Raw genomic sequence first — 57,671 nt, forward strand, 5'->3', positions numbered from 1 at the left:
CCTGAGCCGCTTCAATGACACCGTGATCTACATCAAGCAGTGCATTTTGGACCTGCCGCGCGTAGAAGGGAAAGATCCCGAAAATCAGCGGAACTAGGGAAGCTGTGGTACCAACAGTCGTTCCAATCAAATAATTGGTTAGCGGTGAGATAACTGCCAGTAAAATAATAAATGGGATCGAACGTAAAAGATTAGTTACCTTGTCTAGGATCGAGTATGTGACCCGATCTTCTAAGATCCCGCCTGGTTGGGTGATCACCAAGAAAATTCCCAGTAAGAGCCCCAAAACCGCAGAGATCACTGCCGAACCAAAAGTCATATATAAGGTCTCAAAAGTAGCTTGTATAAACTGACTTTTCATTTGGAGAACGTTAGGAAGTAAATTTTCTATCATGATACTTCCCCCTCTCTTAATGATTTTTCACTCAGGATCTGTATTTTGACGCCTTGTGAACGTAAATCTTCAAGTGCCTGGTTAAACGGCGGCAGATTGCCTTCGATAATTGCGATCATATAACCAACATTTTCTCCGTCGATTTGGTCGATGTTGGCAAAAAGAATATTTTCAGCTACGTGATAAGTCTGCGATAATTCTGAGAGAATACTTTGCTTAGTCGCATTTCCAATAAAATTAAAATAAACCAATTCTTGATTTTCTGGCAGTTCATCAACCTTGATCGTTTTGGTCACCCGTTCAATAGCCGCCTTAACATTCGTAGAAGTCTCTATAAAATCAGTTGTCAGTTTTTCTTGCGGAGCGGTAAAAATCTGACTAACGGGACCACGTTCGATAACCCGCCCTTGATCCATCACTGCCACATTATGGCAAATCGACTTAATAACCTGCATTTCATGAGTAATCAAAACGATCGTCAGTCCCAACTCTTCATTGAGCCTTTTTAGTAATTCCAAAATCGACTGGGTGGTTTTGGGATCCAAAGCACTGGTAGCTTCGTCAGAAATTAAAACTTCCGGTTTTGTCGCTAAAGCTCTCGCGATCGCTACTCGTTGTTTTTGCCCGCCTGACAATCTTTCTGGATAAGTATTAGCGTATTCTTCTAGCCCGACCCGTTGCAGCAAGCTCAAAGCCTGTTTACGCCTTTCTTTTTTGCTAATTTTCTTTCCAAGGAGTGGATATTCAACGTTGCCCAGAACGGTGCGCGATTTCATTAAGTTAAAGTGCTGAAAAATCATCCCGATCTGCTGGCGGGCAAGCCGGAGCTTAGGAGCTTTTAAAGCTAGTATGTCTTGTCCACTCACGATCACTTTTCCTGCACTGGGTCCCTGTAAAAGGTTGATCACCCGGACTAACGTACTTTTTCCGGCCCCGGAGTAGCCAATAATGCCATAGATGTCACCCCGTTTAATTTGCAAGCTCACATCGTCTACTGCTCTAAGCTCTTGCCCGTTATTTTGGAATGTGACTCTAACATTTTCTAAATCAATAACGTCTTTAGTCTCTTCTACCATTTAGTTTCACACTCCGATCTCTGCTTTCTCACCGAAAATAAGCGGTCCAATTTCTGTTAGATATTGCGCATCAATTTCGTCAAAAGTGTCATATTCTGGGCTGTCTAAATCAAGCACTCCCCAGAACTGATCATCTTTAAAAATAGGCACCACCACTTCGGACTTAGAGGCGCTATCACAGGCGATGTGTCCTTCAAACTCATGCACATTAGGCACGATCTCCGGCTTTTTAGTAGCTGCAACTGTCCCACACACGCCGTTTCCCACCGCAATATGCATACAAGCCGGCTTGCCTTGAAACGGACCCAAAAGCAGTTCACCATCTATGTAGCGATAAAACGTCGTCCCGTTTAACCGCGGCAGCTCATTAAATACCAGTGAAACAAGATTGCTCATATTCGCGACTAGATCAAATTCATTATTCAATAACGCTTGCGCTTGTTTTTTTAATAGCTCATACCGTGCTGTTTTTTCACTCATTCAAACTCCACTCCTTTTAACGAATCAATCTCTTTTGCCTACAAAAAAAGCATTTTCTCCCCATCTATTTCTAGATAAGGACGAAAATGCTTTTCGTGTTACCACCTTAGTTTGACTGTCCCTCACGGAACACTCCTCATCGGGTACGCCAAACTAAAACTGTTCTTGAAATCAGTACTTACTTTTGTGCATACCTTAACGCTATAGCGGGCGTCCCCGTCAACGCCTAGCCGCAGCTCAGCGTTGAAACGAATTTTAAAGACCATCTTCGCTCAGCTTCCACCATTGCCTTCCACCATAAATGACAACTCTCTTGAGATTTCTACTGAACTACTCATCTTCTCGTTTGTTTCTCATATAAATTTAATAGGATTATTATGCAACTAAAATAAAAGGCTGTCAACCGTTAAAATCTGCCAAAGTAAAATATTACGCAAAAAATGAGCATCACAAAAGATAAGAGCACAACTCAGATTGACATCTGAATTGTGCTCTTATCTTTTTGGTGGTCAGCTTCCTATGAATACTGACTGCTTATTAATATGAACTAGAACTTGATTGCTTGCCAGTGACTTTGCCGTTTTCAACTTGGAAAACGTACTGTTTTTGATTGCCTGACCCATCCTCGATAATATAAAAATACATTTCTCTTGATGAATTAGAAGTGATCTGATATGGTGCTCCCAGCTTACTGATCAGTTCATCCGCACTAATTTCTTTATTGATTTGGTTGTATTTTTCAGCACTAAATTTCTTTTTATCCATTGCAGTCGGCTGGTACAAGATTTTAGATTGGACCTGTTTTTTATCATTGACCGACACGTATAAATAACTGGACTTAGCATAGTTAGTATACCAGGTATAGGTGCTAGACGAAGATCCCTCTGTGGAACTGTCAGGTTTGCCCATTGTTTTAGTTAACTCAGCCAGCGTTGTCCCAGTCTTATCATCATCAGCAAGTTTGATCGCATTATACTGTTTCATCGAAACATTTTTTCTAACACGTAAGGCTGACTTCGGCAGGCTCTTATATTTGCCGTCTTTGATCCGTTTGAAGCCTTGATCTTTAACCAGCTCTGCACTCTTTTTAAAACTGATAAATTGCTTCTTTTTTGAATCTGAAGTTGAAGCAGTACCTGAGAGCTTCAGAAAATCCTTAACCGAAGCCTTAGAAAGATCGACCGTCACATGCTCATCCAAATAACTATCATGGTAAGTAATTTTATCTGTCACGCCTTTAGTATCATTATACTTCTGAACATTAGACTTGATTGCCTTTTTGGCCTCAGCTGGATTGTTCACCCTTAAGGCAGAATAAGCGATCTTGTTAGTTGTTGTCTGCTTAACAACCTTATCATCTTGATAATAATATGTGACCCGCGAATCGACACCATTCGCAATTTTTTGGAAGTTCGCCTTTTCTGTTTTCTTCGCACACCCTGTTACAACTAACAGCAGCACACCAAGCAGCAGCAGTAATTTACTCCACCCATAAGCTCTATTTTTTTTGTTCATGCCAGTTCCTCCTCTACTAATTCAAAGCCCCCATATTCCAGCAGAAATTATCAAAAAAACTTCTGCGAAGCCTTTGTCCGTCTTCTACTTCACACCCAAAACTCAAAAAGCATTAAAATATACCGCTTACATTTTCAGCTATAGTCACTAAACCTCCCCCAATTGTATGTGTGAGAAAAGTGTGTCTTTCCCACAGACACGCTTTTTTTAGTTAAAGTCAACTTAATAAGTATAATGCTGCAAAACAGTTAACTAAAAACTTTTATGAAATAATATTTACACACTGAAATACTATATTCATAAAGTAACACATTTTAGAAAATATTAACAATTTTTAAGCTTTATAAAATTAAATAGCTATGTACAAAAAGAAAAGACCCCAAATTTTATTGAAGTCTTTTCCTGCTATCTGCTCTCTTTCCTGCCTGCATCCAAGGACTAGCTTTACTTGCTTTCTACCTGCCCGTCTGAACCCATCTTAACTTTCATACCGTTAATACTGTAGTACCCGAGCTTGGAAACCAATGATTTTTGGACACTATCTGAAAGAACATAATTAATAAATTTCTTAGTCAATCCTTTTGGCTGACCTTTAGTATACATATGCTCATAAGACCAGATCTTCCACTTATTGGTTGAAACGTTCTTGTAGTTTGGCTGAACATGATCGATCGACAGTTCCTGTAAGTCCTTATTAACATAGGCGAAAGCCAGGTAACTGATCGAACCCGGAGTCTGAGCTACGACCTTTTGCACGGTCCCATTTGAATCTTGTTCCTGGGCTTCAACTGGTTTGTCGTCTTGTTGCAAGACTGCATTTTCGAAGGTTGCCCGTGTTCCAGAACCCTTGGCCCGGTTGATCACTGAGATTTTCTCGTTCTTACCGCCTAATTGCTTCCAGTTGGTAATTTTACCGGTAAAAATCTGCCGCAATTGATCCATGGTGACGTTTTTGACACCGACATCTTTATTCACGACTGGAGCCATCCCAACGACTGCAACTTTATGGTCCACGAGTTTATCTGGGTGGATCCCCTCTTGCTGTTCGGCAAAAATATCAGAATTCCCGATCTGTACTGCACCCGACTGAACTTGACTCAGACCAGTACCTGACCCGCCGCCTTGAACTGTCAGGTTCGCTTTAGGATTGTCAGTCTTAAATTGGGATGATGCTTTTTCAACCAATGGCTGCAAAGCAGTCGATCCCACAGCAGTCACCTTTCCAGACGCATCATTGGAGGAACTGGAAGAATCTTTACTATTCGAGCCGCAAGCGGCCAAAAAGATCCCCGATAATCCAACAACTGTTAAAGCCATAGCAATACGTTTACCAAATTTCATTTTTAAACTCCCCTTTTCAGGTCAATCTTATTTTGATTACATACTTAAGATAAACCTTGAATGTAACGAGAGTTCTTTGACCCTGTAAAGAACAGGTAAAGAGATGATTACGTTCAAGTAAGGCAGTTCAGACTGAGCTTTGCAGGAAGCTGATCAGCCTGTCTCTGACACAAAGCCGGCTGCAAAAAAGGAGTTTGTCCAATCTAGTCTCTGGTTTGACAAAATCTCCCCAAATTAGTGAAAATTTGGGGAGAATTTTACGCGCAATGCTCCAGTCTGTTCGTTTTTTCTTGGACCTTAATATCGAAAAAGAGGGTCCAAGCCGGTGATTCTTGGACCAAAGTATTTGAAAGTTTGGTCCGAGCCTGCCTTTCTTGGACCAAAGTATTTGAAAGATTGGTCCAAGGGAGCTGCTCTTGGACCTTAATACAGGCAAATAGGGTCCAAGCCAGCTTTTGGCAGACTGACTAATTTTCGGATACTCACATCAGGTTATTCACTCGCATTCAAAGCACCGATCATATCGACATTTTGCAGCTTGCGGTGAGTCACAAACATCACAAAAGCCGAGAAGAATAGCGTCATTACAGCCGAAATAACATAGCCGGGCCACTTAATCACAACTGGAAAGACCATCATATTGCTGGAGGCATAAGCCAGTATAAACCAGTTCAAGAGCCAGCCAATAGCGAATCCCAAGACGATCCCGAACAAAGTAAAAATGATATTTTCGCGCACGATCACCATCGTGACTTCCCGATCAAAGAAGCCCAAAACCTTAAAGGTCGCCAGTTCTCTGCGCCGTTCTGAAATGTTGATGTTAGTCAGGTTGTACAGCACCACAAAAGCCAGTGTCCCCGACAAAACAATAAAGATCAAAACCACCGAGTTCATTCCGCTGACTGATTTTTCCAGTTTAGCACGTAAGGTCCTCGTATAAGTCGTGTTCAAGACCGCTTGCGTATCCGTTAGTTTATCGGCTAGCTCGGTCTGCTGGTGTTTAGTCTGCTGCTTTGTTTTGACAAGATACGCATTGATTTTGGGTCGTTTGCCGGTGACTTGAGCGTAGTAATCCGCGCTTAAATAGACATTATGACCGACGTAATTCTCGGTCAATTTGGCTAATTTTATGGTATACTCATGCCCTTTTTCGTCTTCAAAGTGTAATTTATCGCCACGGTGCAAACCATAAGCCTGCGCTAACCGTTGGCTCACGATCGCGCCTGATTGCGGCACCCTTTGCTTTTCTTTCGTCTTAGCATCATTCAAGGAAATATATCTGTCAAGCTGAGCTGGGTGTTGGACCACTGAAAGTGTCGCCGTCTGATTGCTGGCCTTTTTCTTTCTAAAGGTGACCTGCTCACTGTGAAGCGGCAGTTCTCCTGTCACTTGCCGGTCATCATTCAGCGCTTTAGTGACACTTTTCCTTTGGTCAGTACCTGCTTTTGCCTTAAGCGTGACTAAAGCTTGGTACTGGTTGATTTCCGTGTACTGCTTAGTACCAGGGGCAGGGATCGAATCATTTAATCCAAAACCCGCTAGCATTAAGCCGGTACACCCCGCGATCCCAAAAATCGTGAGAAACATGCGCGACTTGTAGCGCAAGAGATTTCTAGCTGTCATCTTTTGCGTGAAGGTCAACTTTTTCCACAAGGGTGTCAAACGCTCCAACCAGATCCGCTTGCCGGCTTTTGGAGCTTTTTGCGCCAGCAGTTCAACTGGTTTTTCACGCAGATCTCGCATCAAGACTAAGATCGCCGAACCTAGCGTTGCCGCCAGAGCCGCACACAGCGATAGCCAAATCAAATAACCATAGTAGTTAGAGACATAATCAGTAAAAATATACATCGAGCCCATCAACTGAAAAACAACTGGCGGTAAAAGTTTCGCCCCCACAACTACCCCTGCGGCACCGCCGATCACCACCGTTAAAAGTGCATATAAAATATACTTTATACTGATCTCTGTCTTACGATAGCCCAGTGATAAGAGCGTCCCAATTTCGCGCCGATTTTCTGTGATCATCCTTGTCATGGTGGTAAAAGTGATCAGGATCGCAATCAAAAAGAAGAAAACTGGAAAAATATTGGCGATCGCATCAATTCGATCGGAGAGGCTGGCATAATCATTAAACCCAGGCAGATCGGACCTTTTATTTTCCAAATACATTGGTTTATCAACTTTAGTCTGCTTCGTCAGCTTCTTTTGCCCTGCTGTCAACTTCTGCTGACTGCTCTGGAGCTGTTGTTCTTGTGCGTCTAGCTGCTGCTTTTGCTGGGCAATTTGCTGCCGCGCGGAAGCTAGCTGCAGCTGAGCCTGTTCTTCCCCAACTTGGGCAGCAAGTTGTTCAGATTGCTGGTTTAGCTGCTGCTCTTGTTGGAGTAATTCGCTTTTTCCTTGGGCGAGCTGTCGTTTTCCTTGGTCCAACTTCTGCTGCTGGTCAGTTAGTTTGCGGCGTGCTGGCGCACTCTTTTGGTCGGCAATTTTTTGTAATTCGCTTTGCCGTTCGCTCCTGCGCCGCTCAAAGACCTGTTCGACCCGCGTCATATCTTGCCTTAAAGTCTTTTTATAATCCTGCGCAGAATAGGTCTTGCCTTTTAAGTTAGCAAAGGTCAAGTACATGTGGGTGTAGGCAGCTGTCGTAAAATCGGCTTCCGGCAAATATGCAAAACCATCGACCTGTCCGTCGCCCACCGTAGTCGTGCCCCGCTCGTTGTTGGCAATATATAAAGGTGATTTAACATAGCCGACCACCTGGTAGCGTGTTTTTTTCAAATCTCGGCTTTTAAGGTTCACAGTTAAGCCAAGCGAATAACTGGCAGACAATTTCTGGTCGATCACGACTTGCCCGCTTGACTGCGGCAAATGGCCTTTAGTCACGATCAGCCGATTTTGCCGGTCCTTTGCAGAAAAAGAGGCGACCTGCAAGTTATTCCCTTGCTTTTTTTCGAGATATGCCAGGCTCTTGCTAAGTTGCGCTTTGACACCAGTAACCTTTTCTACAGCCTTTTTGTCAGCTTGCGTCAGACCGCCAGTCGAGATCACCTGCAAGTCGGACATGTTATTTGCTTCGATTTCATTTTGAGCAGACGTAGTCAGGTCAGGACCAACACTTTTGACCCCTACAAATAACAGCACTCCCATAAAAATGATCAAGGTAATGGCAATGAAGCGGCCGCTAGCAAAACGAATCTCCCGGAAGGTAGACTTTAAGTATGTTTTTTTCACGTCTCTGCCTCCTACCACTCGATTTCTTCTACTGGCGCTGGCTGTTCGTTGCTTTCGATCTGCCGGACTGTTGCATCGTTGATATGGATGACCTTATCCGCCATTTTAGCAATCGCAGAATTATGGGTCACGATCACTGCCGTTTGGCCCAAGTCCCGGCTGGCATGCTGCAATAGTTTTAAGATCTGCTTGCCGGTCGTATAATCCAAGGCTCCTGTTGGTTCATCACATAACAAAAGTTTTGGATTTTTAGCAAGGGCACGGGCGATCGCCACCCGCTGCTGTTCACCGCCCGAAAGTTGTGCGGGAAAATTAGCCGCACGTTTAGTTAAACCGACTTGTTCTAAAACTTGATCGACATCTAATGCGTCCGGTGCAACTTCCGTGGCCAATTCAATATTTTCGTGCGTCGTCAAATTAGGCACAAGATTATAAAATTGAAAGACAAAACCAACATCAACTCGCCGATACTGAGTTAATTCCTTAGCCGAAAACTGGGCAATATCAGTCTGATCAATGATCACTTGCCCGCCCGACGGCTGATCCATGCCGCCCAAAATATTCAAGAGCGTGGATTTGCCGGCACCGCTGGGTCCTAAGATCACGACTAATTCGCCCTGTTCGATCGTAAAACTGATATCATTATTCGCCGTGATCGTTGTCTCACCGGTCTTAAAGCGCCGAAATTCATTTTTAACTTCAATAAAGCTCATCTGATCTCCCTCCACAACCTTGCTGATCCCAACCTTTTTAGTTCATGCTCACAATAGTTCAAATTAATTGTAATATGTTTTACTTATGTTGCAAATTGCACTAGTTCCAAGTATGCTTAACCTGTGAAAAAAATATCATTGGAGGGTATACGTATGACCGAAAATAAATCACCTAATGAAGATCTTTTTGCGACAGGCGCAGTCGACACCACAATTTCTGACATTTCTAAGGATTCAGATACTTGGGTAGAGCAAGCAGCCAATAAGACTGACGCGGTTTCAGGCGACACCTATGTCAAGCTCGACTGTGGGGTCCTGACTGTCAACCAGCTCAACTACCTGCTAAATTCAATGCCCTTTGAAATTACCTATGCAGATGACAATAATCAATTCTTATACTATAACCACATGCTGCCCAAAGAAAAGATGCTCGCCAGCAGAGAACCAAGCCAAGTCGGCAATGCCATCGCTTACTGCCACCCCCAAAAAGCGCGTAAAGGTGCAGCCGCGGTCGTCAACATGCTCCGGACCGGTAAAACAGAGACCTTTAAGATGCCGATCCCAGGCAACGGGCCAGATAAGTATATTGTCCATGACTACACTGCGATGCACGATGCGAACGGAAATTATCGCGGCGTCAATGAACAGGTCTATGATTTAATGCCGACTATTAAGTGGTATCTCCAACAGACTGGACAGATGCTCGTCAAAGATCCGGATGCCAGACCAGATACGATCACCGGGGCTTCACAGAAACAAGAGACAGAAATTGAACCAGACACAACGACTGGCGCTTCACAGCAGCCAGAATCAAAACCTGAACCGCAAACAGATGCGACAACTAGTGCTTCACACACAGATTGATCGATTCACTTGACCACTGGGGAGATCCCCCAGTGGTTTTTTATTTCAGAGCTGAAAATATTTTTGTAAGTAGACAGCGACACCATCTGAGTCGTTATCCAAGGTGATCACATCAGCTGCGTCTTTGATCAGCGGGATCGCATTGTCCATCGCTACCCCGACTTGTGCTTGCATGATCATCTCCAGATCATTTTCCTCATCTCCAAAAGTCATCAGATTCTCCATTGATTCACCAAAATGAGTCAATAATTTGCTGAGACCGACTGCCTTATTGACTCCTTCTGGCAAAAACTCCAAGAGTTCGCGCCGCGATGGAACAACGTTAAAGTGCTCACTGATCTCAGCCGGGATCCCCGCACGGGTCTGGGCCACAACCTCCGCTGGAGCAGCACTGACAACTTTTCCGAAAGCTTCATTTTCCGGCAAGTCTGCAAAGTTAATGTGGGCAAACTTCAACTTCCCGTTCATGAATTTTTCGTATTTAGATTGGCCAAATTCGGTCAACGAATAAACTCGATCTGGACCCAAAACATCCAGAGGATAGTGGCGGACAGCAGCATCACGGGTCAAGAGCTCTACAGCTGCTTTATCCAAAGTCGTCTGAGCCAAGATCTCACCAGTCTGGTTATTTTGCACGAGTCCGCCATTAAAGGTGATCGAATAATCATTGGGACCCGTTAAACCTAACTGCTCAAGCAAATGCTCGATTGCAGGCAAAGGCCGGCCTGTGCACAGGACGATCCTTTTACCTTCCTGATGAAGCCGGGTTAAGACTCGTTGATTTGCTGCGGAAATCTCCTTGGCTGAATTCAACAAGGTGTTATCTAAATCTAAAGCAATTGTCGTGATCATAATTTTACCTTCCTGTTTGTCTTATTATTTGGAACGGTGATGATAGTAGACCCACATCGTTAAAACGATCAAAGCTAAGGTCATTACTAGCGTCCCCACCCAGGCAAATTCACCCCGCGCCCAAGGCAAGTGCATATTCATCCCGTAAAAGCCCGAGACGATCGGCGGAACAGCTAGGATCAAAGACCAAATGGTCAAAAATTTCATGGTGTCATTTAGGGTATTATTTAAAATATTGTTGTAGGTATTGGATAAGCGGTCGACTAACTCTGCGGCATCCTGGGTGATCTGCTGACTTTGTTTAGTTTCAACCTCGACGTCATCCAAAAAGTCCCGTTCACGCTGATCCATCTGAAATTCATCACTAGCAGAATTGCTGCTGAGTTTCATCTGCTGGATCGCCACTACATTATTATCCGCGGCAGTTGTTAAGTAGACCAGCTGATCGCTTAACCTCGAAAGAGCCTCGATCTGCGGGTTCGAAGGGTGCTTGCGGTAGACAGCTAATTCTTCGCGCCGTTTGTTGATCTCATCGATCTGGTCGACATACTGATTGTTGATCCGCCATAACAGCCGAAGCATGATGACCATCAGTGACGCTTTTCTTTCCTCTTGGGTAAGTTCGGCCAACAATTCTTCGAGTTCCTTTTGAACCCCTTTTGCCTTAGATGAAACAATAGAGATCAGGTGCTTTTCTGCGACAATAAAACTGACCGGAACCACCTGAAAACTATGTGCCTGCTGACCAGCCACCGCGACCCGCCAGATCAAAAGACCAGTTTTGATCCCATCGTTATAGTCAAAACGTGATCGTTCCCGCGGGTCTAACAGATAGGACCGATATTTATGCGGCAGCTTAAATTTCTGCTGCAATTTGTCCAAATCTGCTTCATTTACATCAACGACACTGGTCCAAGTGAGATCATCCCATAATTTTTGTTCGCGATACATTCATCCACCGCCTTTCGTTAACACCCCTCATTATAACAGTTTCAACCGTAAGAAAAGGAGTGAAGTGATCCGACCTGAAAGACCAACTGCTTAAATTTCGACTTGCATTTCTAAATAGTATTTGTTACTCTTTTAAATAGTAATTATTACTATTATCGAAGGAGAGAGTAATTATGTTACATAGTTTGAAAAAAGCTCAGTTACTGAGTGTCGTCTTTTTCTTAGCACTTTTAACGGGTGTTGTCAGCGGCTGCACGAAAAAAGATGCTGCCAGTCAAGACAAAATTAAGATCACAGCAACAACAGATTTTTACGGTGAAGTTGCCCGAGCAGTTGCTGGTAAGAAGGGAACTGTCACCTCTGTCATTAACAAGCCAAACGTCGACCCCCACGACTATGAGCCCACACCGCAAGTTTCTAAAACCGTGGCGGGATCTCAAATCGTGATCGCAAACGGTATCGGTTACGATACCTGGATGAATAAGCTCGTCAAAAACGATGATTCTAATGCCAAGTACATTAGAGTCGGCGAGGATCTGATGGGCAAAAAGAGCGGTGATAACCCGCACCTCTGGTATGACCCGCAGACAATGCCTAAACTAGCGCAAAAGATCGCACAGGAGTTGGGTAAAAAACAGCCCAAAAACAAGGCTTACTTCAAGAAAAATGCCCAGAAGTATATCAAGTCATTGCACCCGATCAACAAGCAGCTCACGCAACTGAAAAAAACAGCTGCAACAGCAAAAAATAAAGAAGTCTATGTTTCTGAACCGGTCTTCGATTATGCGATCAAGTCCATGGGCTTTAAAGTCGGCAACCAGGCCTTTGAAAATGCCATCGAAAAAGGAACGGACCCGTCGCCGCGAACTCTGTCCACAATGCAAAAAAATATTCGGCAAAAAAAGATCGCCTTTTTCGTTTACAATTCGCAAGTCAGTGATAAAACAGTCACGAACCTGGTCAAGCTGGCCAAAGAAAATCAGGTCCCAGTCCTCAAAGTCACTGAGACTTTGCCCGCCCACAAGAATTACCGGCAATGGATGACCGGCCAATACGCTAATTTGCTGAAGATCTTAGACAATCAATAAGCAGTCAGGAGGAACACAAGAAGGCAAAAAAATCCAAACTTGCCAAAGCAAAAAAACAGGAAGAATTAATTTCACGCTATGCTGACCAACGCAAAAAATTAAAGCTCCAAGGAGACTATATTACACTAGCCAGTCTGCCCAGGGACTCAAGCCCGACCCGTTATCGTCGTCGCGACCCGCGAGATGGGCGGCCCCGTTCATACATGCGTAAATTTGGCATGTCGCGGCTGAATTTTCGCCGGCTGGCCCAGCAAGGACTGATCCCGGGAGTCAAAAAAGCTAGCTGGTAATAAAAATACCGTTCACTTCTGACCAATCGATCAGAGATGAACGGTATTTTTGGACCCAATCTTACTATCTAGCTTTTGCCAGGCCTTTACGGACCAGCTTGTCCAGTTCTGCAATGATAAAGACAACGACCCCTGACAGCAAGGAAACGATGAAGGCTTCGATGCTGACTGAAGCAGTTGAGAACAGGTCTTGCATAAATGGAACATAGGTCAAGCAGACCTGTAAAACTAGCATGATCCCAATAACAGCAAAGGCTTTTTTATTGGAAAAAATATCCTTATTTAAAGCAAAGTGAGTTGTCCGAATATTAAAGAGATAGAAAATCTTTCCACCAATAATAATATTGACCATCAAGGTACTAGCAACGGCTGCACTGGCTCCTTGATCAAGCAGCCAGCTATGACCAAGCAGTCCAGTCCCTGCAATGATGATCGAAACATAGATCATTTGGAAGACATCGTGCTTGTTAACCATCGATTGGCCATTTTTCCGCGGCCGCCGGTGCATGATCCCAATTTCTGCGGGCTCAAAGATAAACGCAAACTGGATCGTGATCGCTGAAACCATGTTGATCCATAATAACTCACTAGGAGTCAACGGCAACGGCATGTCTAACAGGATCGAGAAGAAAACGATCAGACCTTCGGCAAATGAGGTCGGCAACAGGAACAAAATACTCTTCTTGATATTGTCATAGATCCGGCGGCCTTCACGGATCGCCGTGCCCATAGTCGTAAAGTTGTCGTCAGTCAAGATCATATCCGCGGCATAACGGGCAACGTCGGTCCCTTTGACCCCCATCGAGACCCCAATATCGGCGGTCTTCAGTGCGGGCGCATCATTGACACCGTCACCGATCATTGCCGTGACCATGCCGCTTTGTTCCAAGGCTTCCACGATCTCCAACTTGTTTTGTGGAGTCGTACGGGCGAAGACTTGGTTCTGACGGGCAGCTTGCTTACGCCCTTCTTCATCTAATTCATCCCATTCAGGGCCAGTGATCGCGCTGATACTGTCGGCAAGCCCCAGTTTTTCTCCGATCGCAGTCGCTGTGATTGGAGAATCACCGGTGATCATCTTAACTTGAACATGAGCTGCGTTTAACTGTTTCAAAGTTGCGATCACTTCAGGCCGCGGCGGGTCAATGATCCCGGCTAGACCTAAAAATTGAATCCCCTGCTGGAGCAGTTCATGGCTGACTTCCGTCACATCTGTGCCAACCTCTGCGACTCCGACTGCAACCACGCGTTTGCCAGAGCGTGCCAGTTTCTCGACCGTTTCAGTCCAGCCTTCAACATCAAAATCAGTTTCAGCCGCAGCCGCCATTTCAAAAATTTTGTCAGGCGAACCTTTAGTATACAGAAATTTCTTGCCAGTCGCTCCATCCCGGACTAAACGCGCAATATAGCGATATTCCGAGTCAAACGGCAGCATGTCCAGCGACTCGTAGTCCGGAGCCTCTTGTGTTTGCATGATTTTATGGTAAGCCGTCAAAAAAGCACCGTCAGTCGGTTCACCGTTGATCTGATATTCGCCGTTTTCGTCTTGGTCCAACTCGGTGTCATTCGCCGCAAAACCAGCCGTTAAAAAGGTCTGCACTGTAAGATCGGGTGCGACCGACTGTCCGGCTTGCATCAGCTCGCCATCCGGGGTATAACCTGTCCCGGTCACGGTATAATGCTCTTGTTTGGTAATGAGGTCGGTCAAAGTCATTTCATTTTTAGTCAAAGTCCCGGTCTTATCAGTCGCGATCACATCGACCGCGCCTAAGGTCTCAACCGCAGGTAAAGTCTTGACGATCGTTTTCTTGTTGCGGGCCATATCGGAGACCCCTAAGGCTAAGATCACCGATGTTGTTGCAGGCAATCCTTCTGGGATCGAGCCCACGACCATCGTGACCACCGACAGTGCCAAGACTGGCAAAGAATAAATCTTTAAGAAAAATCCCAGAATAAATAAGACGACCGCAACGACTAAAACGCCGATCGAGGTCCCTTTCCCCAGATTGCCGATCTCTTTCATCATCGGTGTTTCTTTAGGCTTGGCTTGTGCCACCGCCGTCGAGATCTGCCCGATCTCAGTTTCATTTCCGGTAGCGACCACTACGCCCAAGCCTGAGCCGTTCGCAACACTCGTAGAAGTAAAAGCCATATTAGTCTGGTCAGCCAGCGGAACTTTAGCCCCGCTTAACTCGTCCGCAGTTTTAGTCACTGCGTCAGTTTCACCGGTCAACGAGGATTCCTGGATCCGCAAATTAGCATCCTGTACGATCCGCAAGTCGGCCGGTACACTGTCACCGGCTTCCAGGTAAACAACGTCACCCTTGACCAGCTCTTCGGCAGGAATATCCAGCCGCATCCCATCTCGGTAAACGGTGGCTTCCAGTGCTAACATCTGCTGGATCCGATCCAAAGCGTCAGCGGCATTAGACTCCTGAAAGTAGCCGATAAAGGCATTGATCACAACCACCAGTCCAATAACTAAGGTGTCGGTTTGATCCCCGACAAGTAAGGTCATCGCCATCGCTGCAATCAAAATATAAGTGATCATATTGTCGAACTGACGCAAAAAAATCTTCCACTTAGGGGTCCGTTTGCTTTCCAGCTTATTCGGACCGTCTTTTGCTAACCGCTGCTTTGCATCTTCATTTTTTAAACCATTTTCAAATAAACCTTCAGCATAATTCTGACTCAAGTCTGAAGTTCGTCGTCGATAATGTTCCATTCTCTGATCCTCCTGAATTCGTTTTGATCAATAACACGTACAACAGTGTGTGACTGATTCAATAACTATTCAAGCAGGATACAAAACATATCTAAGCACCAACACGCGCCTGCGTCTGAATCCATTTTCTGCATCACCCCTGAATTCTAAATTCTTCTAAATTAACCATAGCAAACCATTCCAATAGAATGTTAAAAATTAATATTCTTAATCAAATTGTAATTTTTTAGTTAAGAATGCTTTGGTCCACTAAATTAATGTTGCCTGATTTTTGAATTTTCTTCAAGTTTTTACCCTTGTATTACTCCTAAAAATCAAAAAATCAGCAGCTCCTGACCAGTTTTACCAGTTCTGCGATCTGAGGCGTTATCAGCCTCTGGAGCTCTGATCCAGCCTATTCGCGGCAGGAAGTCGTCAACTTCTTGAATACAGTTGCCATGACTGGTCTGTTAGAATTCGCCAAAGCCAGTGATCCGCCAAAAGCCTCGAATTAAGTCAAGGTATATTAACGCCAGAAACAACAATGACACAACAAATTTCCCAAAACCTCTCCCCCACCACATGTAGGTATATAATAAAGAGGTGAGACACACTCTGATCAATACTCAAAGGAGCTATTATGCCGGAAATTCAAATCGTTTTTAGTGATGTTGACAATACCTTGATCACATCTGATTTCAAGGTTTTACCAAGTGTAAGCTCTGCCGTGCAAGCATATGTTGCAGACGGCGGGATCTTTGTTTTAGCTTCGGCTCGCCCGCCAGCAGGGATCCAACCTTTAGCACAGCAGTTGGGATGCGATTCGTTGATGGTCTGCTTGAACGGAGCCCTAGTTTTACAAAATACAGAACAAACAGGTCAGCTGACTACTCTCTTTGAAAAGCCGATGAAAGCCAAGGTTTTAGCCCAGCTGGAAAAAATCATTGCAGAAAATGACTTATCTGTTAGCGTCAATGCCTTTTCCAACCAAGATTGGTTTTCTTCCAGCCATGACTACTGGGTCAAGCAAGAAGAAGAAATCACTCGAACCAGTGCGACAATTACAGCTTTGAGCGATCAGGCTGGGACAATGATCGAACCGTTACATAAAATTTTATGTATGGGCAAACCTGATGCGATCGATCAGCTTGCATTACTCTTGGACCAAAAGCCAGCTCTGCATCTGAGCTATTTACGTTCCAAACCTACCTACTTGGAGATCGTCGACGCAGATGTTTCTAAAATGCGCGCTATCAGAGAAGTCGCTGCGAACTTTAACATTCCTTTGAAAAACACCATGGCCATTGGGGACGGCGAAAACGACCTGCCAATGATTGAAAATGCGGGTATCGGGATCGCGATGGGGAATGGAATTCCACTAGTGAAGCAAGTTGCGACCCACACAGTTGCGTCCAATGATCAAGGCGGAGTTGCCGAAGCACTCAAGAAATATACCGGTACCATTCCAGAGTAAAGAAACAAGCAACTCTTTGTCATTCCTTAATACTAAAAAAGCCCCCGCCATTAGAGACACTCGGTATCTAATGGCGGGGGCTAAGCTTGTATCCTACTCAATTTTTCTTTAGTAGGAATAGTTGCTTTTATTTATTTTTCAAATCCTCAACTGAGTTAATATTCTTCATATATTTTGGCACAGCAAGACCAGTCTTGGCACCAGGCAAGTTGACCGAGATCTGATCATATTTACCCTTATACTTCTTGGCATAAAGTGCATGAGTCACTGGTAATTCAACTGTAACTGAAGCATCAGATGAACCGTTAGCCAATGAGTTCCACATCACACCAACATCCAGCTGCCGCATCGTGGACTTGTAGCCCTTTTGCTTGAGCAGTGTATTAACTAAGGTAGTTGTCGCAATTTCATAGTCATAAGGCGTATAAACTAAACTGACCTTTTTACCATGACCTTGCGGAACGCCCTTCGTCCACTCCTTGACTTGCTTAGGATGAGTCTTGATGAACTGATCAACAGCTTTTTGTTTATCCATCCCGCCGTTGATTTTAAGCATCAGCGGGTTAGACATTTTGATCGTCCAATGGAACTGTTTTAACAGCTTAGCGGCACCCGGGTTATCTTTAGAGAAACCCTTGCGTGTCACAGTCCGCATCGATTCACCTTTACCATAGACATGCTTAGGATCCTTCAAGAATTTAAGCGGGTATTTAGCGAACATCCAATGCGGCTGCCAGCCAGTTACGACGATCGGTTCTTTATTTTTCACGGCCTTATCCAAAGTCGAGATCATTGCGGCGGTTGAACTTGGCATGATCTGCCAGTTAGCCTGCTTCAAACCATATTTGCTGAGCAGAGTCTGGGTATTGCCCATCATCCCGGCACCAGCTTCGATCCCGGTGATCGTATAGTTGATCTGGGGGCCTAATTTCTTATTAGAGTCATAGCTGGCTGGTTTAGCACAGGCACTGACGATCAAGGCCAAGCCGGTGACCATAGCTGCTATTTTCAGATAACGGAGGATTTTTTTCTTCAAATTCACCACCCCTTATCTGGATGTCTTGTTCAACGATTGTGTGATCCGATCCAAGATGATCGCCACGATCACCACGGCGATCCCGGCAGCAAAACCTGCCCCGGCATCGTTTCGGCCCACGGCGAAGTAAACTTGTGTCCCGAGTCCCAAAGCACCGATCATGGATGCAATAACAACCATCGAAAGACCTAACATCATCGTCTGGTTGATCCCAGACATGATCGTTGTCTTAGCGAGCGGCAGCTGCAAGCCAATCAATTTTTGCCAGCTGGTCGAGCCAAATGAATCTGCAGCTTCGATCAAGTCTTCTGGGACTTGTTGGATCCCCAAGCAAGTCATCCGTACTGTCGGCGGCATTGCGAAAATCACTGAGGCTAAGACGCCGGGAACCATCCCAATACCAAAGAAGGCAACGGCTGGGATCAGATAAACGAAAGCCGGCAAGGTCTGCATGAAGTCCAAGATCGGTTTGATCACAACTTCAGCCTTGCTGCTCTTAGCCATCCAGATACCCAGCGGGATCCCGACAATGATCGCGATCAGACTAGAGGACAGCACTAAGGTCAAAGTCTGGGTCATATCGCGCCAGAAACCAAGGTTCCAAATTAACAATAAGCCTAAAATTTCAAAGGTCATAAAGCCAAACTTCTTTTGGTTGCGTTTAAGCCAATAAGTCAACGCTAAAACCAAGATAATAAAGAGCCATTCAGGCACAAGATCAAAGACCCACTGGATGGCATCGATGATCGCCTGGAAAAAGGCTGTTACTCCATTAAAGAAGCCGGTAAATTGGCTTAACCAGTCAACACCTGAGTTGATCCAATCAGCTAATGGTAATTGTCCAATTTTCATTAAGCGGTCACCTCTTCCCCAGAAATAGCTGCCAAGACTGACCCACGCAAGATGATCCCTTTGAGATGATCTTCATCATCAACCACGATATAAGGGATCGGTGTCTTAGAAATATCATTGATCAAATCATTGATCGGTGTATCAGCAGTCGTCTTCGGCACATCAGTCTTCAAGACCGACTTCAAGTCTTTGCTGCCTGCTTTGATCAGATCAGCTACATCATGCGCATCTGCAAAGCCAACGAAACGATCTTCGTTATCCACGACATAGATCGAAGAAATTTCGTTTTCGCGCATCCGCCGTAAGGCAACACGAGGACCGGCTTTAGAAATATTGACAGTATGCGCCTTAGCCATTACGCTGCTAGCAGTCAGGACCTGAGTCCGGTCAACGCCTTCGATAAAGCGTTCAACGTAATCATTAGCCGGATGAGTCAGGATGTCTTCTGGTTCGCCGATCTGCTGCACAACACCATCGCGCATGATCATGATCCGGTCGCCTAATTTCAAGGCTTCGTTCAAATCATGACCGATAAAGATCACTGTTTTATGCATCTTTTCTTCGATCTGCAGCAAAAGGTCCTGCATTTCCTTCCGATACAATGGATCCAAAGCTGAAAAGGCTTCGTCCATCAGTAAGATCTCCGCATCATTGGCAATGGCCCGCGCCAAACCAACACGCTGCTGCATCCCACCGGAAAGCTGGCTAGGCAACTGGTCGTCATAGCCCTTCAGACCGACCAGATCCAACGCTTCTCGTGCTTTTTGTTCCCGTTTTTCGAGGGAAACTTTCTTTAATTCCAAACCATAAGCCGCGTTTTGCAACACAGTACGGTGCGGGAAAAGCGCAAAGTTCTGGAAAACCATGCCGAATTTATCCTGACGCAGTTTCCGCAGTTCTTCTTTGCTTAATCCCATCACGTTTTGTCCGTCAATTTCGACATCACCATCGGTCGAATCGATCAAACGGTTGATCATCCGGATCAGAGTAGATTTACCACTACCTGAAAGTCCCATCACAACGAAGATCTCGCCTTCATTGATCGCAAAGTTAGCATCGTTTACACCAACTGTACAACCAGTTTGCGCCAAGATCTCTTCTTTGGACTTTCCTTCTTTTAATAATTTTTTAGCTTGAGGGATCTGTTTGCCAAAGATTTTAGTTAAATTTTTAACTTTAACCTTTTCTGTCATTCCATACCTCCAATATGTCCGTGCTTTCTTAGAACCAACCTGGCTTGCTTATTTAAAAAGAGCATCGACTGCATGGCAAAACTTCGCAACTGCTTGGCTTGCCTTGTCCAGTAGACTGAACCTGCCAGCTTAAGAAAGGCTTTGACTATTTGACTCCCACCCAAATATTTGGCGTCATTTGTTTGCGGTCTAAACTTCGAAAACAACTTCTCCGTTTTAAAAAAAAATAACCGTTCCAAGTTATTTTGCTTTGACCGGCTAAACCTAAATTAACGAAATAAGTGGTGGTGTTGGTTAATATTACAAAAATGTTACAGCCGAATCACTATATCCACCGTAACATAAAATTAATAATAGACCGAATAAAAAGTCCGAGATACGGGCATTTTTAAATTTTCTTAAGGTTTTCTTAATAATTTAAATGTAAAAATTTCGTTAATTTTATGGTCTTTAAGGCGCATAACAGCAGCAATGAAAGCCCTTATTTATGGTCGCATAATTATCCGCAGCAGCTAAACCCCAAAAATTCGGCCAAAAACTAATGAAATTTCATAAATTTGTCTAAATTCAAATCACTTACGGCTAACTTTGACGATAAAAAAACAGGCACCTCGAAAGGTAGCCTGCATTACTATTTGACTTATTTATTTTTTTCCGGTGCTAATTTTGCCAGCTCATCGATTTTATCGTAAAAAGCACTCGCATCGACACTCGTCACAAAAGTAACTTCTCGTCCGACCTCACTGCGATAGGTCCGACCTTCTGATTCACCTGTCGTAATAACTGCAGTTTTGACCTGCTCTGATTCAACCAAATCAGGGTAGTTGCTGGCCAAGGTCGTTAAAACATCCCACAGGTAGTAGATCGAGTTAGCCTCAAACGAATGGACCAGTGAATAGCCCAACCCAATCAGATCAAGGGCTGGATACTGTCTCTGGCTCGCCCAGCGTAAACGCAGCTCACTGGTCAGCGGAACTTGATCGGTACTATCTAAACCAACCATGACGATCTCCAGATCCGAATCCCAGACTTGCCCTACAGCCTCGGCATCCCAATAAGCGTTCCATTCCATCGTATCATCCGCACCCGGAGCGGCAACGTTGCCTTTGCTGTCTAGAGCCCCACCCATCCAATACAATTTGTCGATCTTTTTTTGAATCGTTGGATCGACTGCTAGAGCACGCGCTAAGTCAGTCAGCGGACCGGTCATGACGAGCGTCACTGGTTGATCTGAGCCCTGCACTTTTTCGATCAGATCCAAGTGACCCGGCTTTTTAGCCAGCGGTGTGACTGGCCCTTGCTGTTCGTTTAAAATTGGAAAATCATCAAAAGAAAATGCACTTAAACGCCAGGCATCAGGAAATTGGTGCTTAGCCCGAGAGTTAGACTTGGCGACATCTACCGGGCGCCGTCCTTCGTGACCAAAGAGATCAATGATCTTCCGCGAAGCAGAGCTTGCTGGATCCACGTAACCGTCAGCATCTGTGACACCGACTCCCAGTAAATTAACGTCTGGCATCTGCAGCAAAAGCAGTAACGAGACTAAGTCATCGACGTTTCCATCATGGTTAAAATAAAAGTTGCGCATTGCTGTAACCTCCACTGGTTGAATTAATTTGCTGCCCAAGAATCTCTGGTTTGCCTATTTCAAAAAAGACAATAAATAAGCGACCATCAAGACCAATAAGAGTACATCAACTCCAAGATTGGCCTTGTTCAAAAATTTGCCCCGTTTGGATAATGGTTTACCAGCAGGATCCGTGCCTGCCAGAAAAGTCTTAGTATCATGAATGCTCGCCCAAATATCTACAGTTAGAATAAAGGCGAACAAAGCTATCGTTGAAAACTTCATTTTTTCACCTGCCGTCTTTTGACTGCTACTTGTATTATACCTGACCGGCGGCCAATTTAAATACGAATATGGCAAAACGTTCTTGACCCCAGCAAAAAACCAGCAAATTTTCTAACTTTTCGAAAATTTGCTGGTATTTTTGCGGCTAATATTTCGGCTGACTTCCATTCAAGTTCAGCCCTAATATAAGTAAAACTTTAAAAGCTACCAACCAATCTGAGCCGCATTGACAGGCAAAGCTAGTTTGCCGGCTTCCAATTCACTAAAGGCTTGGTCCATGATCGTAAAGGCTTGCTCCAATTGTTTCTCAGTAATGACCAGCGGCGGCTGAAAGCGCAAAACGTTTTCTTTCAAACTAATGATCAGCACCCCTAGTTCAAACATGCGATAGATCACCTTGGTCGTTGCCTCGCGGTCAGGCTTGCCAGTCTCTGGATCGACGATATCGATCCCGCCGTTTAAACCGTACATCCTGACTTGACCGATGCACGAGTGCTTTTCCTTGGCTTGAACAAAGAACTTCTCTGCAACTTGACCCAGTCGGGCAGATCGTTCGACTAATTTTTCGTCTTCAAAAACGTCGAGCGTTGCTAAAGAGGCTGCCGTTACCAGTGGATTACCCGCAGTCGTATAGACGTTAGCTGGTGAGCCCAAGCTGTCCATAATTTCTGCCCGCCCGATCACCGCGCTCAAAGGCAGCCCGGAAGCGACTGACTTGCCCACGCTCATCAAGTCCGGCTCAATCCTTGGGAAATTTTGGATCGACCACCATTTGCCAGTCCGGCCCATGCCCTGGTTGACTTCATCGACAGCAAACAAGATCCCGTGTTCATGTGCGAACTGATAGACCTTCTCCATATACTTCTGCGGAGCCTTGGTGATCCCACCATCGCCTTGGATCGGTTCGATCAAGATCAACGCCGTCTCTTCGGCTGGAAGATAGGTCTCAAAGGGAAGTTTAAAGGCGGCAAACATCCGCTCAACGAATTCATCTTCGGATTCCCCTGGTAGTTTAGCCCATGCATCCGGATAAGGGACCTTGATGACATCTGACAGTAACGGACCCATTTTGCGGGCCATATTGAGACTGCAAGCTGAGAGGCTCATTGAACCATAAGATGAGCCATGGTATGCGCCGGTATAACTAACTAAGTATTGGCGCCCAGTATAGGCGCGAGCAAACTTAATGATCGCATCGTTGGCCTCAGAGCCGGAATTACCCCAACTTAATTTGACTGGACCAGAGATCGGAGCTAGAGAACAGAGACGCTCGGCTAATTGAGCTGCAGGAACGTTAGCAAAATAAGCCGGTGTGTATTGGATCAGTTTATGCGCCTGGTCTGTGATCGCCTGGACCACGTGCGGGTGGGTGTGCCCGGTATTAGTCGAAGACGCACTGGCTAGCAGATCGATATATTCCTTGCCGTTTGCGTCTTTGACGATGGCTCCGTGACCAGATTCGATCGCAATATCATAATATTGCACCCGTTGTGCTGCTGCATAGTGGCTCTCATTTTCCAAGATTTCTTCATTAGTTGCCATTACTTAGTACCCCCTAAATTTTTAAATTTTACTGCTCGTCTTTTTGCTGTTTGGTCAAATCCGAATGCTGCATTCCATAGAAAACATAAATCAAGATCCCGATAATGAACCAGACCAGCGAATAAATCTTAGCCTGTTTATCCAAGCCCATGAAAACTGCCAATGCACCTAAGAAGGCCAAAGCTGGCATCACCGGATACCACGGCATCTTGAAGCCTGGCTGTGGCAGATCTTTACCTTCACGCGGACGTAAGCGATAGATCCCAAGCGAAACGAACATAAAGGCGATCAAGGTCCCGGCGGAGATCAACTGCGACAAGGTGACAAAAGGCAAAACTGCACCAATGACCACCGCGATCGTGGTTAAGAATAACAAAGCATGGTTCGGCAAATTATTTTTGTTCAAGACACCCAGCCATTTTGGCAACATGCCGTCACGGCCAAAGGAATACAGCAAGCGTGAACCCGCCAGCATCATTCCGATCAGCGCGGTAAACATCCCGACGACTGCGATCGTCTGAACGACAGTGGCAACGATCGGATGACCCGCTGTCCGCAAAGCCCAGCCAACAGGTTCAGCGTTGTTGGCATAATTGCTGTACTTGAACATGCCAACCAAAACCAAAGCCACGGCGACAAATAAGGTAACGGCAATCACTAAAGAACCCAAAATCCCGCGCGGCATTGTTTTAGAAGGATTTTTTGCTTCAGCCGCATTGGAGGCGATCGAGTCAAAGCCGACGTAAGACAGGAAGATCGAAGAAACACCGGCATAGATCCCCTGCCAGCCGCCAAATGAAGTTCCGTCTGGATTCAAACGATGTTTAGGAATAAAAGGAACATAATTTTGGCTCTTAACAGCCGTGACACCAACCACCAAGAAAACCAAGATCGCAAAGACTTTTAAAATAACCAAAATATTTTCGACCCGCGCTGCTTCAGAGGCGCCCCGCGACAAAATGAAGGAAACGATCAGCATCGCTACGATCGCTAACAAGTCAAACCAGCCGCCATTCGTCCCTAAGGTATTGGCCAGCTGATCAGGCAACTTGATGCCTAGCGGTGTCAACAAGCCGCGCAAGTTGGCCGATAAGCCGGAACCCACAAAAGCAACTGCAATAAAGTATTCAGCTAGTAAGGCCCAGCCGGCGATCCAACCGAAACCTTCTCCAAAAACAACGTTGATCCAAGAATACGCGGATCCGGCAAACGGCATGGTGGATGACATCTCTGCGTAAGCAAAGGCGACCAGTGCAGCCACGACCGCCGCAGCTAAGAATGACAAAGCAACCGCAGGACCGGCATGTTGCGCAGCCACGACCCCTGGTAAAGTAAAAATCGAAGTCGATACGATCGTCCCAACACCAAGTGCCAGGAAATCCTTGACTTCCAAAACCTGCAATAAGTGCTTATCCTTGCTTTGATAGACCTTGGGATCTTCCTTGCGAGTTACTTTCTGCCAGAAATTGCTCATAAAATTTCCTCCTGCTTTCCTATGTATTATTAAAATGAATAAATGTATTGACCCATCGGCAAATAATTAAAAATTAAATCAAAAAAAGCCCCACAAAGCCGAGACTTTATAGGGCGTAATTATCACGCGGTACCACCTATTTTTATTTTGCACTGCTGCAAAACCTTTAGTTGCCGGGAAAACTCCCAGTACCAGCTCCAGGTAATGGTGGAGGACCATTAAAAGCTACAATTTTATGTTCACTCTTACTGCTCAGGGGTGAGATGCCAGTTGGTCAATTGATTTCTTTCAGCGAACGAAACCTCTCTGTGACGATGCGACGCAGGCTAATCCCTTCAACACATTTTCATCTTAATCTAATTATATGCTAATTTAACGCTTGATAAATGAAATGTCAACCCTATTTTTTAACCTAGCATCGCCGATTTCGTAAATAGTCTGCTGGATACCGCTTGTTTACAGGCAAAAGCAGGTTCGCAATAGTGGCATTATTCTAAGAAACTGTTGTCAACAGAGCCATTTTAATAAGTACTTTTCCAAAAAAATAAAAAAAAACTTACACGCAACATTTTTTTCTGCTATGATAATCACATTGCGCTAAAAAAACGCATAACCACGCGCTTTTTAGTCATTGGGCAGCAAATCAAAACTTGCCGCAATAAATATTTTTTTGAAAAGTGAGGAATTTTCAGTGGAATTATCAGCATCACCATCTTTAGCAGAACAAAAAGCCCGGGTCGAAGTCAAGCACCCGTGGATGGCCATGGCCGGCATTATGATTGGCGCCTTTGTCGGCATGTTGTCAGAAACATCTTTAAATATCGCTTTGCCGCAATTAATGAAGATCTTTGGCTTAGAAGCCGGTACAGTTCAGTGGCTGATCACGGGTTATATGCTTGTGATCGGGATCATCTTACCGTTCTCTAGTCTAATTACCAAATGGTTTACGACCCGCCAGATCATTCTCTTCGCCTTGGGTGATTTCATTGTCGGCGCAGCTATTTCAGCTCTGGCACCTAATTTTGCAATTTTATTGGTCGGCCGCTTGATTCAAGGGATCGCTACTGGCTTAATTTTACCTTTGATGTTTACTGTCGCCATGACAGTCTTCCCGCCCTATAAACTTGGGACAGCTATGGGCATGTGTTCATTAGTAATTATGTTTGCACCTGCAGTTGGCCCGACTATTACCGGTCTGGTCTTAGGCAAATTATCTTGGAACTGGATCTTTTGGATCTTTATTCCCTTTTTAGCAATTGCTTTGCTTTTTGGTATTTTTGGCTTAAAGAATGTGGGACACATCACCAAGCCCCACGTTGATTTCTTATCCTTGGTCGAATCGATCGCCGGCTTTTCTTGCTTAGTCATGGGTGCCAGCTTTGCTTCGACCTTAGGCTGGCTTTCACCAGCAGTCTTAGGTTTACTGATCGTTGGTCTTATGATCTTAGCTCTCTACGTTCATCGTCAATTGACGCTTGAACAGCCGATTTTAAACCTCCGTGTTTTTGCTAAACCAGCCTTCGTAAAAGGGACTCTCTGTGTGATGATCGATTTTGCGATCATCTTGTCTGCGATGTACCTCTTGCCCCAATATATTCAACGTGGAATGCTGGTCGCAGTAGCATTGACAGGAATCATCATGCTGCCTGGCGGAGCAATGAACGCGCTGGTCTCTGCGCTCGCTGGGCGTCTGTATGACTCAGTCGGTGCCAAGGTTCCAGCGGTCCTTGGCTTTGTTATCGCCGCAATTGGTACTTTGTTGTTGCTTTTTGCTGACAAAGGCTCTTCGATCGCCTACGTAATCACCGCTCACGTGATCTTGATGATCGGCTGTCCACTGGCGATGTCGCCCTCCCAGACCCATGCCTTAAATTCTCTGGCAGGAATCGAATCAGCTGATGGCAGTACGATCTTAAATACTCTCCAGCAGGTCGTAGGCGCCATCGCAACAGCCTTGGCAACGAGTTTCCTAGCAATGGGCGAACATGCTTATCAAGGGGCAAATCAAGCTGCAGCTTTCACCAACGGTGTGCACTACGGCTTATACTTTACCTTAGCTTTAACAGTTGTCGGCATGTTGATCGCCTTAACTTTTAAAAAGACTCCAAACAAATAACTAACGGTTCCAAGTCACTAGAAGATGGCTCCAAACAGATTCAGTCTGGTTCCAAGTCGCTCGGAGATGGCTCCAAACAGATTCAGTCTGGTTCCAAGTTGAGCAAAGTGAGAGCCAATTGTCTGTATATTTTTTCAAACTAACTACCAAAACACCAGCAAATTTCATGCTTTGAAAATTTGCTGGTGTTTTTTTGAAACTGATCATAAGAAATCTAGCTGGAAAGCGAACTAAAGGCTACCTCTTTGAATTTTTTAATGAGTTCAAAGTTACTTCCGTCGACAATAAAAGGTTTGAATCTTCCAATTTAGCTTTCAACCCCTAGACAAATAAATAAAAGGTCAGCAACTTCCAAAAAATTGGCGGTTACTGACCTTTTTTCATTTACATTTATCCAAATCAGGCTTAATTTAGGGGGGAAAGAAGTGAATAGATATGAGCGATGAAATTAAAAAGATCCCGCAGCCGATCCGCGGCTACTGTCCTCGTTGCGGCCAGCCAATGAGGATCAACCATGGCTGGAATTCTTGTCCCCACTGCCACATGATTTTTCAGTCTAACTTCAAATGACTATTCCTTGAATTTGATCCCTAATAAACCAACAAAAACTGCAGCTTGCGGGATCGAGATCTGACAGCCTTTCAAAAGTCTTGGATCAACGTTTAGACTATCAAAAAAGCTGTTGGACAAATCGACTCCTTTGAGCGGGGTCCCCAAAAAATCGGTTCCATTCAAATCACAGCGCTGAAAGGTCAGCCCCTTCTTGATCTTGACTTCTTGAAAGTATGCTTCTTGCAAACTACTGTCCAAAAAACTGCATTCTTCGAGCTTAGTGGCAGATAAATTCAGATAATCAGCCTTAGAGTCCACGATCGTACTTTTCAACAGAGTACTGCCGGAAAGATCAGCCCCCATCAAGCGGCACTTCCTGAACTCAGTCTGGTAAAAGAAGCTTTCCGTAAAGGTATTATTTAAGAACTCACAACCTTCAAAAACACAATTATCCCATTCACTGTGTGAAAAATCACTTTGGTCAAAGGTACAGTTTTTCAAGCTCACCTCTGCAAAACTCAATTTTTCGTCTGAGTATGTGAAATGACATTTTTCATAGCTCTCGCCGGCCTCGAGCTGATCCAAGCTTAATTGTTGTGCGCTGATCATTGATTGACCCTCCCTATGCATGAGCATTAACACTTTATGTTCAACACTAACATAAAACATTCATCGGTTGAAACATAATAACTGACTAAACTTGCTGAATTGGGAAAGAATAATGCTGTTACTGAAAAATTGTGGGATCTCTCAGAACGACCATTTCTGACCCACTAAACAATTTTGGTTTACATAACTAGACTTATCCGTAGCAGTGAGTATATTATAGCTCTTCAATTCCGTTTTTTACTAATTTCCACAAGAACTCAAATCTTCTTTGATAGTCGGGTAAATTCCAACTGTCTTTAAAGTTAGCTAATGTAAAAATTGAAAAAGCTGCAAGAATAGCTTCTGCACGTTCAAAGTTAGGGTCATTATACTGCATGATTTGATTAATAATCTGATAAGCAGGAATTAAAACTGAATGGAGTGCTTGAGAGTTATTTTCAACGTACTGTGTGTTTAATAAAAACATTTTAGGGTCCTTGTTAAAGGCTCCTTTTTTTGCATTGACAAAATCCCAAAGCCAGTCGTGTAGTTGTTCCTCTTTATTAACCGTTGTATCTTCATTGAGCTGTACTTGTTCAATGATATTTTTTTTAAACCAAGCAGAAGTAACAGCTACCCACAGAGCTTGTTTATTTCTAAAATGTTTATAAATTGCCGCGTGAGTTACTCCAAGTTTAGTTGCAATTTGAGTCAAGGAAATCTTGGCAGACCCGGTTTCTTCGATTAATTGACTAGCAGTAGCAATAATACGTTCTTGTGTGATTTTTTCCATAGCATTACCTCAGTAAATACGGGCCTAATTAATTTAGTTGATGTTAGGATCTATAATAGCATAGGAAACCACAGGTAACAATCTTTGACTTTTGTAACTAAAATAATTATAATTCGAGCTAAATTAGACTTTCCAAAAAAGTAGCTGAAAAAGACATGTTAATTGGAGGTAAGTTATGAAAGCAGCACAGCTAGAAAAATACGCAAAAGATTTCACTTTACAGGTTAATGAGATACCAGTACCAGAAATTGGCGCAAATGATGTGTTAGTTAAGGTAAAAACGGCAGCTGTTAACCCAGTAGACAGTTTAATTGGGACTGGCAGTCTCAAATTGATCCAGAATTATAAATTTCCCTTAACTATGGGTAATGAGTTAACGGGAATTATTGAAAAGCGAGGTAGTAAAGTTACAGATATACAGCTAGGCGAAGCAGTTTACACACGTCTACCGGTACAGAAATTGGAGCGTTTGCAGAATATGTAGTAATAGATAGTGGTGCTGTTGCACCTTTACCAGCTAATTTAAATTTTGTTACTGGAGCGGGAGTACCGCTTACAGGTTTAACTGCTTATCAAGGCCTATATGAAGAGCTGGAGGTAAAACCAGGGGAGACAGTTTTTATTGCTGGTGGTTCTGGGTCGTTTGGACAAATGGCGGTACCACTTGCTAAGCATCTTGGTTTAAAAGTAATTGTTAGTGGTAATACCAGTGCTAAAGAAAGAACTTTAGCACTTGGTGCAGATCAATACCTTGACTATCATAATGAAAACTATTGGGAGAAATTGGCAGATGTTGACTATGTGATTGATGCTTTAGGGCCAAATGAATTTGATCATGAACTGTCAATTATCAAGCAGGGTGGTCGGCTACTTTCTTTAAGAACGGGACCTAATAAACGCTTTGCAGTTGCTCATCATTTTTCTTGGGCGAAACAAAAGTTGTTTAGTTTGGCAGGTGCAAAATTTGATAAAAAAGCGGCCGAGAAGAATGTTGAATATCATTTTATTTTTGTTCGTAGCAATGGTAGTCAGCTAAAGAAAATTACGCAAATTGTTGAAGAAAATAACCTCATTCCAACAATTGATCCGACAGAGTTTCATATTGAAGATATTAATGACGCTTTTAATTTGATCGCTAGTGGAAAAGCTAAAGGGAAAGTTGTGATTAAATTTTGAATCGTGTTAATGGGTAATTATGGTGGACGATACAAAGCATACAAGTTATACAAGGAGGAGAATTAAAATTAAGGAGACAACAAAAATCGGCTTAGTTGGTTTGTCTGCTGGCCTTGTATTCGGGAAATATCGGGCAATTAAAGAACAACGAAGTTTTAGAAGTTTAGTGTTGGAGAGATTACTCCCTCACATTCCAGCACTGCCGGAAATCAAAACAGAGCAAGATTTTCAGGAGGCTTTAGAAAAAAGTAAAAGAAGATACCAATTACCTAAAGCAGTCGCTGCCCTCTATCATGTTCATTATATCCAAGGGCAAAAAGGAGTTTTAGAAATGAATCCCCCGATTGTAAACAGCAAAAATCAAGTGATTTTCTATGTGCATGGTGGTGGTTACTGGGAACAACCTACAATAGCTCATTTTGCTACAATCCATCGACTATCTACAGAATTAGGTTTAAGAGTAATTATGCCGATTTATCCTAAGGCACCAGCGTATAACGCCTATGATGCTTACGATATGGTTTTGAAAAGTTATTTGAGTTTGCTTAATGAGCAGCAGGTTGATTCTGCAAAGATAATATTCATAGGAGATTCGGCCGGAGCGGGGTTAATTTTGGCGCTTCTTCAACGGTTACGTGATAAGCATTTACCGTTGCCCCAGCAGGCATTCTTACTTTCTCCTTGGTTGGATATTACTAATAGTAACGGTCAAATGGCCAAAATTCAGCCGGTTGACCCGATGCTTGACTTGTCAAATTTAAAGCTATTAGGAAAATATTATGCTGGTGACCTTGAGCCTAGAGATCCCCTTGTCAGTCCGCTATATGGAGATTCAGCTGCATTACCGCCAATATATGTCTTTACTGGGGATCATGATATTTTGAATGCTGATGCTGTGAAATTCCAGCAGATGGCTAATAAAAAAGGTTGGAACGTGACGACATTTTATTATCATGCTATGAGTCATGTTTTTTCGCTTTTTCCTACCCCTGAAGGGCTTGATTCACTGAAGCGAATAGTACGGATCATTCAAACAAGTAATTAAAAATAATGGAGGCCTTTTATTTATGGAAAAATTATGGGAGCCATTTGAGCTAGGTAAACTTCAACTAAAAAATAGGCTTGTTATGGCACCAATGACTCGCAGTCGTGCTAAAGAGAACGGTACGGTTAATGAGTTAGCACCTGAATATTATGCCCAACGTGCCTCAATGGGATTGCTTATTAGCGAAGGTACCCAGCCGTCACCTGAAGGGCAAGGGTATCCTAGTACACCGGGGATTTATACTAATGCACAAATTTCTAGTTGGAAACAGGTTACTCAAGCGGTTCATGATGCAAATGGGAAATTATTTATTCAGTTGATGCATGTTGGTCGGATGGGACACCCTGATAATATCCCTACTCATCAGAAAGCAGTGGCACCATCAGCAATTGCACCTGAAGAAAAAATTTTTACGAAAAAGGGAATGAAAGATATCCCAGTACCTCGTGCGTTAACAGTTGACCAAATTGAAGACACTATTAATGCTTATCGCAAGAGTGCCAGAGCAGCCATTGAGGCAGGAGCGGATGGTGTTGAAATCCATGGGGCTAATGGTTATTTAATTCACCAGTTTTTGGGTGAAAATTCTAATAAGCGTCATGATGAATATGGTGGAAGTATTCAAAACCGGGCACTTTTTGCGCTAAAGGTTGCCAAAGCAGTGGTTGAGGAAATAGGGCCACAAAGAGTTGGGTTTCGGATTTCACCTATGAATATGCTTGGTGGTGTAAATGAAGGCGAAAATGGAGCAGCCTTATATCATTACTTGGTATCAGAATTAAACAAGTTGAATCTGGTCTATCTCCATATGATGCATGTTGGCCATGAAGAAGTTCTAGCAGATATTAGAAAAACATGGAAAAATTCATTGATTGTAAATCGTGCTGGACGAAAAATGACTGATGTTAGTCTAGATCTAGATAATGAGAATGCAGATTTAGTTTCAGTTGGAACGTGGGCCCTAGCTAATCCAGATTTGGTAGAGCGATTAAAGATACATGCACCACTTAATGAAGTGGATAAAGCTACGGTGTACGTTAATAATGGTGCAGTTGGTTACACAGACTATCCAACTTTGAACTAACCAATATTATCGGTGTTGTATCGTTGTGTTTTTGAATAATTAGTCTTTCAATTGTTCATTTTAAGTACTGAAGAATAAGAGGAGGAAAATATGGTTAAACGTTTAAAAGACAAAGTTGCTATTATAACAGGTGGTATTTCCGGGATTGGAAAAGCGATTGCCCAGGATTTCTTGACTGAGGGTGCCAAAGTAATCATTACTGGTCGCCGTGAAGCATTGGGTGCCAAAGTGGCTAAAGAGTTGGGCAATCAAGAACAAGTCCAATATGTTAAGCAAGATGTTACTAGCGAGTCAGACTGGGATAATGTTGTAACAACGACGTTTGCTAAATTTGGTCGTTGGGATATTTTAGTTAATAATGCCGGAATTGGAGGTTCAGGCCATCTGATTGTACAAACAAGTTTGAAAGAATGGCAAGACGTTGTTAATACCAATTTAACAGGAAACTTCTTGGGTGTTCGAGTAGCTTTGAATCGGATGGATAGTGGCGCGATTGTGAATGTTTCTTCGGTACTTGGCATTTTTGCTCCAATGCCAGGGATAGGAAGTTATGCAGCAGCTAAGGGAGGTACATGTGCTTTAACAAAAGCTGCCGCTGTTGAAGCAATTAAAATGGATAAAAAAATTCGGGTTAACTCAGTTCATCCAGGGTTAGTTAAGACGGATATCGTTTCTGATGATATAAAAAAGGCTCTTAGTGAGTCTAAAGATCCTATCCCATTAATTGGGAATCCGATTGATGTTGCTAAGGCAGTAACTTATCTGGCATCAGATGAGGCAGCTTACACGACAGGAACAGAATTAGTAGTAGATGGGGGATCACTGGCTGGAAGGCACTAGAATAGTTTTACATCAAAAAGAGCAAACCAGGGTTATTAGGAACGTTGGTTTGCTCTTTTTGATGTTAGTAGTTTTTTGATTAAGGGTCCATTTATAACAAATGGACCCTGGAGTTGATTCTTTCTTGAAGAAGGAAAACAATCAGGTACTTTTATCAAAACAATCTAGCCATTTTAGTATATTTAATGCATTCCACCGAATATCATTCCAAAACCTGCACCAGTAGAACTAGTTCGATATTTTTCGCCAGTAATTTTTAGGTATATTTCTTTAACCTTCGGGGACAAAGCTGATTTCACTGCTAGAGGAGTTAAATCTGTCCGCAAATCGCTCGTTATTTTTGGTAAATATTCTTTATTTTTCAGTGCATGCGCAGCTTTCTGTAAGATTGGGGTTTCCTCACTAGTCACTGACTCTGCTAAAGCTTCTCTAATATCAACAAATAGTTCGTCTTCTGGAGAAATTTTTTTTGCTTTGTTCTTTTTTGAAAAAATGCTCATTTATTTAGCACCACCTTATTATTCCTTCCAGCTTCCACCTAGTGCGCCTTCCCATCCATGTACAGATACACCAAAAGCAGCTTCAAAAGGAGACTTAGTAACTACGTAATGCCATTTTCCTTTTTTTGTCACGGTATTCATAACCATTAGCACAGTAATAACCCTGAATAATTCATAGTTCTCGCTTGTAACAGTCGTTTTATTATTACATCAATGATTTTCTAACATTCAAATTTCACCTTCTGGGTGTACAAAAAGAGCACATCCTGTGCTATGGTTAAGTCGACCAAAACCAACCTAGAATAGGAGTGCTCCATATGTCGACTTTACAACAAGTACCGCTTAACTTCAATAAAAATCTGGTTATTTCTAATACTGGGGGCACCTTAACCAATGATGGTGGCTTATTACTAGTATCCGAATTTATGCACCAGATTAATTTTTCGCAGCTGGTAAAAGATAACTTGCATTTTCAAGAGGAACGCAAATACTTTAAACACTCTAAAAATCACCTTTTTCAACAGTTATTGATGCAGCTGCTTGCCGGTTATTCCAATGATACCGCTGCCAATACCTTAGCCAAAGATGTATCTTTTAAGTTAGCTTTGGATCAGTTGGTCTCCTCACAACCGACACTATCCAGATATATCAATCGAATTAGTGAAAACGAGTTAGACGGAGTCGCAAGACTAAGTCAAAAGCTAGCTCAGCTAGTCATCAAGCAAAGACAACAAGCACAGTTAATTTTGGACTTGGATTCAACTCATTCAGATACCTATGGCAAGCAAAAAGCAGTTCTTTTAATGCGCACTATAACAGCAATGGCTACCATCCTTTATTGGCCTTTGACCAAATTTCCGGCTGCCTCTTGGGGGCTAAATTGCGTCCTGGAAATCTTTACACCTCTAATGGAGCTGAAGATTTTTTACGGCCAATTTTGCAGAATTATGCAAGCCAAGATGTTTTAGTACGGGCTGATTCCGGTTTCGCAAAACCTGCAATTTATGCGGCTTGTGAAGCTGTTGGTGCCAAATTCGTGATTCGTCTCAAAGCGAACCAAAGGCTACGAAAGATTGCCGAGCACTTGATCACGGTTGGCAATCAGGATTGTGCTGAAACTGAAATCCAGTACCATACCCTGAGAAATTATCGAGTCGATAGTTGGGATAAAGCTTACACGGTGATCGTGAAATCAACTCGGCAAGAAAGTGAGTTTCTCTTTCGACATGAATTCATTGTATCTAATCTTGAAAAAACATTTCCGCAAGATGTATATCAACTTTACCAGCAATGTGGCACAATGGAGGATCTGATCAAAGAAGTAAAAGCAGGTTTTTTCTTCAATAAAACTGATAGCTCGACTTTTGTAGCCAACCATTTTCGGATGTTGCTCAGCGGCGTCGCCTATAATTTGATCCAGGCAATGAAAATGCTTATTTTACCAGCTAAGCTCGAGAAAAACGACTATTTCTGGTTTGCGCTTTAAGCTCATGCATTTAGCGGCGAAAGTAACTCGTCATGCCCATAAAGTTTGGGTGCAATTATCAAGCGCAAATGTTTTTGATGATCTGTACTGGCAGTGCCTGTTTAGAATACAGCATTTGAATTTGATACCAGCTTAACTACAAAACGAAAAAAGAACTTGGTAAGGTCAAGGGTGTAGTTTGCACTTTTTTAGGAACATTTCTGGCCATTTCAATGGATGCGACATTTCAAAGATAATTCTGTAAGATTGAGCGATCCTTTCATGGCAATCTTGGCGCATTTAAGGTTGTTAGGATTAAAATCTAGTGCATGAGCCAAAGTATGAATTATTCAGGTTTACAATTTCTCGCTCGTTTCTGATCTGATAAATGCCGTTGTTGATCTACTGTATGGAGCAGCATTAAAAGCAAGTATCGATCAAAGACGGTTACTCGAGCAAACTAACCCCTAAATTATTAGATAAAAGAAGTACAACCAAGTTAAACAACAAAAAAAGCCCTCTCCCTGCAATGGAGAAAGAGCCTCTGAATTCTAATTTAATTAGTCAACGAACTTAGCAGCAAATTCGCTAAATGACTTGCCAGCACCAGCCAAGAATTCTTTGGTGCCTTCGTTAGTAATGTTACCTTCTTCATCAGCTAATTGCATTGTGTTGCCGATGTAAAGTTCTGGTTGCTGCATTGTTGGCATGTCCAAGAAGACCAATGTTTGACGCAATGAATGATGTGCCAAAACGCCTGAGATACCAGAGATAGACTGGGAAGCAACCAAAGCAGGCTTGCCGGCCCATGAGTTCTGGCCCCAAGGACGTGAAGCAACGTCCAAAGCATTCTTTAAAGCAGCTGGGATGTTACGGTTATGTTCTGGAGTAACGAAGATGAATGCATCCTGTGCTTGAACAGCTGCACGGAATTCATCATAAACTGCAGGAGAATTAGCATCAAGATCTTGATTGTACAAAGGAAGATCAGCAATGTTTAAGTAGTTAACTTCTGAACCTTCTGGTAAACCTGCAACGATTGCCTTAGCAACGCCTTCTGAGTATGAATTTTTACGAGTAGAACCTACAACTACACCATATTTTGTCATGTTATTATTTCTCCTTTTCTTACTAAAAGTAACTAAATTGTCGATAAATTTATTCTACCATTTTACTTACAAAAAGCAAGTGTTTTTTTCAAAAAAATTCTAAAACTCCGCCTAAGTGCCGTCACAACAACTCTAATCACACTTATTTTACAGTTTATTTCGCATTTCGGCAAAGAAAAAGACCGCCTACTTTGAGGCAGCCTGGGAGAAAAAATTAGGGTTGCCGAATACAGTTTCACTCATCAACTTCACCCAAAATTTCAACTTCAATTTCTTTTTTTATTTTTTCTGCTTGGATCGGATCGCTGCTCTGATAGAGTTTAATAGCCTTCTTTAAGGTCTCCATGTCTTCTTGATCAAAGGCAAAATCCAGGTCAAACTCCTGCCAGCTATTGGCGATCCCCTCGTTAAACCGCTGGATCACAGCATTATCATCATTGACGTACAGATCATAATCTGGGAATTCTGCCAGCAAGCGATATCCATTCAAGCCATCATCGTAATTAGGATCCATAAACTTCAATTCCTTCCTGCACTAAACGATATTCAGCGCAAAAATTCTTCACAACCATAAGTCTAACAGATTCTAGAGATTTTTGCCTACTAATTCGCAAGATTTTCTCAGCCAAGCAGCAAGATCTTCACCATAAATCAGCAACATATTGTTCTGTTAACTGTAACTGTTTAATTTCAGGCAACGGCTGCCTGATGTGTTGGGAGTCGATCACTTGAGTCGGCTGTTTTTTTTCATTGACCTGCAGGCCTTTGATCCGCAGCCAAAGTGCTGCCCACAAGAAATCGTTGACCGCTTCTGTCACCTGGTTTGATTTTTCTGCTGAGCTGCTGTTTTCCGGCAAATGATATTCTTTTAAGACATACCGATAAACGGTCGGATAGACGCGATAATTGAACTGCAGCGGTCCGGCCGTTCCGTCATGGTCCAACAATAAATCATCGAGATGCAGTAACTGCTGGTAGATCCCGTTTAATTCTAAGTTAAAGAGTCGTTGCTGTTCCTGATTTAGCTGGCTGAGAGCGCGCAGTTGTCGTTTAGTCAGCGGCTGTTTCACGGTCCCATTATTTTGCAGGTTGTCTTGATTGGGACGATTCAACTGGATCAGCAGCTCGCCTTTGGCAAATTGAGGCTCCAATCCAGTTTTCAAAGTCAGTTCATTAGACTCTGATAAACTTAAGATAAACTGGCTGGAATAGGTTAAACCATGCGTACGCAAAAAATTGAAGATCGCAGCATCATCAAACTGCAACAGTCGTTCTTGGGCTGCCAGAAGCGGTCCCACGAACTCCAACTCTTCTATCTGATTCAGCCAAGACAGATCTTGGTGCTTAAATAAATCAACTGGCATTAACTCACCCCCTTAGTTCAAAGTATAGTTAGCTAAGGACAAAAGCTTTAAATTACGCGGTTGCTGCCTGACAAGTTGTTGAATTGCCGGCATTTGATTTTGATACATTCTTTCTTCATTTGAACGGTAAAGGTTCATAAAAATGACCTTGCTGGTGCGTAAGCGCCGTTGATATTCCGTCAAATCAGCCAGTTCAAAACAAAAATCACTGATGATCACGTGAGTAGCTTGCGGCTGAGAAACGATCGCCTCAAAAACGGGACGCAGGTCCGTGCCGCTGCTGGAAAAATGAGCTAATTGCTCTTGAAGGCGGGCAAAATCTCCTGCAAAAGCAGAACGTCTCGCCCGAAAGAAAACGGGATCCGCCAATGTATTAGCGAATAAACGAACTGAAAAAGACTGGCCTTCCAGTGCCGTTTGCCTGAGGACAGATAAGATCTTAGACAGTTGCCTACTAGAGATCGAACCTGAAACATCAACGTAAACGTCTAATTCTGAGCTGGGCTGCTTTTTTTGACTGATGTGAGCCATATCTAAGCGTTCTGGAAACGCATAGTGGCGCCGATACCACTCGATCTTGCTATTTTTAGCCAGGTCCCTTTGTAATTTGCTAAGCTCCAAGCGCAAGGGAGGCAGCGGTCGTGCCGGTCTCAACTGGTATTTAAGCTGCTGGAGCCTTCCGCCGTATTTGGAATAATCGATCCCTGGAAACTCGACCTGCGCTTCCCGCACGGCGTCACTGGTCAAGGCCAGCAATTGACGGGCCATCTGTTCCGCCCGATTTTTCTGCTGACTCTGACCAGACTTGCTCAACTGGTCAAAGTAACGCTGGTTGAGCTCGAAAACGTCCCCGCCGCTCAGACCGATCTTACCGCCGCCGCCAGGACTGGCAGGCTGAGAGCTAGAAGCAGTCTGCTGCGATTCCTGGCTGCCCTTTTCATTGACAGCCTGCTGCCAAGCCTCTTTCTTGCCAGGATCCTTGTGACTGCGCGGCGACAAATGCGGTTGGTAACTGGAACTCGCCATCTTCTGCAAGGTGGTCAGCAGCAACGATTTTTGCTCAGCTAATAAGTTGGTCCCCGTGCTGAGATAAGTCGTCAGCCGCTGATAACCAGCCGCATTCAAACGTGCCTGAACTTCTGTTAGCTCGGAGGTTTTCACCGCTTGATCCAAGGTATCCAGGTCGGCTTGGGTCAACAAATTTGTCGGGCAGACCTGAGTTGAACAGAATGCAGCTGAACTGCCAAAGGCTGTTTGTTGCCCGAGATCTTGTACCAGGGAAGAATTGATCGCAAAATCAGTCAAGATCCGGTCCAGCTCGCCGCTGCTGTTGACAGGAAAGCCCAAGACCGTCAACTCTGGGTGATCAGCGAAGAATGCGGCTGCAGCCTGATTTTTATTAGGTGAACCCGGAAAATAGCCAGGCTGACTCAGCAAGTCTCCGCGTAAGACATGGCGGGCTTGGTTTAAAAGCAGCGTCAGGAGCGCATGTTCGGCCGCCTGCGTGTCCTTTGGCGCAAAGTAAGCTAAGACTAAAGCCAAGAGACGACTCGGCTGATAGAAAAGATAATTATCGCTGGCTTTTAGTTCAGGTCGGCTGCCGATAGCCTGGTCAAATAACTCGTCTGGTCCTAAAAGTGAGACGACGACCGGGGCTAAAAGCTGCGGGGTCTCGGCATAAACCGGTTTAAGGGCAGCCAAGAGATTCAACTCGGGTGCGATTTTGCCGACATCAAGCTTGGGGTCGTTTTTGACCAGCAAAGGCAATGCACTGAGGTAAGACTGCCAGACTCGCGGTTCAAACGGATCAGCTAAGACGTCGGCGAAAGTTGCAAGCGCCCCGCGTTTGATTTGTTCAGTTCCTAACACCCCATTCAAAGAAGCATTGATCTTTTTCACATATTCGTCGCTTCCCGACTCGGCCTGGGTAGCCAGCCACTGCTGCTTGGTCCGCTGACAAAAATCAAGATACTTTTTTTGCAGCTGAGGCTCTGCCAGGTAGTGGCTGCCATCGATCTGTAAGACCCGTGGATCCAGCAAGTTGAGCGCATATTCATTTTTTAAATGCTGTCGTTCTTGGCGGGTAAAGATCCCCTGGGCGGCCGGAACAGCTGCCTGCTGGTAGGTCGCGTTTCGAACGTATTCCGGAAAGATCCCGCCAAAATAGAGGATCGCTTCTTCTTTTGAGCGCAGCTGCATTTAGCTCACCTTACTTAAATGTTATTGACTGACATTTCCATCACTAACTGCATGAAAACCGGTTGTTGACGCAAGTATTCGTTCGTTAATGGGTACCTCTCTTGCAAGACCCCAGTTTCCACTTGCGTGTGCATGAAGCGTGCAACCGCAGTCTGATCATCCGTTTGCAGATACTTGGTAAAAATTTCAGCGTAGCCGCGCGGACGCGTGCTGGTCAGGTCCTGTTCGACCGGCCGTAACGCTGAACTGAAAAACGCCATCTTGCTGCCGGTCGCTAATGCAGCAAATTTAGCCTGATCCGGCTCCCGCAACAAAGCGAAAATATCCAGCGGATCCCCAGTCGTGAGATAGGTCAAAAAACGGTTGCCGCAGTCATTGCCGATCATGGAAAAAATCGCGGCTTTCAGCAAGACTGGGTCGTTTTTGATAACTGGATCGGCTAAAAAACTCGACAAACGAGTCCAGGAACGCGGTGTGGCGCCAGTTCCATCCGCACTTTTGGACGGCTGGTACAAAAGGTCTCTTTGCTCATTGTAGGATTTGCTGCCAATAAAATCGACAACCTCCGGTGCGACCTCATTTTGATAGGCCCAATCCAGCCATTCCTTAGGTTCAAGCTGGATAAAAAGCGGATTGATCCGATCACGAGTTGCTGTATCCAGCTCATTGACGTCATTTTCCACTGTTTGTTCATCAGAAAAGATATTTTCGGCAGTATTACCGGCACCAACCACAAAGATATTTGCTGGCAAGGGATTGCCCGGCAGCCGATTTTCTAACAAGAGCTGCATGATCGTCTGCTTCATAAACTCATCGCCGCGGTTGAACTCGTCTAAAAACAAAAAGTGCGCGGTCTGCGGTGCTGACAAAGCATGACGTCTCAACCGGGCGATGCTAGCGTTCAAAGCATGCAAAACCTGGGCGGTCTGTTCTTGTTCATTGACATGCGAAATTGGCATCGCTAAGGAACCGCCAAATTCAGCGTTAATATCAATGATACATAACTCTTGTTGATCTTGAACCAGCTCGCGGATGCCCTGCGTTTTGCCGATCCCAGGCAGTGAATAGAGCACAAAAGTGTGCTTATCGACCTGACGACCAGTCAGGAGCTGCTGCATTTGAAAGTCTGTATCTGCTTTAACCAAACGCAAAGCCGTATTCAGTGAAATAAAATTCTGCTGTGTGTTTTCTTCAAACATTCTGCTGCCCACTCCTATTTGCTTTCTTTCATTTATCGGCTATCTTAAGCGCTGTGCGGCTCAAGTTCAAACAACTAAACTCAGTTGTCGTTTTCATTTTCCAAAGGTTCATTTAGTTCCCGCAACTGTTCGCGCACACTTAAGCTGAGATTACGGTCGGTCAAGATCAGCAACGTATCGCCGGCACGAACCAACGTGTCGCCGCTTGGGATCGCCGTTTTTTCGCCGCGCCTGATGCCCACTAACAAGGTATGCTTGGGCCAATGAATATCTCTGACTTGCTGACCAACATAGCGGCTGTCGTCAAAGACCGGAAATTCCAGCTGCTCATTCTTGCCGCTGATGACCTTGAGCTTTTTGTTAACAGTCATCCGGTCTAAAAGAGATTCATAGATCGGTGCTCCGCCAAGGAGATCAACGACGATGTAGGCGACCAAGGAAGTCAGCGCTAAGGGAACTAAATGCTGGAGCGAACCGACCATCTCGGTCACCAGCAAGATCGCGGTAAAAGGTGCTTTCCCGATCCCGGCAAAATAGCCCGCCATGGCAAAGACCAAAAAATCGACTAAGTATTGACTGGGCAGCACCCCTAATTTGCTGGCTATAGTCCCATAAATCATGCCGATCACAGCCCCAAGGGTCAGAATCGGCAAGAAGATCCCCCCAGGCAGTCCCGACCCATAAGAGACCATCGAAAAGACGAAGCGTAAAATAAAAAGCAAAACCAGCATCCCAACGGACGGCAATAGTTGCGGCATGCGGATAATGATCCCGTTACCGCCGCCAAGAAAATCACTGAAAAAATAACCGACCGGCAGCAGCAAGGCCAATGGGATCAAGCCGTGGAAAGCACGGGGGATCCGGTCAAAAAAGCGCTGGTACCAAACCGAGCTGTGTAACAAGACCCACTGGTAACAATAGCCCAGCAAGCCTAAAAGCGCACCCAAGACAAGCAAGTGCCAGTAATATTTGAGCGGCAAACCAGGCACAGAACCAACATGCAGGACCGTGATCAGACCAAAAACTTTCATGGAGACCACATCAGCGGTGATCGAGGCTGAAAGAGCCCCCATCCAGACGAGTGGTGAAAAGTTATGGTAGACTTCTTCTAAGATAAACAAGGTCCCCGCGATCGGGGCGTTAAATGCGGCGGAAAGTCCGGCTGCTGCCCCGCTGGCAATTAAGACCCGCTGTCCGCGGCGAGAATCTTCCGTTAACCCGGCAACTCCCTGACCGATGGCACCGCCCAGTTGGATCGACGGCCCTTCGCGCCCTAAGAAAAGACCTGACCCGATCATCAAAACACCGGCGACAAATTTGCGCCATAAGATCGCCCACCACTGGAAGGTAAATTTACCGGCCAGCTGTCCTTCGATCTCTGGAATACCAGAGCCGGCAATGTGGGGCTGTTGCGTCACTAATTTGCCCACCAGCAGACCTAACAGCATTAAGATCACAAAGATCAAGGCCAAGTACAGCGGCTGTGTGTGCGCCAGGTGATAGGCATGCTGCCAGACTAACAGAGACTTTTCGATCAGCCAGCGAAAAGCTCCTACGACTGCCCCAGTCAGTATGCCGATCAAAACTCCTTTTAAAATATAGGTTAAATGTGCCGAATTCACGTTAACTTTGCGCTTGGTCTTGTCCATCTATTTTCCCTCGATCATTTTCTGAAATTAATACTTCCTAACCATTATATGCCCGGAATTATGAAAGGCAAAATGCAAGTAGATCAGCGTGCCTTGGGGGCATGTGAGTCGGCCTGGCTTGTGCTATAATGAAAAACGTTGAAAAAGCAAAGTTAAAACTAGCAAATTGACAGGGCTGATCACTTGTAGATCGGCTCTTAAGCACTTTAAATTTGCATGAAACTTTTTGAAAGCAAACAATGCAAACTCAGTGGAGGTTAATGAATAATGACTGAGCAGAGTGATTTAACGAAAAAAACACTTCATCTCTCAAATAAAAACCATATGGAGATCCCTTGGGCCAAGGTCATCGGCGACCAGAACACCACGCCTGCGATCAATTCATCTTTAAGCGAAAAGGCTGCGATCATCGGCCGGGTCGGGATCATTATGTTGTCTTGCGGGACCGGTGCTTGGCGCGTCCGCGATTCCATGAACACCATCGCACGCATTTTAGGCGTGACCTGTTCGACTGACATCGGCTTGGTGACGATCGAATATACTTGTTTCGATGAGCATCACAGTGTGACCAATTCCCTCTCCCTTGCCAGCAGCGGGGTCAACACCGACAAGTTGGCGGAGATGGAATACTTCGTCCAGGCCTTTGAACAAGAAGGTGCTTTTTTAAGCATCAAAGAAGTCCATCACATGCTCAATAAGATCACGAAGAAACCCACCAATTACCGACCGTGGTTTCTCGGATTGGCAGCAGCGATGGCGTGCAGCGCCTTTGTCTTTTTACTAGGTGGCGGTCCGATCGAAATGCTCTGCAGCTTCTGTGGGGCCGGCTTAGGAAACTGGACGCGTGCCACACTAAACAGCAAGCATATGACCCTCTTTGCCGGCTTAGCTGCTGGCGTTGCCGTCGCTTGTTTCGTCTATTTAGTGATCTCGCGTGGTTTAGAGCTTGCCTTTGCGATCAATGTCGGACACGAAGCCGGCTACATCGGTGCAATGCTCTTTGCGATCCCGGGCTTTCCATTCATTACCAGCGGCTTGGATATCGCTAAATCTGATATGCGCTCTGGAATCGAGCGCCTGGTCCATGCGGTGACGATCATCCTCGTTGCCACCCTAGTCGGCTGGATCGTGGCTTTAGCCAGTGACCTTAAACCCGACCAATTTATTCCGCTTGGTTTGAGTCCACTAGCCGTGATGCTGCTGCGACTACCAGCGAGCTTTGTCGGAGTCTTTGGTTTCTCGATCATGTTCAACAGCCCGAAGAAGATGGCAGCCACAGCAGGACTCATCGGCGCGATTGCTAATACTTTGCGCCTAGAACTAGTCGATCTCTCACCGATCCCGCCAGCAGCCGCTGCTTTCTTCGGTGCACTAGCAGCCGGTTTAATGGCTTCATTCATTCATAAAAGAATGGGCTATCCGCGGATCACTTTGACAGTTCCTTCCATTGTGATCATGGTCCCGGGGCTTTACATGTACCGGGCGATGTATTACATCGGGGTGGGTACGATCGGCAGTGGTGCTCAGTGGCTTGTTAACGCCGTCATGATAGTCTTATTCTTGCCGCTTGGACTAATCGTGGCCAGGATTTTGATGGACCCGGACTGGAGATACTCAGGCTAAAAATAAAGACGTTGAATTTTCATTTAGTAAGTGAAAATTCAACGTCTTTTTGGTGACCTGTCAAATGTTTGACGGATCAGTCAATTTTATTTTGCTGCCTCTTGAGTCTGGGCTTTTTCCAAAGCATCTTTGACCGCTGCTTTAAGCGCGCGACTGGTTGACGATGCACCAGAAACAACATCAACATCATAGGAATTTGCGGCTACCATCTTTTCTGGCAGCTGTTCAATGGCAGAAAAACCATGTTCAGATTCGGATTGCTGAAGTACTTCGATTTTTTCTAGTGCAAGTTCGCTATCAACGGTGATCCTAACGACCATCTCGTCCCCAATTCCACCAGCACTTTGACCGATGAACTGGTTAGACTCAGTCGAATAGGCAGCAGCTGCTTCTTGATGCACATCACTCTGGAGTGCAGCCGACTTAGCGCTGCTGGCTGGAGACTTGTGTTCTTCAGTAATACTTGCACTGGTCATTGTATCAACGTCTCCCCTAGCCGCATTTTCACCGGCAATCTTCCCGAAAATCAAGCACTCTGCGATGTTACCGCCGCCTTGATATTGGTTGGCGCAGATCCCGCCAAGTTCGCCCGCACTATAGAGGTGTGGAATCGGTTCGTTGTTGATATCCAAGACTTCAGCCTTGCTGTTTCTAAGCGGGCCACCTTGGGTATTCAAGACTGTCTGTTCCAATGCTAGAGCGTAGTATGGGCCAGCACCTAAGGCTTTCATTGTTTGTGGATCCCTATTATAGCGATAGTCTCTGCCTTGCTCCGCAAAGAGGGCAAAGTCTGCCACTTCATTTGCCAAAATCTCAGGAACAGCACCGATTTTTTCAGCGAGATCAGCGATTGTATCTGCAGATACAGCTTTTTCTAAGAGCGGTTTTAAGAATTTAGCTGCCGGTCCGCTGACAATCTTATCGTATTGTTGCTGATCAAAGATCAAATGCGGGTGATCTTGATTCTGCGGAACAGCCCAAGTTCCATGATTATAAATATGTCCGTGGCGATTCCCTTCACTTTCATTAAAGTAACGCGAGCCATCATCCCCAGCAACAAAAATTGATCCAATGTGAAATTCATCGGTTCCCATATCCATGGCTGCCCTGGATCCTGGTTCGACCCGAACTGCCAAACCATGCATCATCCCCAGAGATTCATAGTTTCTCATATGCCAGAGCTGAGCCCCAGCTTCGATCGCCATATCGATCCCCGCGCCTTGGTTATATAAGGAACCTAGTGGAGCCAAGCTTGAAGCACCCAAGTAATCTTGGATCTTCTGTTGGTCATTTTCAAAGCCGCCCAGCGTCAAGATAACACCATTTGCGGCTTGAACATTCAATTCGACACCCTTGCGCTTGATTTGGACCCCAAGGACTGTTTTATGTTGTTCATCTTGAATTAAGTGTAATGCTGGTGATTCATACCAAACATCGATCTTGTCACTGCGGTCAGTGACTTTTTCTTTGAGTAATTTCCACAAAGCAGCATCAAACATTCCATCATGAACAGTTAAGAAATCATAAGTCTCTACCCCTGGAAATTCAGGATATTCATGAATCGCATCTTTCAAGATTTCGTTGTACTTCGGGCTTTGGTCGAAGCTGTACGGTTCAACCTCCAAATAATCTTTGATGTACTCTTTCATGTGGAACATTCCGGAAACAAAAGTCTCTTTCATTTCTTCGTCCAGATCCATTGGTGCCGTTAGCTTGCTGTAATAGCTGTAGAGTTGATCATAATCATTCCCTGACCCAATCAGCTGAGCACAATAGCGCGTATTGCCGCCTTCTTGTCCTTCAGGTGCAGAATCCACTAACAGAACTTTCGCCCCATTGTCTGCCGCAAAACGAGCAGCCGTAGCACCAGCACCCCCAAAACCAACTACTACTACATCATAAGTTGTATCCCATTCGATTCCCGTATTTGCCTGCACGTCAAAGCCCTCCTTATATTTAACTTTGTTTATTTTATCACAAAAGGAGCGGCTTTTGACAGCTTAACTTTTAAGATTTAGCAACGCTTTTCTGTCTTTTCATTACCTATGTTTTCACAACTGTACTAAAAGCTTATTAAACTTTATTTCATATCTACGTTAAGATTAAAAAACGTTTTCAACCGTTATCATCACGCGTATAATATTAATAATAGGAGCAAATTAATTAAGGGGATGAATAAGATGACACAAAATATTAGCTTAGGCTTGGATATTGGTGTTTCTTCTGTCGGTTTCAGTATATTAGACTATAAAGCTGGCGAAATTATAGAACTTGGGGCAGATCTTTTCAAAGCTAGTGATGCAGAAAAAAACCAAACAAGAAGAGTACAAAGAGGCGGTCGCAGACTAGGTCGTAGAAAACAAAATCGGCGTATCGATGCTGTAAAATTATTTAAAGATTACGGGCTAATCAATGATAGTATATTTGGCGGATTTGAAATCACTAAAGAGAACTATTATCTTCCATTTAATCACAACCAAAACCCTTATGAATTACGTGTTAAGGGTCAAAAGTCAAAATTGACAAAGGAAGAACTGTCTTTTGCCCTCTATAATTTAGTAAAACGCAGAGGCATTAGTTACACATTAGATGATGAAGCTGAACAAGAGCAGGATTCCAGTTATTCAAAAAGCTTAGAAATCAACAAAAATTCCCTTGAAAAAAAATCGGTAGCGGAAATCCAATTGGCGCGTCTGAATGAAAATCACAAAGTTCGAGGACAAGTTAATAGTAATGATGACACTTTGTTAAATGTGTTCCCAAATTCAGCTTTTCTTCAAGAAGCAAAGTCGATTATTCAAACACAACGACAATTCTATCCCAATATTCTCACCGCTGATTTCGAGGAAAAATATTGTAACATTTTGACCCGTAAAAGAGAATATTTTGAAGGACCAGGGAGTGATAAATCTAGAACAGATTATGGTATTTACAAAACTGATGGCAGAACTTTAAACAATTTGTTTGAAGAATTAATCGGTCATGATCAAATTAACCCAAAAGAATTACGAGCACCAAATAATTCATACACTGCCCAGTTATTTAATCTTTTAAATGACTTAAACAATCTCACAATCACAACTTATGAGGATGGCAAGATATCTTCAGCAGATAAGCAAGAAATAATTACGACCTTGAAAAATGCAACTGGAAATGTACAGATGCTTGCTACAATAAAAAAGGTAGCTCATTGCACCGATTCAGATATAAGAGGCTATAGAACTGATCCATTGAACGACAAACCGGATATTAGCTCTTTGGCATCATATCGAAAAGTAAAAAAAGAATTTGCTAAAGAAGGAATAGATGTCGATCAATGGCCAACAGAGTTCTTTGACCAATTATGTTTTATTTTGACTTTAAATACCGAAGATGGCGAGATTCGCAAGCGTATAGAAACGGGCTTGGCACCAAAATACAAGTTTTTAAACAAAAGAATCGTGCAAACAATAATCGATTTAAAGGATAGCTTTAAAACTTCAAGCAAAAATAAATGGCATAGATTTTCTCTTAAAACAATGAATCAGTTAATTCCTGACATGCTGCAAAGACCTGTCGAACAAATGACTTTACTATCAGAACTTGGTTTAATAAAAAATGATCACAAAAAATTTAAGGACAATTCGTATCTTCCTTATAAAGAAATAGCTGAAGGCATTTTCAATCCGGTTGTAGCAAAATCTGTTCGTGAATCATTGAAAATCGTAAATTATTTTATAAAGAAATACGGAACTCTTGATTACATTGTGGTCGAAATGCCACGGGATAAAAATGAAGAAGAGCAAAAAAAGTTTATTCAAAACTTGCAAAAAGAAAACGCGAAAGTTAAAGATATGGCTATAACCACATTTAGCCAATCCCTTAGCAATCCCCTTGACCTTGAAAGTACATTAGCCAAATCAGGCAGTGGAAAATTGCTGACAAAAATCCGATTATGGTATGAGCAAGATGGGAAATGCCTATATAGCGGCAAAACCATTACAGCCAATGACTTACTGCAAAACCCTAACATGTTCGAAATAGATCATATTATCCCACAATCTGTTTCCTACGATGATAGTTTGGCTAATAAAACGCTTTGTTATGCAGGTATGAACCAAGCAAAGAGCCAAAGAACCCCCTATGAGTTTTTGATTACAAAAGACACAAAAGGTGCACAGACTTGGGAACAATACAAAGCAATGGTCAAAGCTAACCGTACTTTCTCAAATAAAAGCAATAAAGCAAAAAAAGCCAATCTGCTATTTAAAGACAGCTTAAACTCAATTGAAACCCGCAAACGGTTCATTGCGAGAAATCTAGTTGATACCCGTTATGCTTCGAGAGTAGTTTTAAACAACCTTCAAGAGTTTTTCAGTGAAAAAGAAACTGGCACCAAAGTCTCAGTTGTTCGTGGAAAGTTCACATCAACTCTTAGAAAAAAATGGCATTTAAATAAAACACGCGAAACTTTCCATCACCATGCTGTTGATGCATCCATTATTGCCACAACACCATTTTTAAAAATTTGGAATAGAGGCGGTTCAATATTTGCAAAAAAAATTGCAGAAAATACAATTGACATTCAGACTGGTGAAATACTGAATAATACAAAGTTTAATGAATTAGCTTTAAGTTTACCTTTCAAAAATTTTACCGATCAATTTGAGAATATAGAAAGCAAAATCAAGTTTTCCCACCAGGTTGATAAGAAAATGAATCGTAGACTAAGCGATGACACAATACGTTCTGTTCGAACTACGCAAATAGATGGTGAAACAAAGTCGTTTGACTATATGACTTGGAAAACCAAAGACATATATACAACTGAAGGTTTCAAAAACTTCAAGGAAATATATGATAAAAATCCAAACAAATTTTTGATGAAGCAGATTGATCCTTCCAGCTTTTCAAAATTAGAAAAAATTATGTCCAATTACCCTGCTTTTGAAGAACTATTGGACCAGTCAAGTAAAGTTAAGCGTGTTGATGTCAGTCCATTCGAATTATATCGAAGAGAACATGGTGATATCAAAAAAGATTCTAAGAAAAATAAAGGCCCAGTGATTCGTCGTTTAAAATACTATGATAAAAAAGTTGGAACAAAGATCGATATCACACCATCATCCGCAAAAAATAAAAAAGCAATTTTAATTTCACTAAAGCCTTGGAGAACGGACGTGTTTTTCAATAACGATACACATGAGTACGAAATTATGGGAATAAAATACTCTGATTTATCAAACGTCAAAGGCACACTAGGTATTAAGAAACAACGGTACCAAGCTATCAAAAATAAAGAAAACATATCCAACAATTCTGAATTTAAATTTTCTTTATACGAAAACAATAGAATTAAAGTTTTAAATACAGAAACAAACGAATCTGTTGAAATGCTTTTCTTATCCAGAATAAAAGAAAATCAAACTTTATATGTTGAATTAAAAATGATCGATTCAGATAAACCGCACGATACAACACTCCCCATTTATGGGAAAGTTAAAGAAGGAGGTCGTATTCAAAAAAGATTGATACCTAAAAAATATAACAATGTCTGTAGGCTTTGGAAAGTTAATACTGATATAGTTGGAAATACATTTTATATAGAAAAAGAAGGAGATATTCCAAAAAATATTCTTGTCTAGATATCATCTTTTTGATACAATAGAGTTCGTAAGGGACGCCTTATATGTTTGAATATTCATTCGCTACAGTTTTACCATTGTTAAATCTTTAAGGATCTACAGAAATAAGGGTTTATCCCGAATTTCCCGCCTATCTTTGATAGGCGGGTTCTTTTTGTCTACAAATAAACCGGGAATTTCTAAAAAATAAATGAAAGCCTTTTATAAATAAGCTATACTATATCTATATATCCCAATTACATTTTTTGAATATAAAGGGGCGATGTTATGGGGTGGCGAATTGTACATATTAAAAATGGGGATTATCTGAGACTTAGACTTGACAACATTGAGATCACTAAATTGTCTCAGAAAGTCTTTATTCCCTTGTCTGATATTATTATGATCGTAATGGAAGGTAATAAAACATCAATTTCAACTAAACTTCTTAGTGCACTTAGCAAAAATAATATTGGTTTGGTCATTTGTGACGACAAGTTTTTGCCAAGTGGCCTATTTTTGCCATACGGACAGTATCATCATGTCAGCAAACGTGTAATTGCTCAATCTGAATGGAGCAAGTCACAAAAAGATTTACTTTGGCAAGCTATTATCAAACAAAAAATGGTCAATCAATTATCTTTCGCTCGTTACCTTGGAGTTGACCAAGATAGAATCGATATGATGGATCATTTAATTTCAAAACTCACGATTGGTGATAAGACTAATCGTGAAGGACATGTTGCTAAAGTTTACTTCGACTCACTTTTTGGCAATTCATTTACGAGAGACGACGATATACTGATTAATTACGCGATGAACTTTGGTTATTCGATCATTCGATCAGAAATCGCAAGAATTATCGTTGGTAATGGATTAGTTACTATGTTAGGAGTATTTCATCGTAACGAATTTAACAGCTTTAATCTGGCAGATGACCTCATGGAACCATTTCGGCCATTAATGGATTACTGGATAAATACACTTCTGGATGAAAAAGATACGTACCTCTCTTATAAAATCCGTTTAAAAATCATTGATTTCATAGATCAAACAATTATCTTAAATGGCAAGACAGTAACTATGGATGACGCAATGCAAAAATTTGTACAATCATTTATCGTTGCAATAGATAGTGAAGACCCAGACTTATTAGTTAAAATTGAACTAAATAATTTTATAGGAGATTAGGGTGAAATATCAAAATATGCGCTTACTATGTATGTTCGACCTTCCCATGGAAACCACCGTTGATAAAAGACAATACAGAATTTTTCGCAAAGAACTAATTCGAAACGGCTTCGTTATGTTGCAATACTCTGTATATTATCGGACCATTCCAAATCGCTCTGCTGGCAAAAAATACAAAAATGCCTTACAAAAATTTCTCCCCAATAATGGAGAGATTCGTCTACTGGCGGTCAGCGAAAAACAGTTTGATGATATGCAAATTTTGGTGGGTCAAAAGAGCCATCAGGAAATCTTGGTAGGTAATAAAAAGTTGGTGGCTATATGAATTTAAAAGTTGAAGTTGAGAACTCAGCCTTTTTAGATGTCGATATAAAAAACATTTTATATTTCACTGGATCTAATCAAGACTTATTATGGAAATTTTTTCGCAGTTTCTCACATTATGAAGAAAGAAACAACGAATTAACTAGCAATGTATATGGTGAAAACGGAATTGAAATTTCGCTGGGAGATCAACCCTTATCACCGAAAAACAATATCTTTCATTTTATTGATAGCAGAGAAAGCATCTACCAACAAATGACCTATCATAAACCTTCGCTGCTCTTCTCATATTTAAACAGCTTCGTTGAAAATAATTCAGTAAGTAAATCAATAGAACGGATCAATGACGAACTATATAAACTTAATTTTGTTCTTCAAGACTTAAGTCATCAATTTTCAGATAGCTTGAACATTGATTTGAAAGATATCGACTATTTAAGCTTGTTAAAAAACAATCTGCAATTAGGTTATCTTGAAAGCGATAAATTTCTACCTCTTGAATTTATGAACACTGACGAATTAGTGGACGAGTACCTTAACCTTATTAGAAAAAGCCTTGCTGAAAACTCAAATACACACTGGATCATTTTGTATAATTTGGACAACTATATTTCTAAAAAAAAGAGTAGCGAACTAGTAGATAAACTAAAGGAGCTCAGCCAAAGCTCCAACTTAAAAATAATCTATATAAATAACAATTTGAATGCATTAAAGCTTGATCCAACTGACATTGAAAAAATCGTTGTCGTCTCAAAAGAATCCACACAATTACCACCATATGATTTACTTCTTAACTCATTTAAATTACATTATCCCAATAGTTTGCTTATTTCTGATCAAGACTTTGTTGATAGCATCTGCAGGATAGTACCATTTATTGGAAACAAGGGGGAAGATGTTTACCTGACCGGCAAAGATTTGGTACTATTAAAGATAGCAAATATATTATTTGACTACGAGACGTCGTTTGATCAAAAATATATTTCCTTAACAACTTCTGAAGTTGAGTTTCTTAACAAACAAGAACCTTAAGAAACATAAATTTTACCATAATACCACTTTTTTGCATCTTCTTTGCATGATTGTTCGGTTTTAAATTCCTTTGAGGTTTCTGTACCCTTAAAGATTTAACAATGGTAAAACTAATTTTAGCAACGTCTACATCGTAGGGGGTTTCTGTACCCTTAAAGATTTAACAATGGTAAAACCTTTAGCTTGCTCCGGAGTTAATTGTTCTCGTTTCTGTACCCTTAAAGATTTAACAATGGTAAAACATCCTCTCTTTCGTCCCAGTCGTAATCGTAGTTTCTGTACCCTTAAAGATTTAACAATGGTAAAACGCATTTCGCTGATACTGACAGCGACAGCTTGTTTCTGTACCCTTAAAGATTTAACAATGGTAAAACACTAAATCACGCAATCTTCTAGCAATCGCAGTTTCTGTACCCTTAAAGATTTAACAATGGTAAAACCCTGATATTGAAACATCTAGCGTTATTGTAAAGTTTCTGTACCCTTAAAGATTTAACAATGGTAAAACATTACGAAAACAAACAGGGGCAGAAAGTATGTTTCTGTACCCTTAAAGATTTAACAATGGTAAAACCAACCACCGACAACAAGACGTCTCCAATCAGTTTCTGTACCCTTAAAGATTTAACAATGGTAAAACTGAACCACACACTTCTCAATGTCATAAGGTTGTTTCTGTACCCTTAAAGATTTAACAATGGTAAAACCGGTAAGCAGAAGGCTAACACTCTGCTTACGTTTCTGTACCCTTAAAGATTTAACAATGGTAAAACAATGCGATCATTTTTTTGTACCATGATTGGGTTTCTGTACCCTTAAAGATTTAACAATGGTAAAACTCTGAAAACAAATGATGTGCCTGTTGTAGTGTTTCTGTACCCTTAAAGATTTAACAATGGTAAAACTTAAGTGTCTGTAAAATATTATGCAAGTATGTTTCTGTACCCTTAAAGATTTAACAATGGTAAAACTATTTCTGGACTTGGAAAAGTTAGAGATCCGTTTCTGTACCCTTAAAGATTTAACAATGGTAAAACCGATTGTAGATGAGCCTACGATTGACCCGCGTTTCTGTACCCTTAAAGATTTAACAATGGTAAAACTGACAACCTAAACATGTATGCCAAAACAGAGTTTCTGTACCCTTAAAGATTTAACAATGGTAAAACGGCAGAGGTTGCCATGCGTTGTTTGAATAGGTTTCTGTACCCTTAAAGATTTAACAATGGTAAAACCGAGGTAACTAGGAACATTGCTCAAATGCAGTTTCTGTACCCTTAAAGATTTAACAATGGTAAAACTGACACTGGCTTTTTTCTTCATCCACATGTGTTTCTGTACCCTTAAAGATTTAACAATGGTAAAACCACTGATGGAGTCTTGTTAGTTGATGGTGAGTTTCTGTACCCTTAAAGATTTAACAATGGTAAAACTTCGATAAGCATACTGGTCGAGCTATGGGTGTTTCTGTACCCTTAAAGATTTAACAATGGTAAAACTGGATGAGTATGAGATAACTTATTGGTGCGGTTTCTGTACCCTTAAAGATTTAACAATGGTAAAACTTGTCAACAATGCCGGTTAAATGCTTAATAGTTTCTGTACCCTTAAAGATTTAACAATGGTAAAACAAAGTATCTGGTAATCATGAATCAACTCAAGTTTCTGTACCCTTAAAGATTTAACAATGGTAAAACACAACAAGAAGTTTAGAGATTGGGCTAACAGTTTCTGTACCCTTAAAGATTTAACAATGGTAAAACCCTGCGATCCTGGATGCATCTCGGGCTTCTGTTTCTGTACCCTTAAAGATTTAACAATGGTAAAACTTGCTCTCGATGTAGACGATGGATCCTGTGGTTTCTGTACCCTTAAAGATTTAACAATGGTAAAACTTGCCAATGATACTCAAGAAAATGTAGTCCGTTTCTGTACCCTTAAAGATTTAACAATGGTAAAACATATTGTTGGCGAATGTTAGCTTATAACTTGTTTCTGTACCCTTAAAGATTTAACAATGGTAAAACCAAACAAGCCTTGTTCCTGCAAACCTGTTTGTTTCTGTACCCTTAAAGATTTAACAATGGTAAAACACTTAGTGAACGTTGGTGTTTCATAAACGTGTTTCTGTACTCTTAAAGATTTAACAATGGCAAAACAACAATATGCCTTTGCAGATCACTGGTATTGTTTCTGTACCCTTAAAGACAAAAAGAAGTAGCTCACTATTAGCAGGCTACTTCTTTTTTGTCCCTACCTCACCGGGTATCCCCCGCTCAACCACAGTCCAATGACTCCAACAACAACGACCAGTCCGATGGTAACCCACAAAAAGCCAGCGGTCAGTTCATTGCGCTTCTTTTTGCTGAAGGCTATTTCGATCCAGCCAATTGCCATCAATGCCAAAAAGATCTTAATTGCAGTTAGCCATGGATTTTCACTCCAAGCATACTTGGCGATAAAGCCCCCACTCACGATCAAAAACAAGTAACAGAACCTTGCGACCATGACCGACACCTTCGCTGTACCTGGTGCACCAAATAAACCAATCACTACTGCCAACAATAAAACGATTCCAAAAACCAGATGAACCCATGCCATACTTGTCATCTCCTCGTATTCGAATTCACCCATTATTATACACTCTACCTGAAGTTAAGCAGCACACCTTTGCCTTAGTCCATCAAAAGAGGCCCTCCGAGTCCGGAAAGCCTCATCCATTCTATTCCAATGTCAGTGTTCCATGGTATAAGTCATAATACATCCCATGCTTTTCCAATAACTCTTCATGGTTGCCAGCCTCAATGATCCGACCATCGTCAATCACTAAGATCAAATCTGAGTTGAAAATCGTCGATAAACGGTGCGCGATTGCAAATGAAGTCCGTCCCTTCATCAGATTCTCCAACCCTGTCTGGATCTGACGTTCCGTTTGCGTGTCAATGTTAGATGTTGCTTCATCCAAAATCAGGACCGGCGGGTCTGCTACCGCTGCTCTGGCGATTGCCAGTAGCTGCTGCTGGCCTTGTGAAAGATCCGAGCCGTTACCGTCAATTTGTGTCTGAAATCCTTCCGGCAGCTGTGCGATAAACGGTGTCGCTTGAGCCAAGTCTGCTGCCTGTTTGATTTCCTCTTCACCGGCTTCTAAGCGGCCGTAACGGATGTTATCCGCAACTGTCCCTGTGAAAAGGTGCGTATCTTGCAGGATCAATCCCAGAGAAGTGCGCAAATCATCTTTTTTGATCGTTTGAATATCGATCCCATCGTAGGTGATCTTGCCGCGCTTAATGTCATAAAATCTGTTCAAAACATTGATGATCGTCGTTTTACCCGCGCCGGTCGGCCCCACCAAGGCCACCTTTTGTCCAGCCTGCACATCAAAAGTGATATCATGCAAAACATCACTACTGCCATAGGCAAAATCCACGTGGTCAAACGAAACATTACCAGCCAGCAAGGTCAATTGGTCCTCACCGTTTGCTTGCGGTGCTTTCCAGGCCCATTTGCCAGTATAATCTTTTGTCTCAGTCAGGTTGCCGCTAGCATCCTCTGCGACATTAACTAAGGTCACAGTTCCCGGATCCTCTTCTTCTTGTTGATCCAGCAGCTCGAAGATCCGTCTGGTCCCAGCCATTCCTTGGATCACAAAGTTCAATTGCTGCGACACAGCTGCAATTGGCTGACTGAAAGAACGGCTGAGCTGCAGAAAGGCGGCGATCGTGCCTAAGGTTAAAACTGATGAGCCATTCAAAGCCAAAGTCCCCCCGATGATCGCCACTAAGACGTAGAGGAAGTTTCCAACATTACCCATGATTGGAAAGACGGAGGTCGAGTAAATATTGGCTTTCGCCGCAGCATCCTGCCACTCGTCGTTATCGGCGTCAAATTCTTTTTGGGCTGCCGGTTCGTGCGAGAAGACCTTGATCACTTTCAGACCGCTCAGCATCTCTTCCACGAACCCATCGATTTGACCAATCGCCGTCTGCTGTTTTTGATAGTACAAACGGCTGCGATAAATCAGGAAACGGACAATGAAGAGTCCGATCACGAAAATCGCCACTGAGATCAAGGACAGCTGCCAGCTAAGCACAAACATCATAGTTAGCGAAAACAGGAAACTCAAAACAGAATTGATCAGCTGCGGAAAAGACTGCATGATCATTTGCATCAGGGTATCGATATCATTGGTATAGGTACTCATTAAAATCCCGGTATTCGAATGGTCAAAGTACTGCTGGGGCAGCTTTTGCATCTTGACAAACATTTCATCGCGCAGACTTTTCTGGACTCGCTGCCCTGTGGCTGCCATGATCTGCGAGTAGGTCAGTGAGGCCAGGACCCCCAGCAAGAAGATCGAACCCATCAAAAGAAGCGCTCTGATCAGCGGGCCAAAATCCGGCTGACTTTTACCGACTAGCGGCAGGACGTAACGGTCGATCAAAAACTGCAGGAAATAGGAGCCAAGCACCGTCGCCAAACAGCTGACAATGATTGCAAAGATCGCCGTGCTCAAGCGGATCCCGTACTGGCGAAACATCATCTTTAAGAGCCGGTTGAGTGTCGGCCAATCGACAGCGCTTTTTTCATCCTTGGCTTTCATGTCTCCACCCCCCGTTCACTGCGTTTCTGCGAGAGTGCCATTTGACGGTAGTGTTCATTATGCTTCATTAATTCTTCGTGCGTGCCGCTGCCGCTGATCCGTCCGTCTTTCATGACGACGATCAAATCCGCATCGGCGATCGATGCCACTCGCTGCGAAATAATAATTTTAGTCGTCTGCGGGATCTGGTCGCGCAATGCTTGCCTGATCTTGGCATCAGTATTAGCATCTACTGCACTAGTCGAGTCATCCATGATCAAGACCTGCGGTGATTTCAGCAGGGAGCGTGCGATACTTAGACGCTGCCGTTGTCCGCCCGAGATGCTGGTCCCATTTTGCCCCAGCAGCGTATCATATTTGTCAGGCAGACTCTGGACAAAATCATCAATTTGCGCGAGTGAAGCCGCATGCCGCAGGTCCTGTTCCGTGGCATTTTCGTTACCCCACAGCAGGTTTTCTTTGATCGTGCCCGAAAACAGTACGCTCGATTGCAGGACCAGTGAAACATTGTCACGCAAAACCTTTAGCTCGTAGTCCTTCACGTTGCGACCCGCCAGCAAGACTTGCCCTGCCGTCGCATCGTACAAACGCGGCAGCAGCTCCACCAGCGTGGATTTGCCAGAACCGGTATTGCCGATGATCCCCACCAACTGCCCGCTTTTGATATGGAGGTTGATCTCATGGAGCTGTTCGCGCTGCG

General features: G+C 43.1%; 46 protein-coding genes, 2 pseudogenes and 1 CRISPR repeat array (1 of these 49 running past the window's edge). Of the genes and pseudogenes, 17 read left to right on the plus strand and 31 right to left on the minus strand.

Features of this window, described 5'->3' with window-relative positions:
- From LFYK43_RS03450 to LFYK43_RS03480, 7 genes are all read right to left on the minus strand, one after another.
- Positions 1-394: methionine ABC transporter permease (locus tag LFYK43_RS03450; RefSeq protein WP_439957198.1), on the minus strand; the 394-nt coding region annotated here is incomplete at its 3' end.
- A complete protein-coding gene (locus LFYK43_RS03455; protein WP_124975468.1) occupies positions 391-1,470 on the minus strand; it encodes a methionine ABC transporter ATP-binding protein in 1,080 nt (359 codons plus the stop codon). The genes LFYK43_RS03455 and LFYK43_RS03450, both read right to left, overlap by 4 nt.
- A 6-nt stretch (positions 1,471-1,476) precedes the next feature.
- Entirely contained in the window at positions 1,477-1,950 is a 474-nt protein-coding gene (msrC, locus tag LFYK43_RS03460) for a free L-methionine (R)-S-oxide reductase MsrC (RefSeq protein ID WP_124975470.1), read from the minus strand.
- A 537-nt stretch (positions 1,951-2,487) separates the two neighbouring features.
- Entirely contained in the window at positions 2,488-3,465 is a 978-nt protein-coding gene (locus LFYK43_RS03465) for a DUF1307 domain-containing protein (protein ID WP_124975472.1), read from the minus strand.
- A gap of 444 nt (positions 3,466-3,909) precedes the next feature.
- Entirely contained in the window at positions 3,910-4,806 is an 897-nt protein-coding gene (locus LFYK43_RS03470; protein WP_124975474.1) for a phosphate ABC transporter substrate-binding protein, read from the minus strand.
- Positions 4,807-5,298: 492 nt separating this feature from the next.
- The gene (locus tag LFYK43_RS03475) at positions 5,299-8,034 is read right to left on the minus strand and encodes an ABC transporter permease (RefSeq protein ID WP_124975476.1); all 2,736 of its coding nucleotides are present in this window, start codon (positions 8,032-8,034) and stop codon (positions 5,299-5,301) included.
- Positions 8,035-8,045: 11 nt separating this feature from the next.
- Positions 8,046-8,747, minus strand: coding sequence for an ABC transporter ATP-binding protein (locus LFYK43_RS03480; RefSeq protein ID WP_124975478.1), 702 nt, complete (start codon positions 8,745-8,747; stop codon positions 8,046-8,048).
- 153 nt (positions 8,748-8,900) lie between these two features.
- Here LFYK43_RS03480 and LFYK43_RS03485 point away from each other — a divergent pair, with 153 nt between their 5' ends.
- Positions 8,901-9,611 carry a PAS domain-containing protein gene (locus tag LFYK43_RS03485; protein ID WP_124975480.1) on the plus strand — a complete coding sequence of 237 codons (711 nt, stop codon included), beginning with the start codon at positions 8,901-8,903 and terminating at the stop codon, positions 9,609-9,611.
- Between the two features lie 45 nt (positions 9,612-9,656).
- Here the strand turns inward: LFYK43_RS03485 and LFYK43_RS03490 are convergent, their stop codons facing one another.
- Together LFYK43_RS03490 and LFYK43_RS03495 are read right to left on the minus strand one after the other, a co-directional pair.
- Positions 9,657-10,463 carry a Cof-type HAD-IIB family hydrolase gene (locus LFYK43_RS03490; protein WP_124975482.1) on the minus strand — a complete coding sequence of 269 codons (807 nt, stop codon included), beginning with the start codon at positions 10,461-10,463 and terminating at the stop codon, positions 9,657-9,659.
- A gap of 24 nt (positions 10,464-10,487) precedes the next feature.
- Positions 10,488-11,414, minus strand: coding sequence for a magnesium transporter CorA family protein (locus LFYK43_RS03495; RefSeq protein ID WP_124975484.1), 927 nt, complete (start codon positions 11,412-11,414; stop codon positions 10,488-10,490).
- Between the two features lie 173 nt (positions 11,415-11,587).
- Between LFYK43_RS03495 and LFYK43_RS03500 the strand changes: the two genes are divergently transcribed.
- Positions 11,588-12,502, plus strand: a complete 915-nt coding sequence (locus LFYK43_RS03500) for a metal ABC transporter solute-binding protein (protein WP_124975486.1) — start codon at positions 11,588-11,590, stop codon at positions 12,500-12,502.
- On the plus strand, positions 12,499-12,792 hold the full coding sequence (gene rpsN / locus LFYK43_RS03505) for a 30S ribosomal protein S14 (RefSeq protein ID WP_124975581.1): 294 nt from the start codon (positions 12,499-12,501) through the stop codon (positions 12,790-12,792). Before LFYK43_RS03500 ends, rpsN begins: the two co-directional genes overlap by 4 nt.
- Positions 12,793-12,856: 64 nt before the next feature.
- Here the strand turns inward: rpsN and LFYK43_RS03510 are convergent, their stop codons facing one another.
- Entirely contained in the window at positions 12,857-15,517 is a 2,661-nt protein-coding gene (locus LFYK43_RS03510) for an HAD-IC family P-type ATPase (protein WP_124975488.1), read from the minus strand.
- Positions 15,518-16,136: 619 nt separating this feature from the next.
- On the opposite strand from LFYK43_RS03510, the gene LFYK43_RS03515 reads away from it, so the two are divergent.
- Positions 16,137-16,970: a Cof-type HAD-IIB family hydrolase gene (locus LFYK43_RS03515; protein ID WP_124975490.1), complete on the plus strand. Its 834-nt coding sequence runs from the start codon at positions 16,137-16,139 to the stop codon at positions 16,968-16,970.
- A 127-nt stretch (positions 16,971-17,097) separates the two neighbouring features.
- On the opposite strand, the gene LFYK43_RS03520 is transcribed toward LFYK43_RS03515, so the two are convergent.
- The 7 genes from LFYK43_RS03520 to LFYK43_RS03550 all read right to left on the minus strand — a co-directional run bounded on the left by LFYK43_RS03520 (position 17,098) and on the right by LFYK43_RS03550 (position 24,919).
- On the minus strand, positions 17,098-18,006 hold the full coding sequence (locus tag LFYK43_RS03520; RefSeq protein ID WP_229717924.1) for a glycine betaine ABC transporter substrate-binding protein: 909 nt from the start codon (positions 18,004-18,006) through the stop codon (positions 17,098-17,100).
- Positions 18,007-18,018: 12 nt separating this feature from the next.
- A complete protein-coding gene (locus tag LFYK43_RS03525; RefSeq protein WP_124975492.1) occupies positions 18,019-18,858 on the minus strand; it encodes an ABC transporter permease in 840 nt (279 codons plus the stop codon).
- The gene (locus LFYK43_RS03530; RefSeq protein ID WP_124975494.1) at positions 18,858-20,051 is read right to left on the minus strand and encodes a quaternary amine ABC transporter ATP-binding protein; all 1,194 of its coding nucleotides are present in this window, start codon (positions 20,049-20,051) and stop codon (positions 18,858-18,860) included. Before LFYK43_RS03530 ends, LFYK43_RS03525 begins: the two co-directional genes overlap by 1 nt.
- A 640-nt stretch (positions 20,052-20,691) precedes the next feature.
- The gene (locus LFYK43_RS03535; protein WP_124975496.1) at positions 20,692-21,639 is read right to left on the minus strand and encodes a nucleoside hydrolase; all 948 of its coding nucleotides are present in this window, start codon (positions 21,637-21,639) and stop codon (positions 20,692-20,694) included.
- 54 nt (positions 21,640-21,693) lie between these two features.
- Positions 21,694-21,903 (minus strand): hypothetical protein, encoded by a 210-nt coding sequence (locus LFYK43_RS03540; RefSeq protein ID WP_124975498.1) that lies wholly within the window; start codon positions 21,901-21,903, stop codon positions 21,694-21,696.
- A 204-nt stretch (positions 21,904-22,107) separates the two neighbouring features.
- The gene (locus tag LFYK43_RS03545; RefSeq protein ID WP_124975499.1) at positions 22,108-23,445 is read right to left on the minus strand and encodes an aspartate aminotransferase family protein; all 1,338 of its coding nucleotides are present in this window, start codon (positions 23,443-23,445) and stop codon (positions 22,108-22,110) included.
- A 28-nt stretch (positions 23,446-23,473) separates the two neighbouring features.
- Positions 23,474-24,919 carry an APC family permease gene (locus LFYK43_RS03550; RefSeq protein WP_124975501.1) on the minus strand — a complete coding sequence of 482 codons (1,446 nt, stop codon included), beginning with the start codon at positions 24,917-24,919 and terminating at the stop codon, positions 23,474-23,476.
- 757 nt (positions 24,920-25,676) lie between these two features.
- Here LFYK43_RS03550 and LFYK43_RS03555 point away from each other — a divergent pair.
- The 3 genes from LFYK43_RS03555 (at position 25,677) to LFYK43_RS03565 (ending at position 27,605) form a co-directional block, all read left to right on the plus strand.
- Positions 25,677-27,035 carry a DHA2 family efflux MFS transporter permease subunit gene (locus LFYK43_RS03555; protein WP_124975585.1) on the plus strand — a complete coding sequence of 453 codons (1,359 nt, stop codon included), beginning with the start codon at positions 25,677-25,679 and terminating at the stop codon, positions 27,033-27,035.
- Positions 27,032-27,178: a hypothetical protein gene (locus tag LFYK43_RS13070; protein ID WP_124975587.1), complete on the plus strand. Its 147-nt coding sequence runs from the start codon at positions 27,032-27,034 to the stop codon at positions 27,176-27,178. The genes LFYK43_RS03555 and LFYK43_RS13070 overlap by 4 nt, the downstream gene beginning before the upstream one ends.
- 292 nt (positions 27,179-27,470) lie before the next feature.
- The gene (locus tag LFYK43_RS03565; RefSeq protein ID WP_124975503.1) at positions 27,471-27,605 is read left to right on the plus strand and encodes a 50S ribosomal protein L4; all 135 of its coding nucleotides are present in this window, start codon (positions 27,471-27,473) and stop codon (positions 27,603-27,605) included.
- On the opposite strand, the gene LFYK43_RS03570 is transcribed toward LFYK43_RS03565, so the two are convergent.
- Entirely contained in the window at positions 27,606-28,196 is a 591-nt protein-coding gene (locus LFYK43_RS03570) for a pentapeptide repeat-containing protein (RefSeq protein ID WP_124975505.1), read from the minus strand.
- A 214-nt stretch (positions 28,197-28,410) separates the two neighbouring features.
- Positions 28,411-28,968, minus strand: a complete 558-nt coding sequence (locus LFYK43_RS03575; protein WP_124975507.1) for a TetR/AcrR family transcriptional regulator — start codon at positions 28,966-28,968, stop codon at positions 28,411-28,413.
- A 175-nt stretch (positions 28,969-29,143) separates the two neighbouring features.
- On the opposite strand from LFYK43_RS03575, the pseudogene LFYK43_RS03580 reads away from it, so the two are divergent.
- The 4 genes and pseudogenes from LFYK43_RS03580 to LFYK43_RS03595 all read left to right on the plus strand — a co-directional run bounded on the left by LFYK43_RS03580 (position 29,144) and on the right by LFYK43_RS03595 (position 33,113).
- A pseudogene (locus LFYK43_RS03580) lies at positions 29,144-30,144 on the plus strand (NADP-dependent oxidoreductase).
- A 22-nt stretch (positions 30,145-30,166) separates the two neighbouring features.
- Positions 30,167-31,189, plus strand: a complete 1,023-nt coding sequence (locus LFYK43_RS03585) for an alpha/beta hydrolase fold domain-containing protein (protein WP_158609179.1) — start codon at positions 30,167-30,169, stop codon at positions 31,187-31,189.
- A gap of 22 nt (positions 31,190-31,211) precedes the next feature.
- Complete coding sequence (locus LFYK43_RS03590; protein ID WP_124975511.1) at positions 31,212-32,273, plus strand: alkene reductase; 1,062 nt, start codon at positions 31,212-31,214, stop codon at positions 32,271-32,273.
- 90 nt (positions 32,274-32,363) lie between these two features.
- On the plus strand, positions 32,364-33,113 hold the full coding sequence (locus LFYK43_RS03595; protein ID WP_124975513.1) for an SDR family oxidoreductase: 750 nt from the start codon (positions 32,364-32,366) through the stop codon (positions 33,111-33,113).
- A 182-nt stretch (positions 33,114-33,295) separates the two neighbouring features.
- Here LFYK43_RS03595 and LFYK43_RS03600 read toward each other — a convergent pair whose 3' ends face one another.
- A complete protein-coding gene (locus LFYK43_RS03600) occupies positions 33,296-33,613 on the minus strand; it encodes a bacteriocin immunity family protein (RefSeq protein ID WP_124975515.1) in 318 nt (105 codons plus the stop codon).
- Positions 33,614-33,631: 18 nt separating this feature from the next.
- Entirely contained in the window at positions 33,632-33,760 is a 129-nt protein-coding gene (locus LFYK43_RS13075; RefSeq protein ID WP_148095603.1) for a garvicin Q family class II bacteriocin, read from the minus strand.
- Between the two features lie 170 nt (positions 33,761-33,930).
- On the opposite strand from LFYK43_RS13075, the pseudogene LFYK43_RS03605 reads away from it, so the two are divergent.
- Positions 33,931-35,235 (plus strand): annotated as a pseudogene (locus tag LFYK43_RS03605) (IS1380 family transposase).
- A gap of 403 nt (positions 35,236-35,638) precedes the next feature.
- Here the strand turns inward: LFYK43_RS03605 and LFYK43_RS03610 are convergent.
- The 6 genes from LFYK43_RS03610 to LFYK43_RS03635 form a co-directional block, all read right to left on the minus strand.
- Positions 35,639-36,187: an NADPH-dependent FMN reductase gene (locus LFYK43_RS03610; protein ID WP_124975517.1), complete on the minus strand. Its 549-nt coding sequence runs from the start codon at positions 36,185-36,187 to the stop codon at positions 35,639-35,641.
- A gap of 235 nt (positions 36,188-36,422) precedes the next feature.
- Positions 36,423-36,701: a hypothetical protein gene (locus LFYK43_RS03615; RefSeq protein ID WP_124975519.1), complete on the minus strand. Its 279-nt coding sequence runs from the start codon at positions 36,699-36,701 to the stop codon at positions 36,423-36,425.
- Positions 36,702-36,828: 127 nt separating this feature from the next.
- Positions 36,829-37,551, minus strand: coding sequence for a hypothetical protein (locus LFYK43_RS03620; protein WP_124975521.1), 723 nt, complete (start codon positions 37,549-37,551; stop codon positions 36,829-36,831).
- Between the two features lie 12 nt (positions 37,552-37,563).
- Entirely contained in the window at positions 37,564-39,750 is a 2,187-nt protein-coding gene (locus LFYK43_RS03625; protein WP_124975523.1) for a hypothetical protein, read from the minus strand.
- A gap of 14 nt (positions 39,751-39,764) precedes the next feature.
- Positions 39,765-40,949: a P-loop NTPase family protein gene (locus LFYK43_RS03630; RefSeq protein WP_124975525.1), complete on the minus strand. Its 1,185-nt coding sequence runs from the start codon at positions 40,947-40,949 to the stop codon at positions 39,765-39,767.
- A gap of 80 nt (positions 40,950-41,029) precedes the next feature.
- On the minus strand, positions 41,030-42,598 hold the full coding sequence (locus tag LFYK43_RS03635) for a ClC family H(+)/Cl(-) exchange transporter (protein ID WP_124975527.1): 1,569 nt from the start codon (positions 42,596-42,598) through the stop codon (positions 41,030-41,032).
- 267 nt (positions 42,599-42,865) lie between these two features.
- On the opposite strand from LFYK43_RS03635, the gene LFYK43_RS03640 reads away from it, so the two are divergent.
- Entirely contained in the window at positions 42,866-44,221 is a 1,356-nt protein-coding gene (locus LFYK43_RS03640; protein ID WP_124975529.1) for a threonine/serine exporter family protein, read from the plus strand.
- A gap of 86 nt (positions 44,222-44,307) precedes the next feature.
- Here LFYK43_RS03640 and LFYK43_RS03645 read toward each other — a convergent pair whose 3' ends face one another.
- Positions 44,308-46,158 carry an FAD-binding protein gene (locus tag LFYK43_RS03645; RefSeq protein ID WP_124975531.1) on the minus strand — a complete coding sequence of 617 codons (1,851 nt, stop codon included), beginning with the start codon at positions 46,156-46,158 and terminating at the stop codon, positions 44,308-44,310.
- A 243-nt stretch (positions 46,159-46,401) separates the two neighbouring features.
- Here LFYK43_RS03645 and cas9 point away from each other — a divergent pair, with 243 nt between their 5' ends.
- The 4 genes from cas9 (at position 46,402) to LFYK43_RS03665 (ending at position 52,371) form a co-directional block, all read left to right on the plus strand.
- Positions 46,402-49,845, plus strand: coding sequence for a type II CRISPR RNA-guided endonuclease Cas9 (gene cas9 / locus LFYK43_RS03650; protein ID WP_124975533.1), 3,444 nt, complete (start codon positions 46,402-46,404; stop codon positions 49,843-49,845).
- Positions 49,846-50,112: 267 nt separating this feature from the next.
- Entirely contained in the window at positions 50,113-51,015 is a 903-nt protein-coding gene (gene cas1, locus LFYK43_RS03655; protein ID WP_124975535.1) for a type II CRISPR-associated endonuclease Cas1, read from the plus strand.
- Between the two features lie 16 nt (positions 51,016-51,031).
- Complete coding sequence (gene cas2, locus LFYK43_RS03660; RefSeq protein ID WP_124975589.1) at positions 51,032-51,340, plus strand: CRISPR-associated endonuclease Cas2; 309 nt, start codon at positions 51,032-51,034, stop codon at positions 51,338-51,340.
- On the plus strand, positions 51,337-52,371 hold the full coding sequence (locus tag LFYK43_RS03665) for a P-loop NTPase family protein (protein ID WP_124975537.1): 1,035 nt from the start codon (positions 51,337-51,339) through the stop codon (positions 52,369-52,371). Before cas2 ends, LFYK43_RS03665 begins: the two co-directional genes overlap by 4 nt.
- 75 nt (positions 52,372-52,446) lie before the next feature.
- A CRISPR array of direct repeats spans positions 52,447-54,530; the repeat unit is 36 nt; unit sequence GTTTCTGTACCCTTAAAGATTTAACAATGGTAAAAC.
- 94 nt (positions 54,531-54,624) lie between these two features.
- Here the strand turns inward: LFYK43_RS03665 and LFYK43_RS03670 are convergent.
- From LFYK43_RS03670 to LFYK43_RS03680, 3 genes are all read right to left on the minus strand, one after another.
- Complete coding sequence (locus LFYK43_RS03670) at positions 54,625-54,972, minus strand: DUF1516 family protein (RefSeq protein WP_124975539.1); 348 nt, start codon at positions 54,970-54,972, stop codon at positions 54,625-54,627.
- Positions 54,973-55,093: 121 nt separating this feature from the next.
- Entirely contained in the window at positions 55,094-56,971 is a 1,878-nt protein-coding gene (locus LFYK43_RS03675) for an ABC transporter ATP-binding protein (RefSeq protein ID WP_124975541.1), read from the minus strand.
- A protein-coding gene (locus LFYK43_RS03680; protein WP_124975543.1) for an ABC transporter ATP-binding protein crosses the window boundary here: on the minus strand, positions 56,968-57,671 show its end. 1,033 nt of this gene lie beyond the right edge of the window; the window shows 704 of its 1,737 coding nt (coding positions 1,034-1,737); the start codon falls outside the window, past its right edge — the gene reads right to left on this strand; its stop codon occupies positions 56,968-56,970. Before LFYK43_RS03680 ends, LFYK43_RS03675 begins: the two co-directional genes overlap by 4 nt.

The organism is Ligilactobacillus salitolerans, assembly GCF_003864415.1.
Taxonomy (GTDB): domain Bacteria; phylum Bacillota; class Bacilli; order Lactobacillales; family Lactobacillaceae; genus Ligilactobacillus; species Ligilactobacillus salitolerans.

Excerpts from the sequence above, each read along its gene's own strand:
- LFYK43_RS03455 (WP_124975468.1), bottom strand. The coding sequence starts at position 1,470 with ATGGTAGAAGAGACTAAAGACGTTATTGATTTAGAAAATGTTAGAGTC.
- msrC (WP_124975470.1), bottom strand. The coding sequence starts at position 1,950 with ATGAGTGAAAAAACAGCACGGTATGAGCTATTAAAAAAACAAGCGCAA.
- LFYK43_RS03465 (WP_124975472.1), bottom strand. The coding sequence starts at position 3,465 with ATGAACAAAAAAAATAGAGCTTATGGGTGGAGTAAATTACTGCTGCTG.
- LFYK43_RS03470 (WP_124975474.1), bottom strand. The coding sequence starts at position 4,806 with ATGAAATTTGGTAAACGTATTGCTATGGCTTTAACAGTTGTTGGATTA.
- LFYK43_RS03480 (WP_124975478.1), bottom strand. The coding sequence starts at position 8,747 with ATGAGCTTTATTGAAGTTAAAAATGAATTTCGGCGCTTTAAGACCGGT.
- LFYK43_RS03485 (WP_124975480.1), top strand. The coding sequence starts at position 8,901 with ATGACCGAAAATAAATCACCTAATGAAGATCTTTTTGCGACAGGCGCA.
- LFYK43_RS03490 (WP_124975482.1), bottom strand. The coding sequence starts at position 10,463 with ATGATCACGACAATTGCTTTAGATTTAGATAACACCTTGTTGAATTCA.
- LFYK43_RS03495 (WP_124975484.1), bottom strand. The coding sequence starts at position 11,414 with ATGTATCGCGAACAAAAATTATGGGATGATCTCACTTGGACCAGTGTC.
- LFYK43_RS03500 (WP_124975486.1), top strand. The coding sequence starts at position 11,588 with ATGTTACATAGTTTGAAAAAAGCTCAGTTACTGAGTGTCGTCTTTTTC.
- LFYK43_RS03510 (WP_124975488.1), bottom strand. The coding sequence starts at position 15,517 with ATGGAACATTATCGACGACGAACTTCAGACTTGAGTCAGAATTATGCT.
- LFYK43_RS03515 (WP_124975490.1), top strand. The coding sequence starts at position 16,137 with ATGCCGGAAATTCAAATCGTTTTTAGTGATGTTGACAATACCTTGATC.
- LFYK43_RS03525 (WP_124975492.1), bottom strand. The coding sequence starts at position 18,858 with ATGAAAATTGGACAATTACCATTAGCTGATTGGATCAACTCAGGTGTT.
- LFYK43_RS03530 (WP_124975494.1), bottom strand. The coding sequence starts at position 20,051 with ATGACAGAAAAGGTTAAAGTTAAAAATTTAACTAAAATCTTTGGCAAA.
- LFYK43_RS03535 (WP_124975496.1), bottom strand. The coding sequence starts at position 21,639 with ATGCGCAACTTTTATTTTAACCATGATGGAAACGTCGATGACTTAGTC.
- LFYK43_RS03540 (WP_124975498.1), bottom strand. The coding sequence starts at position 21,903 with ATGAAGTTTTCAACGATAGCTTTGTTCGCCTTTATTCTAACTGTAGAT.
- LFYK43_RS03545 (WP_124975499.1), bottom strand. The coding sequence starts at position 23,445 with ATGGCAACTAATGAAGAAATCTTGGAAAATGAGAGCCACTATGCAGCA.
- LFYK43_RS03550 (WP_124975501.1), bottom strand. The coding sequence starts at position 24,919 with ATGAGCAATTTCTGGCAGAAAGTAACTCGCAAGGAAGATCCCAAGGTC.
- LFYK43_RS03555 (WP_124975585.1), top strand. The coding sequence starts at position 25,677 with ATGGCCATGGCCGGCATTATGATTGGCGCCTTTGTCGGCATGTTGTCA.
- LFYK43_RS03565 (WP_124975503.1), top strand. The coding sequence starts at position 27,471 with ATGAGCGATGAAATTAAAAAGATCCCGCAGCCGATCCGCGGCTACTGT.
- LFYK43_RS03570 (WP_124975505.1), bottom strand. The coding sequence starts at position 28,196 with ATGATCAGCGCACAACAATTAAGCTTGGATCAGCTCGAGGCCGGCGAG.
- LFYK43_RS03575 (WP_124975507.1), bottom strand. The coding sequence starts at position 28,968 with ATGGAAAAAATCACACAAGAACGTATTATTGCTACTGCTAGTCAATTA.
- LFYK43_RS03590 (WP_124975511.1), top strand. The coding sequence starts at position 31,212 with ATGGAAAAATTATGGGAGCCATTTGAGCTAGGTAAACTTCAACTAAAA.
- LFYK43_RS03595 (WP_124975513.1), top strand. The coding sequence starts at position 32,364 with ATGGTTAAACGTTTAAAAGACAAAGTTGCTATTATAACAGGTGGTATT.
- LFYK43_RS03600 (WP_124975515.1), bottom strand. The coding sequence starts at position 33,613 with ATGAGCATTTTTTCAAAAAAGAACAAAGCAAAAAAAATTTCTCCAGAA.
- LFYK43_RS13075 (WP_148095603.1), bottom strand. The coding sequence starts at position 33,760 with ATGGTTATGAATACCGTGACAAAAAAAGGAAAATGGCATTACGTAGTT.
- LFYK43_RS03610 (WP_124975517.1), bottom strand. The coding sequence starts at position 36,187 with ATGACAAAATATGGTGTAGTTGTAGGTTCTACTCGTAAAAATTCATAC.
- LFYK43_RS03615 (WP_124975519.1), bottom strand. The coding sequence starts at position 36,701 with ATGGATCCTAATTACGATGATGGCTTGAATGGATATCGCTTGCTGGCA.
- LFYK43_RS03620 (WP_124975521.1), bottom strand. The coding sequence starts at position 37,551 with ATGCCAGTTGATTTATTTAAGCACCAAGATCTGTCTTGGCTGAATCAG.
- LFYK43_RS03625 (WP_124975523.1), bottom strand. The coding sequence starts at position 39,750 with ATGCAGCTGCGCTCAAAAGAAGAAGCGATCCTCTATTTTGGCGGGATC.
- LFYK43_RS03630 (WP_124975525.1), bottom strand. The coding sequence starts at position 40,949 with ATGTTTGAAGAAAACACACAGCAGAATTTTATTTCACTGAATACGGCT.
- LFYK43_RS03635 (WP_124975527.1), bottom strand. The coding sequence starts at position 42,598 with ATGGACAAGACCAAGCGCAAAGTTAACGTGAATTCGGCACATTTAACC.
- LFYK43_RS03640 (WP_124975529.1), top strand. The coding sequence starts at position 42,866 with ATGACTGAGCAGAGTGATTTAACGAAAAAAACACTTCATCTCTCAAAT.
- cas9 (WP_124975533.1), top strand. The coding sequence starts at position 46,402 with ATGACACAAAATATTAGCTTAGGCTTGGATATTGGTGTTTCTTCTGTC.
- cas1 (WP_124975535.1), top strand. The coding sequence starts at position 50,113 with ATGGGGTGGCGAATTGTACATATTAAAAATGGGGATTATCTGAGACTT.
- cas2 (WP_124975589.1), top strand. The coding sequence starts at position 51,032 with ATGCGCTTACTATGTATGTTCGACCTTCCCATGGAAACCACCGTTGAT.
- LFYK43_RS03665 (WP_124975537.1), top strand. The coding sequence starts at position 51,337 with ATGAATTTAAAAGTTGAAGTTGAGAACTCAGCCTTTTTAGATGTCGAT.
- LFYK43_RS03670 (WP_124975539.1), bottom strand. The coding sequence starts at position 54,972 with ATGGCATGGGTTCATCTGGTTTTTGGAATCGTTTTATTGTTGGCAGTA.
- LFYK43_RS03675 (WP_124975541.1), bottom strand. The coding sequence starts at position 56,971 with ATGAAAGCCAAGGATGAAAAAAGCGCTGTCGATTGGCCGACACTCAAC.